This is a genomic window from Deltaproteobacteria bacterium (assembly GCA_016183235.1).
GTDB lineage: Bacteria > UBA10199 > UBA10199 > DSSB01 > JACPFA01 > JACPFA01.
Window position 1 is genome coordinate 1 of sequence record JACPFA010000033.1, and the last position, 56,365, is coordinate 56,365.

General features: G+C 46.4%; 65 protein-coding genes, 2 tRNA genes and 1 pseudogene (1 of these 68 cut by a window edge). 42 read left to right on the top strand and 26 right to left on the bottom strand.

What is annotated here, in order from left to right; all coding sequences use genetic code 11:
* Positions 1-247 precede the first annotated feature (247 nt).
* The gene (locus HYU97_07925; protein MBI2336672.1) at positions 248-1,438 is read left to right on the top strand and encodes a thioredoxin domain-containing protein; all 1,191 of its coding nucleotides are present in this window, start codon (positions 248-250) and stop codon (positions 1,436-1,438) included.
* 217 nt (positions 1,439-1,655) lie between these two features.
* Here HYU97_07925 and HYU97_07930 read toward each other — a convergent pair whose 3' ends face one another.
* The 6 genes from HYU97_07930 to pgsA all read right to left on the bottom strand — a co-directional run bounded on the left by HYU97_07930 (position 1,656) and on the right by pgsA (position 5,567).
* Positions 1,656-3,314, bottom strand: a complete 1,659-nt coding sequence (locus HYU97_07930) for an adenosylcobalamin-dependent ribonucleoside-diphosphate reductase (GenBank protein ID MBI2336673.1) — start codon at positions 3,312-3,314, stop codon at positions 1,656-1,658.
* A 251-nt stretch (positions 3,315-3,565) separates the two neighbouring features.
* The gene (locus tag HYU97_07935) at positions 3,566-3,934 is read right to left on the bottom strand and encodes a sulfite exporter TauE/SafE family protein (protein MBI2336674.1); all 369 of its coding nucleotides are present in this window, start codon (positions 3,932-3,934) and stop codon (positions 3,566-3,568) included.
* A gap of 12 nt (positions 3,935-3,946) precedes the next feature.
* On the bottom strand, positions 3,947-4,372 hold the full coding sequence (locus tag HYU97_07940) for a hypothetical protein (GenBank protein MBI2336675.1): 426 nt from the start codon (positions 4,370-4,372) through the stop codon (positions 3,947-3,949).
* Complete coding sequence (locus tag HYU97_07945) at positions 4,360-4,590, bottom strand: AbrB/MazE/SpoVT family DNA-binding domain-containing protein (protein ID MBI2336676.1); 231 nt, start codon at positions 4,588-4,590, stop codon at positions 4,360-4,362. The genes HYU97_07940 and HYU97_07945 overlap by 13 nt, the downstream gene beginning before the upstream one ends.
* Before the next feature lie 252 nt (positions 4,591-4,842).
* A tRNA-Gly gene (locus HYU97_07950) sits at positions 4,843-4,914 on the bottom strand.
* Between the two features lie 47 nt (positions 4,915-4,961).
* Positions 4,962-5,567: a CDP-diacylglycerol--glycerol-3-phosphate 3-phosphatidyltransferase gene (gene pgsA, locus HYU97_07955; GenBank protein MBI2336677.1), complete on the bottom strand. Its 606-nt coding sequence runs from the start codon at positions 5,565-5,567 to the stop codon at positions 4,962-4,964.
* 258 nt (positions 5,568-5,825) lie between these two features.
* Between pgsA and nadB the strand changes: the two genes are divergently transcribed.
* Positions 5,826-7,433, top strand: coding sequence for an L-aspartate oxidase (gene nadB, locus HYU97_07960; protein ID MBI2336678.1), 1,608 nt, complete (start codon positions 5,826-5,828; stop codon positions 7,431-7,433).
* Between the two features lie 309 nt (positions 7,434-7,742).
* On the opposite strand, the gene pyrE is transcribed toward nadB, so the two are convergent.
* The 12 genes from pyrE to HYU97_08020 all read right to left on the bottom strand — a co-directional run bounded on the left by pyrE (position 7,743) and on the right by HYU97_08020 (position 18,499).
* Positions 7,743-8,303, bottom strand: coding sequence for an orotate phosphoribosyltransferase (gene pyrE / locus HYU97_07965; GenBank protein ID MBI2336679.1), 561 nt, complete (start codon positions 8,301-8,303; stop codon positions 7,743-7,745).
* Positions 8,300-9,136, bottom strand: coding sequence for a lysophospholipase (locus tag HYU97_07970; protein MBI2336680.1), 837 nt, complete (start codon positions 9,134-9,136; stop codon positions 8,300-8,302). Before HYU97_07970 ends, pyrE begins: the two co-directional genes overlap by 4 nt.
* A gap of 194 nt (positions 9,137-9,330) precedes the next feature.
* Positions 9,331-10,074 carry an SH3 domain-containing protein gene (locus HYU97_07975; GenBank protein MBI2336681.1) on the bottom strand — a complete coding sequence of 248 codons (744 nt, stop codon included), beginning with the start codon at positions 10,072-10,074 and terminating at the stop codon, positions 9,331-9,333.
* A 221-nt stretch (positions 10,075-10,295) separates the two neighbouring features.
* Entirely contained in the window at positions 10,296-12,023 is a 1,728-nt protein-coding gene (locus HYU97_07980; GenBank protein MBI2336682.1) for a protein BatD, read from the bottom strand.
* Between the two features lie 146 nt (positions 12,024-12,169).
* The gene (locus tag HYU97_07985) at positions 12,170-13,087 is read right to left on the bottom strand and encodes a tetratricopeptide repeat protein (protein MBI2336683.1); all 918 of its coding nucleotides are present in this window, start codon (positions 13,085-13,087) and stop codon (positions 12,170-12,172) included.
* A 47-nt stretch (positions 13,088-13,134) separates the two neighbouring features.
* A complete protein-coding gene (locus HYU97_07990) occupies positions 13,135-14,130 on the bottom strand; it encodes a VWA domain-containing protein (protein MBI2336684.1) in 996 nt (331 codons plus the stop codon).
* A 2-nt stretch (positions 14,131-14,132) separates the two neighbouring features.
* Complete coding sequence (locus HYU97_07995; GenBank protein MBI2336685.1) at positions 14,133-15,140, bottom strand: VWA domain-containing protein; 1,008 nt, start codon at positions 15,138-15,140, stop codon at positions 14,133-14,135.
* Positions 15,137-15,688, bottom strand: coding sequence for a hypothetical protein (locus HYU97_08000; protein MBI2336686.1), 552 nt, complete (start codon positions 15,686-15,688; stop codon positions 15,137-15,139). Before HYU97_08000 ends, HYU97_07995 begins: the two co-directional genes overlap by 4 nt.
* 161 nt (positions 15,689-15,849) lie before the next feature.
* Positions 15,850-16,728 (bottom strand): DUF58 domain-containing protein, encoded by an 879-nt coding sequence (locus HYU97_08005; GenBank protein ID MBI2336687.1) that lies wholly within the window; start codon positions 16,726-16,728, stop codon positions 15,850-15,852.
* Positions 16,728-17,720 carry a MoxR family ATPase gene (locus HYU97_08010; GenBank protein MBI2336688.1) on the bottom strand — a complete coding sequence of 331 codons (993 nt, stop codon included), beginning with the start codon at positions 17,718-17,720 and terminating at the stop codon, positions 16,728-16,730. The genes HYU97_08005 and HYU97_08010 overlap by 1 nt, the downstream gene beginning before the upstream one ends.
* Before the next feature lie 82 nt (positions 17,721-17,802).
* Positions 17,803-18,246, bottom strand: coding sequence for a PIN domain-containing protein (locus HYU97_08015; protein MBI2336689.1), 444 nt, complete (start codon positions 18,244-18,246; stop codon positions 17,803-17,805).
* Positions 18,224-18,499: an AbrB/MazE/SpoVT family DNA-binding domain-containing protein gene (locus tag HYU97_08020; GenBank protein MBI2336690.1), complete on the bottom strand. Its 276-nt coding sequence runs from the start codon at positions 18,497-18,499 to the stop codon at positions 18,224-18,226. The genes HYU97_08015 and HYU97_08020 overlap by 23 nt, the downstream gene beginning before the upstream one ends.
* 236 nt (positions 18,500-18,735) lie before the next feature.
* Between HYU97_08020 and HYU97_08025 the strand changes: the two genes are divergently transcribed.
* Together HYU97_08025 and HYU97_08030 are read left to right on the top strand one after the other, a co-directional pair.
* Positions 18,736-18,975: a hypothetical protein gene (locus tag HYU97_08025; protein ID MBI2336691.1), complete on the top strand. Its 240-nt coding sequence runs from the start codon at positions 18,736-18,738 to the stop codon at positions 18,973-18,975.
* Between the two features lie 22 nt (positions 18,976-18,997).
* On the top strand, positions 18,998-19,351 hold the full coding sequence (locus HYU97_08030; protein MBI2336692.1) for an aspartyl protease family protein: 354 nt from the start codon (positions 18,998-19,000) through the stop codon (positions 19,349-19,351).
* On the opposite strand, the gene dnaJ is transcribed toward HYU97_08030, so the two are convergent.
* A complete protein-coding gene (dnaJ, locus tag HYU97_08035) occupies positions 19,348-20,433 on the bottom strand; it encodes a molecular chaperone DnaJ (protein MBI2336693.1) in 1,086 nt (361 codons plus the stop codon). The two genes, HYU97_08030 and dnaJ, sit on opposite strands and share 4 nt — an antisense overlap.
* Before the next feature lie 145 nt (positions 20,434-20,578).
* On the opposite strand from dnaJ, the gene HYU97_08040 reads away from it, so the two are divergent.
* The 19 genes from HYU97_08040 (at position 20,579) to HYU97_08130 (ending at position 36,247) form a co-directional block, all read left to right on the top strand.
* Positions 20,579-20,953, top strand: a complete 375-nt coding sequence (locus tag HYU97_08040) for a response regulator (protein MBI2336694.1) — start codon at positions 20,579-20,581, stop codon at positions 20,951-20,953.
* Positions 20,954-20,994: 41 nt separating this feature from the next.
* Entirely contained in the window at positions 20,995-21,576 is a 582-nt protein-coding gene (locus HYU97_08045) for a hypothetical protein (protein MBI2336695.1), read from the top strand.
* A 12-nt stretch (positions 21,577-21,588) separates the two neighbouring features.
* Entirely contained in the window at positions 21,589-23,115 is a 1,527-nt protein-coding gene (locus tag HYU97_08050) for a PAS domain-containing protein (GenBank protein ID MBI2336696.1), read from the top strand.
* Complete coding sequence (locus tag HYU97_08055; protein MBI2336697.1) at positions 23,090-23,902, top strand: protein-glutamate O-methyltransferase CheR; 813 nt, start codon at positions 23,090-23,092, stop codon at positions 23,900-23,902. Before HYU97_08050 ends, HYU97_08055 begins: the two co-directional genes overlap by 26 nt.
* A 13-nt stretch (positions 23,903-23,915) precedes the next feature.
* Positions 23,916-24,773 carry a transporter gene (locus HYU97_08060; GenBank protein MBI2336698.1) on the top strand — a complete coding sequence of 286 codons (858 nt, stop codon included), beginning with the start codon at positions 23,916-23,918 and terminating at the stop codon, positions 24,771-24,773.
* Positions 24,770-26,392: a HAMP domain-containing protein gene (locus HYU97_08065; GenBank protein ID MBI2336699.1), complete on the top strand. Its 1,623-nt coding sequence runs from the start codon at positions 24,770-24,772 to the stop codon at positions 26,390-26,392. The genes HYU97_08060 and HYU97_08065 overlap by 4 nt, the downstream gene beginning before the upstream one ends.
* A 19-nt stretch (positions 26,393-26,411) precedes the next feature.
* Positions 26,412-27,143 carry a response regulator gene (locus HYU97_08070; GenBank protein MBI2336700.1) on the top strand — a complete coding sequence of 244 codons (732 nt, stop codon included), beginning with the start codon at positions 26,412-26,414 and terminating at the stop codon, positions 27,141-27,143.
* Complete coding sequence (locus HYU97_08075) at positions 27,140-28,396, top strand: response regulator (protein ID MBI2336701.1); 1,257 nt, start codon at positions 27,140-27,142, stop codon at positions 28,394-28,396. Before HYU97_08070 ends, HYU97_08075 begins: the two co-directional genes overlap by 4 nt.
* 258 nt (positions 28,397-28,654) lie before the next feature.
* Positions 28,655-29,287, top strand: a complete 633-nt coding sequence (locus HYU97_08080; GenBank protein ID MBI2336702.1) for a nucleotidyl transferase AbiEii/AbiGii toxin family protein — start codon at positions 28,655-28,657, stop codon at positions 29,285-29,287.
* Complete coding sequence (locus HYU97_08085) at positions 29,284-29,403, top strand: hypothetical protein (GenBank protein MBI2336703.1); 120 nt, start codon at positions 29,284-29,286, stop codon at positions 29,401-29,403. Before HYU97_08080 ends, HYU97_08085 begins: the two co-directional genes overlap by 4 nt.
* Positions 29,381-29,830, top strand: coding sequence for a response regulator (locus HYU97_08090; GenBank protein ID MBI2336704.1), 450 nt, complete (start codon positions 29,381-29,383; stop codon positions 29,828-29,830). The genes HYU97_08085 and HYU97_08090 overlap by 23 nt, the downstream gene beginning before the upstream one ends.
* Positions 29,827-31,056 carry a response regulator gene (locus HYU97_08095; protein ID MBI2336705.1) on the top strand — a complete coding sequence of 410 codons (1,230 nt, stop codon included), beginning with the start codon at positions 29,827-29,829 and terminating at the stop codon, positions 31,054-31,056. The genes HYU97_08090 and HYU97_08095 overlap by 4 nt, the downstream gene beginning before the upstream one ends.
* Complete coding sequence (locus HYU97_08100) at positions 31,053-31,460, top strand: response regulator (GenBank protein ID MBI2336706.1); 408 nt, start codon at positions 31,053-31,055, stop codon at positions 31,458-31,460. Before HYU97_08095 ends, HYU97_08100 begins: the two co-directional genes overlap by 4 nt.
* Complete coding sequence (locus tag HYU97_08105; protein MBI2336707.1) at positions 31,453-31,908, top strand: response regulator; 456 nt, start codon at positions 31,453-31,455, stop codon at positions 31,906-31,908. The genes HYU97_08100 and HYU97_08105 overlap by 8 nt, the downstream gene beginning before the upstream one ends.
* A complete protein-coding gene (locus HYU97_08110) occupies positions 31,905-32,285 on the top strand; it encodes a response regulator (protein MBI2336708.1) in 381 nt (126 codons plus the stop codon). Before HYU97_08105 ends, HYU97_08110 begins: the two co-directional genes overlap by 4 nt.
* Positions 32,282-32,863: a hypothetical protein gene (locus HYU97_08115; GenBank protein MBI2336709.1), complete on the top strand. Its 582-nt coding sequence runs from the start codon at positions 32,282-32,284 to the stop codon at positions 32,861-32,863. Before HYU97_08110 ends, HYU97_08115 begins: the two co-directional genes overlap by 4 nt.
* Positions 32,864-32,866: 3 nt before the next feature.
* Positions 32,867-33,616: a hypothetical protein gene (locus HYU97_08120; GenBank protein ID MBI2336710.1), complete on the top strand. Its 750-nt coding sequence runs from the start codon at positions 32,867-32,869 to the stop codon at positions 33,614-33,616.
* A 46-nt stretch (positions 33,617-33,662) separates the two neighbouring features.
* Positions 33,663-34,871 (top strand): PAS domain-containing protein, encoded by a 1,209-nt coding sequence (locus HYU97_08125; protein ID MBI2336711.1) that lies wholly within the window; start codon positions 33,663-33,665, stop codon positions 34,869-34,871.
* Positions 34,871-36,247, top strand: coding sequence for a sigma-54-dependent Fis family transcriptional regulator (locus HYU97_08130; GenBank protein ID MBI2336712.1), 1,377 nt, complete (start codon positions 34,871-34,873; stop codon positions 36,245-36,247). The genes HYU97_08125 and HYU97_08130 overlap by 1 nt, the downstream gene beginning before the upstream one ends.
* A 55-nt stretch (positions 36,248-36,302) precedes the next feature.
* Here HYU97_08130 and HYU97_08135 read toward each other — a convergent pair whose 3' ends face one another.
* A complete protein-coding gene (locus HYU97_08135) occupies positions 36,303-37,745 on the bottom strand; it encodes an AAA family ATPase (GenBank protein ID MBI2336713.1) in 1,443 nt (480 codons plus the stop codon).
* Positions 37,746-38,299: 554 nt separating this feature from the next.
* Between HYU97_08135 and HYU97_08140 the strand changes: the two genes are divergently transcribed.
* The 18 genes from HYU97_08140 (at position 38,300) to dnaK (ending at position 52,181) form a co-directional block, all read left to right on the top strand.
* On the top strand, positions 38,300-39,712 hold the full coding sequence (locus tag HYU97_08140) for an ATP-binding protein (protein ID MBI2336714.1): 1,413 nt from the start codon (positions 38,300-38,302) through the stop codon (positions 39,710-39,712).
* A 255-nt stretch (positions 39,713-39,967) separates the two neighbouring features.
* Positions 39,968-40,183, top strand: coding sequence for a gas vesicle structural protein GvpA (gene gvpA / locus HYU97_08145; GenBank protein ID MBI2336715.1), 216 nt, complete (start codon positions 39,968-39,970; stop codon positions 40,181-40,183).
* 141 nt (positions 40,184-40,324) lie between these two features.
* Positions 40,325-40,837: a hypothetical protein gene (locus tag HYU97_08150; GenBank protein ID MBI2336716.1), complete on the top strand. Its 513-nt coding sequence runs from the start codon at positions 40,325-40,327 to the stop codon at positions 40,835-40,837.
* Between the two features lie 23 nt (positions 40,838-40,860).
* Positions 40,861-41,241: a hypothetical protein gene (locus HYU97_08155; protein ID MBI2336717.1), complete on the top strand. Its 381-nt coding sequence runs from the start codon at positions 40,861-40,863 to the stop codon at positions 41,239-41,241.
* A 225-nt stretch (positions 41,242-41,466) separates the two neighbouring features.
* On the top strand, positions 41,467-42,414 hold the full coding sequence (gvpN, locus tag HYU97_08160; protein ID MBI2336718.1) for a gas vesicle protein GvpN: 948 nt from the start codon (positions 41,467-41,469) through the stop codon (positions 42,412-42,414).
* Between the two features lie 22 nt (positions 42,415-42,436).
* Entirely contained in the window at positions 42,437-42,781 is a 345-nt protein-coding gene (locus tag HYU97_08165) for a hypothetical protein (GenBank protein ID MBI2336719.1), read from the top strand.
* 11 nt (positions 42,782-42,792) lie between these two features.
* Entirely contained in the window at positions 42,793-43,380 is a 588-nt protein-coding gene (locus HYU97_08170) for an Hsp20/alpha crystallin family protein (GenBank protein ID MBI2336720.1), read from the top strand.
* Entirely contained in the window at positions 43,380-45,554 is a 2,175-nt protein-coding gene (locus HYU97_08175; GenBank protein MBI2336721.1) for a CDC48 family AAA ATPase, read from the top strand. The genes HYU97_08170 and HYU97_08175 overlap by 1 nt, the downstream gene beginning before the upstream one ends.
* Positions 45,551-46,570, top strand: coding sequence for a GvpL/GvpF family gas vesicle protein (locus HYU97_08180; GenBank protein MBI2336722.1), 1,020 nt, complete (start codon positions 45,551-45,553; stop codon positions 46,568-46,570). The genes HYU97_08175 and HYU97_08180 overlap by 4 nt, the downstream gene beginning before the upstream one ends.
* Positions 46,571-46,580: 10 nt before the next feature.
* Positions 46,581-47,300, top strand: a complete 720-nt coding sequence (locus tag HYU97_08185; GenBank protein MBI2336723.1) for a GvpL/GvpF family gas vesicle protein — start codon at positions 46,581-46,583, stop codon at positions 47,298-47,300.
* 6 nt (positions 47,301-47,306) lie between these two features.
* A complete protein-coding gene (locus HYU97_08190) occupies positions 47,307-48,107 on the top strand; it encodes a GvpL/GvpF family gas vesicle protein (protein ID MBI2336724.1) in 801 nt (266 codons plus the stop codon).
* Positions 48,091-48,321, top strand: a complete 231-nt coding sequence (locus HYU97_08195) for a gas vesicle protein GvpG (protein ID MBI2336725.1) — start codon at positions 48,091-48,093, stop codon at positions 48,319-48,321. Before HYU97_08190 ends, HYU97_08195 begins: the two co-directional genes overlap by 17 nt.
* 4 nt (positions 48,322-48,325) lie before the next feature.
* Entirely contained in the window at positions 48,326-48,616 is a 291-nt protein-coding gene (locus HYU97_08200; protein ID MBI2336726.1) for a hypothetical protein, read from the top strand.
* A gap of 15 nt (positions 48,617-48,631) precedes the next feature.
* Complete coding sequence (locus HYU97_08205) at positions 48,632-48,853, top strand: gas vesicle protein (GenBank protein ID MBI2336727.1); 222 nt, start codon at positions 48,632-48,634, stop codon at positions 48,851-48,853.
* Between the two features lie 15 nt (positions 48,854-48,868).
* Complete coding sequence (locus HYU97_08210; GenBank protein MBI2336728.1) at positions 48,869-49,189, top strand: gas vesicle protein K; 321 nt, start codon at positions 48,869-48,871, stop codon at positions 49,187-49,189.
* The gene (locus HYU97_08215) at positions 49,182-49,949 is read left to right on the top strand and encodes a GvpL/GvpF family gas vesicle protein (GenBank protein ID MBI2336729.1); all 768 of its coding nucleotides are present in this window, start codon (positions 49,182-49,184) and stop codon (positions 49,947-49,949) included. The genes HYU97_08210 and HYU97_08215 overlap by 8 nt, the downstream gene beginning before the upstream one ends.
* Positions 49,950-49,962: 13 nt before the next feature.
* Positions 49,963-50,181, top strand: a complete 219-nt coding sequence (locus tag HYU97_08220) for a gas vesicle protein (GenBank protein ID MBI2336730.1) — start codon at positions 49,963-49,965, stop codon at positions 50,179-50,181.
* A gap of 92 nt (positions 50,182-50,273) precedes the next feature.
* Positions 50,274-52,181, top strand: coding sequence for a molecular chaperone DnaK (gene dnaK / locus HYU97_08225; protein MBI2336731.1), 1,908 nt, complete (start codon positions 50,274-50,276; stop codon positions 52,179-52,181).
* Positions 52,182-52,293: 112 nt separating this feature from the next.
* On the opposite strand, the gene HYU97_08230 is transcribed toward dnaK, so the two are convergent.
* The 5 genes from HYU97_08230 to hpt all read right to left on the bottom strand — a co-directional run bounded on the left by HYU97_08230 (position 52,294) and on the right by hpt (position 55,977).
* Positions 52,294-52,617, bottom strand: coding sequence for an SCP2 sterol-binding domain-containing protein (locus HYU97_08230; protein ID MBI2336732.1), 324 nt, complete (start codon positions 52,615-52,617; stop codon positions 52,294-52,296).
* Positions 52,618-52,649: 32 nt separating this feature from the next.
* Positions 52,650-53,024 carry a DUF2752 domain-containing protein gene (locus HYU97_08235; GenBank protein ID MBI2336733.1) on the bottom strand — a complete coding sequence of 125 codons (375 nt, stop codon included), beginning with the start codon at positions 53,022-53,024 and terminating at the stop codon, positions 52,650-52,652.
* Between the two features lie 161 nt (positions 53,025-53,185).
* Complete coding sequence (locus HYU97_08240) at positions 53,186-53,572, bottom strand: DUF4870 domain-containing protein (protein MBI2336734.1); 387 nt, start codon at positions 53,570-53,572, stop codon at positions 53,186-53,188.
* Positions 53,573-53,617: 45 nt separating this feature from the next.
* The gene (locus HYU97_08245) at positions 53,618-55,396 is read right to left on the bottom strand and encodes a long-chain fatty acid--CoA ligase (GenBank protein ID MBI2336735.1); all 1,779 of its coding nucleotides are present in this window, start codon (positions 55,394-55,396) and stop codon (positions 53,618-53,620) included.
* Positions 55,397-55,452: 56 nt separating this feature from the next.
* Positions 55,453-55,977, bottom strand: coding sequence for a hypoxanthine phosphoribosyltransferase (gene hpt, locus HYU97_08250; protein ID MBI2336736.1), 525 nt, complete (start codon positions 55,975-55,977; stop codon positions 55,453-55,455).
* A gap of 218 nt (positions 55,978-56,195) precedes the next feature.
* Between hpt and HYU97_08255 the strand changes: the two genes are divergently transcribed.
* Positions 56,196-56,267 (top strand) — tRNA-Cys (locus HYU97_08255).
* A gap of 46 nt (positions 56,268-56,313) precedes the next feature.
* Here the strand turns inward: HYU97_08255 and HYU97_08260 are convergent.
* Positions 56,314-56,365 (bottom strand): annotated as a pseudogene (locus HYU97_08260) (ORF6N domain-containing protein) (it continues 335 nt past the right edge of the window).

The window sequence follows — 56,365 nt, forward strand, 5'->3', positions numbered from 1 at the left end:
ATTCAACTTAATGCGTTAACCAGCACGCGAATATGAGGTTGAAAAGTTCTCGAGGCTCTGAGGTCCAAATCTCAACCCCTAGGCACGATCACTTTAGCCTTGACCAAGAGGTCATCCATATGAGGGTCGCCGATGGAGCGCGGCTGACGAAATAACCCAAGCGCTCTCCCTGCAAGACTGAAGCATTACTTTTTGTACTTCATTATAATTGCAATTTTATTTTATTGAGTTTATTAAGCATCAAAAGATGAAACCTTCTCACTCCACGTTTTACCGTAACCTGCTTATTGCTGCCCTGCTATTTTCTTTAGCAGGGATCGGGGTTAGCCTTTTTCTAGTCCAACATCATTTTATGGCTTTAAAAACTGGCAACCTTGATCTTAGCCAATGTAATTTGGGGGGTAATTTTAATTGTGATATCCCGCTCATGAGCCGCTATAGTGTTTTTGCAGGCATCCCAATGGCTGGCCTTGGCTTTCTTTATTATCTCTATATTGCTCTTACCGCTATTGGCGCACTCGTGGTGAGTGAAAATCGGCCGGCACTTTTAGTGCCACCAACCATCGTTAGCGTTTTGGCTATGCTGATGACTTTTTATCTTATTTATGTTTCAAGTCTCGTGCTAGAAGCCTACTGCATCTTTTGTATTTCGATGTATATATTAAACCTTCTTATCACCGTTGGTTTGCTTATGATTTTATATCCTGATCGATTGCAGTGGAGAGAAACCATGAAAAAAATACCCTGGTTAGGGAGTATTCTTGCGTTTATTTTAATTTTTGGGATTGGCGGTTTTATCTTTTTCTCAAAACAACAATCGCTGGCGCAAAGCAGCCAATTGCCACCTCCTGAGCAGATTATTGCTGCCTTCTTTAATCAACCTAAAATCAATATCCCTACCGACAATCGCCCTACTTGGGGTAACCCTAACGCTAAAATTACCATTGCTGAGTTTAGCGACTTTGAATGCCCCTTTTGTAAACGGGCAGCGCTTACCCTTAAACCTTTTTTGACTGAATATAAAAATGCTGTAAAATTTGTCTTTTTAAATTACCCCTTAGATCAAGCCTGTAACCCATTTTTAAAAAAACCCCTTCACACTCTCGCATGCCAAGCCGCCTATTCAAGTCACTGTGCACATATGCAGGGGAAGTTTTGGCCTTATCACGATTTGATTTTTGCCAATCAAAAATTACTAACCAGCGAATCTTTTAATGCCTTCGCAAAGCAACTTTCTTTAAACTTCGCTCAGTTTCAAAGTTGCCTAAGCTCCGAAGACACCAAAAACGCTATTTTGCGTGACCTGCAGGCCGGAGACGTTGCCCAAATCTCAGGCACCCCTAGCATCTTTATCAACGGCCGACCCTTCGGCTTCTGGCCCTACGCCCCCATCTTCCACCAACTCCTCCAAGAAGTAAAAAAGAATCCATCCCGGTAATCAATAATTGGGCGATGGATTGCTTCAGTAAAAGGTTTCTGAAACCCTTTGCGCGAGAGCGACGAAGTCATTCAATTCTAAAAAATGTATGGTTTGTAGAAGTTAGGGTATGACCAGAGGGAATACACTAACTTCTAAACAAACCAACATTTTTTAGGATTGAATACGAGGAGCGGAGCGCGGGTTGAAGAAACCTTTTACTGAAGCAATCCATCGCCTAATTGCGAATAGCGATGTTGATATTTTTGCACTTTGACTGATACGCCGTCATGTAAATCTTATACACATCTTTCTCGGTAGTCCCCTTGGGCAATTCAATCACCCGTGCAATCCCATTATCAGTATATTTTTGAAACACCGCTTGCATCTTGAGTTGAATCTCGGGATCAATCTCACTGGCTATTTTAAAAATATCCCGCTCTTTTTTAGTCAATTTAGGAATTATTTTTAAATTGCCGGTTTTGATGATCTTTTGCACGATGGCTTCATCGTAAAACTCATTTTCTCGCAAAAATTCTTCAAAAGCAGGTTTGATGTGAGCTTCATCCGGTTGGCCATTAAAATAAGTTAAAGTGGGAACTGGGGCGATGCCATTGCTAATATCGGCAATCGTAGCCAGTAAATCGGTCGGCCCTAATGCTGTAATGGTAGCGTTGCGAATGGGTTTTAATTTTTGTTTTTCAAGCAAACTACCTTTGAAGTTTGCAAAGGGCCCACGTTGTTTGGCTAAGGCAATGGATGCTTGCCGTGCACGCTTGAGCATAAATTTCATGGTGGTGGTCGCAAACGATTTGGCCTTAGGTGAATCGTAAGGAATTTTAAGCCGCATCAATAAATCGGCAAAACCCATCACTCCCAAACCAATTTTGCGATTTGCCACTACGATTTTTTCACACTGCGGTAAGGGATAATAAGAAGCTTCAATCGCGTCGTCTAAGAATCGAACCGCCAAATCAATTAAAATTTCAAAACGTTCTTCATTGAATCCCTTATCATCCACTAAGTTGGCCATATTGATGCTGCCATAAATGACCCCTTCATTGGGTAAAAGCGGCATTTCGCCATAGGGACTGGTGGCTTCAATTTCACCCAACTGTGGTGTGGGATTGTGGCGATTGATCTCGTCAATAAAAAGCAAGCTAGGGCTCCCGGTTTTACCGGCCGCTTTACAAATGGCCTCAAAAATATCGGCAGCCCGCACAAAATTGACGATCTGCCCAGTACGCGGATTCACCAGAGGATAAGTGGTGTCTTTTTTCAAACAACGCATAAAATGGCTGGTGATGGCCACCGCGATGCGAAAATTTTTAAAACCTTCGTTTTCTTTACAACGGATAAATTCAAAAATATCGGGATGAGAAATCGACAACACACCCATATTCATCCCCGGCACTCGACTCCCTTGCTTTAATACATCGGTCGCCGTGTCAAACAAGCGCATAAAATTGACCGGCCCACTCGCTTGGCCACCGGCGGTTTCAACCACATCACGGCTCGGCCTAATTTTGGAAAAACTAAAACCCGTTCCAGCCCCTGTTTTTTGTAAAATCGACATTTGTTGTACGGCTTGGGTGATTCCTTCGACTGAATCGGGCACTGCTAAAACAAAACTCGAAAGCAATTGCCCCTTGGGAAGACCTGCATTCATTAAAGTGGGTGGAGAAGGCAAAAATTCTAGGCGCCGCATCATCTCTAAGAATTCACTCTCGTAGTATTCGATCTCATCCAGGGTACCCCACTGCCCTTCTACCCGGGCAATAGTATGGGCAATACGACGGAACATGTCATCCGACGTTTCGATGGTACGGCCAAAGGAATCTTTGAGCAGATACCCATTTTCGATGATTTTTTGGGCTGTAGCACTTAAACGAGCCATAAACCTCCCATACCACTTTTACGACATACCGCGTTACCGAAAACTCTTTGTCATTGCGAATCCCTTTGGGATGAAGCAATCTTCAGTTTTTGCATGTTGGAGATTGCCACGCCCGTTGGGCTCGCAATGACAGTTATTATATTTTAAATGAATTCGAGATTGGAGGTGAACTAAATTATGTACTAAAAAAATAAATTAATGATTTCAAATATTTATATTGATAATTCCAACTCAAAGGAAAGCCATTGACGTTATTTTGCAAAAAGATACTTAAAACCCACGAGTAAAAACAAAACCCCAACCATTTTTTTCAAAACGCCCTCTGAAACAAAATGAACCACGTGGGCACCCAACCATGCCCCAACAATCAAACCCAAGGCAATCCACAAGGCGACGATTAAATTCAAATTTCCACTTTGGTGATAACGAACGGCCGCCAATAAACCAACCGGTAAGATAAGCACGGCCAACGAAGTCCCCTGCGCCATGTGTTGCGAATAGCCAAAGAAAAACACCAACGCCGGCACCATGACCAACCCACCCCCAATCCCAAAAAACCCGCTCGCCACCCCCGCACTTAAACCAACCAAGATATATTTAAGGATGATGGTCCATTCCATAAGGATCCTTTCTTATTTAATGAGTGAATCCACAAATTCACGCACCGTTAAAATTTGGACCCCATGAGTTTGCTCAAGCTTATTCATCCATTTCCCAAAGGCTTTTTTGTCTCCCGTAAGAAGATAGCCTGCCCTAGCTTGTAAGGCCCCCTGGAAAATAGGCAAATCATCAAGGGGTAATTTCAATGGATTAAAACTTTCATCAACCGATACAGAAATTATTTCTAATTGCTTTTTAAGCTTTTCAAACTGATTCAAAGTATTTGGAAATTTCAGAGCTAGATTATAATGTGCTTCTTCCAAAGCATATTCGGATGTATAAATTTTCAACTTTAAAAAAGAGGCTCTTTGGATCAGAGAGTAAGTCAAACCTTGTGGATTATGAGCCCCGGTAAAAATAACATTAGCATCTAAAAACAGGCGTTTTACTTGAGCCACTTTTTATCCTTGGGAAGAATTTTATCGGCTTCTTCCCAATTTGCAATTTCTGAATCCGAATAGGTCTTTAGAGGGATAAGATTGGCTTTTTTCAGCAAGACCCCTTGCGAAGTTTCTTCAATAATAAGGGGGGTGTTTTGATCAATCGCGTACTTTTTTCGAATCGAAGCCGGCAAAGTTATTTGGCCTCTTTCTGAGACGATAACTGGGGTGGACATCGTTAGACCTCCGTATTCTGAAATTCAGAATATCAGAAAATCAGAAATCTAGCAAGATGCTTTTTCTTGGGGTGATGACAAATTCCTTATTCCCCCTCCCCTTGTGTGGGAGGGGGTCAGGGGGAGGGAGCGGGAGACGGGGGTCGAACCCGCGAAGCAGGCAAACACCAGCCAGTGGCTGGTGGCAAACTGCGGAGCGTATATGGAAAATTATCCGAGCTTGCTGTAGGTTCGTAGAAGCTTAGGACATTGAGCGGGAGACGGGGGTCGAACCCGCGACGTCAACCTTGGCAAGGTTGCACTCTACCACTGAGTTACTCCCGCTATTCAAGGCGAGATTAAGTAGCACAGAAAAAAAAAATGTCAAATGGCTATCCCTTTGCCGAACCTTTCTGGCTCACCATCTTAAAAAAAGACCGCACGTAGAGAAACCCAGAGCCAAGAGAAATAACGAGTGATAAAATCAGAAAAAACCACCCTACTAATTTTAAATCAATGCCAAACATGGGGTAATAAATAAGCAAGCCCCCTAAGCCTACGTTCTGACAGGCAGTCTTTTTTTTGCCCCAATACGAAGCCACGATTACGATTTGTTCATGGATAGCAACCCCGCGTAGTGCCGTGATGATAATTTCGCGGCTCATGATAACAACAACCAACCAAGCCGGTACCCGAGCGATGGGAATGAGCATGGTCAAGACACCTAGCAATATTAATTTATCGGCCAAGGGGTCTAAAAACTTTCCAAACACGTTATTGATTTTCATGCGCCGAGCCACATAACCATCGACCACATCCGATATGCCGGCGATGACGAATAACCCTAAGGCCAGCAAGCCTATTTCTAAATTATAGCGGGGGCCTCGCTCGGGCTTGATCCACATCATACAAATCATCACCGCAGGTACTAAGATGATCCGCAAAAAAGAAAGGTAATTGGGCCAATTGAGATATTCTTTGCGTTTAGCTTTTTCCATGAGGGGCATCATGGCCAAAAGAGCTTTTTTTGTCTACTAATTATGGTAATGGAAGGTAATGCTTCAGTCTTGCAGGGAGAGCGCTTGGGTTGTTGAGGAAGCCATCGCGGAAGCGGCGGGGCCCCCATGCGGGCTAGCCGGCATGGAAAACCGGTTATACCGGAAGGCTTCCGTGCCGGCTAGCCCCATGAGGGTCGCCGATGGAGCGCGGCTGACGAAATAACCCAAGCGCTCTCCCTGCAAGACTGAAGCATTACAATGGAAGATATGTCTAAAATTTTACAATTTGATTTTATTGTGATTGGCAGCGGCATTGCGGGTATCACGTATGCGCTTAAAGTGGCGCAAGCAGGGAAAGTTGCGCTGCTAACCAAAAAAAATCGGTCGGATTCTAACACCAATTACGCCCAAGGTGGGATTGCGACGGTTTTCAATTCGGATGATTCTCCGCAATCACATATTCAAGACACTCTCGAAGCCGGTGCAGGGTTGTGCCATCGGGATGTGGTTGAAAAGGTCATTGCCGAGAGCCAAGCCGCTATTGAAGAGTTGATTCAAATTGGAGTTGAGTTTTCAAAAAATGCCACCGGGCACTTTGACTTAGGGAGAGAAGGTGGCCACAGCCGTCGCCGTGTGTTGCACGCCAAAGATATTACGGGGCAAGAAATTGAACGGGCTTTATTAAACGCCGTTCAACGAACTCCCAACATCACTTTATTTGAACATCAAATGGTGGTCGACTTCATCATGGAACCATCCCACCGCATCTTGGGCCTTTATGCCCAAGACTCTGCTTCAGGAAAAATTGTAACGTTTGCAGCCCCGATTATCATGCTAGCCACGGGTGGGGCTGGAAAAGTTTACAAATTTACCAGCAACCCTGACATTGCCACCGGAGATGGTATTGCCCTAGCTTGGCGGGCTGGGGCCAAAGTTGGAAATTTAGAGTTTGTGCAATTTCATCCCACCTCACTCTACCACCCCACCGCTAAAAATTTTTTACTCAGTGAAGCATTACGCGGCGAAGGTGGCAAATTGCAACTAACGAGTGGTGAAGAATTTATGCAACACTACCATCCCTTAGGGGCCTTAGCCCCGCGGGATATCGTGGCTCGCGCTATTGACGCCGAAATGAAAAAAGCGGGCACCACACATGTTTTGCTCGACATGACTCACTTAGACTCGCAATTTTTAAAATCACGCTTTCCACAAATTCACGAAAAGCTCATTTCTTTTGGCCTCGATATGACTCAAGAACCTTTGCCCGTGGTCCCGGCTGCGCATTACATGTGTGGAGGAGTTTGCACTGACTTACACGGTGAAACCACCATTCAAAATTTGTTTGCGGCTGGCGAGGTTGCCTGCACGGGCTTTCATGGGGCCAACCGTTTGGCCAGCAACTCTTTACTAGAGGCCGTGGTGTTTTCAAAAAATGCCGCCTCACGCTCCTTGGAAAGATTTAAAACCTTATCACCCCAAAATATTCGCCTACCGGAATGGAAAGAAGGTGGAGCGGTAGAATCAAAAGAAAAAATTATCATCACCCAAAACTGGACGGAGATAAGAAAGTTGATGTGGAATTATGTGGGCATTGTGCGTAGCCAAAACAGGCTACTCCTTGCCAAGCAACGCTTACAGGCCCTGCGCCATGAAATCGAAGAATATTATTGGAAATACAAAATCACGCCCGATTTTCTGGAACTACGCAACTTGAGCTTAGTAGTTCAACTGATTGTCGAATGCGCCTTACGTCGCAAAGAAAGCCGCGGGCTGCATTACATTACCGATTACCCAAACCAAATCGAACCCAAGGATACCATTCTTGATCCTGCCATTGATAAAATCGCTCAAATTGCTAAGGATTAATTTACCTTCTTCAGTATGCTTTCCGAAACCCTGACTTGTGGAAAACAAGGTCCAGTGGACCTTGGCAAACACAAGTCAGCATAAGCACTTTACCGAGCTTGATGTGCGAGAGCGACGAGTCATGCAATTCTAAAAATAGATGTCATTCTGAACCCAACAGGGTGAAGAATCTTCCATTTTACAATCCGAAAGGGAAGATCCTTCGGCTTCGCCTCAGGATGACATTTATTTATAGCCTACGAGGAGTCCTTCGCCAAGCCTCAGGATAAACTCCGCACGGGTTGAGGAAAGCATACTGAAGAAGGTAAATTAATCCTTAGTATTGAGTAATTCATCTTTGGTAAATAGGCTCACGAATTGCATGCCGGCTTGTTGCACGGCCTCTTGCCCACCCTCTTGCCGATCGACTAATACGATCACCCCTACGGGCGTTAAGCCAAATTCGCGCACTTTTTCAGCGGCCTTTAAGAGCGAACCACCGGTGGTAATAACGTCTTCAACCAAGATGACCTTCATGCCCGGTTTTAGGTGGGTGTGGCCCTCAATCCAAGCCCCGGTGCCATGGCCTTTGGTTTCTTTGCGAACAATGAAACTGAACAAGGGGGTGTGCTTGTGATAGCTGGCTAGGCTCACGCTGGTCAAAATAGGGTCCGCTCCTAAAGTGGGGCCACCCACGGCTTGAACCTCTGGAAATTTTTTTTGAATGATTTCGAAAATTAATGCCCCGATCAAAAAGGCACCTTCGGGATGAAGGCTGGTTTGCTTGCCATCAAAATAAAAATTGCTTTTCTTACCTGAGGCCAGCGTGAACTCACCTTTGCGAAAAGAATATTTTAAAAGCAGTTGTTTTAATTTTTCTAGGTTATTCATAAATGAGCTTTCATCCATTTTAGCATATCTTCAAAGACCTCTTGTCTACCTATTTCGTTGAAAATCTCGTGGTAAAAACCCTCGTAAATTTTTATTTGTTTATCCTGGACTTTCAAGTCATGGTAAAATTCTTTTGTTGCCTCGGGGTCGCAAACTTGATCGGCTCCTCCGTGCATTAAGAACATGGGGTCTTGAATTTTAGGAGCTAACTGCAAAATGGTTTCAAGATTGTCCAAAATAATTTGCGCCATGCGAAACGAGATCTTTTTTTCTACCAACTCATCTTCAATGTAAGCCCTTACCACTTCAGGGTCATGGCTTAAAAGCGTAGGGTCAATTTCATTATCTAAAGCAACCGTCGGTAACAAAAACGCAAGGTATTTTCCTAACCATTTTTTATAAGTGGGAATTTTAACCGCCAATCTTAAATTAGGCGAAGATATTAATGCCCCGGCTACTTGGCGAGGGTGGCTTGCCAAATAATTAATAGCCACCTGGCCCCCAAAACTATGGGCAACAAGAAAAACTTTTTTTTCTTTTTTCTTGGCTAATTGCACGATGGCATGCAAATCGTCGACAAGAGTTTGCATGCTAGGGGCATAAATTCTTGGGCCTTTGCTCTTGCCATGCCCGCGTTGATCATAAAAATAAATTGAAAAAGAAAATGACAAAAAATACCGCAAGGGGAATTGATAGCGGCTTGAATGTTCGCCAATGCCATGCACAAAGATAAGGCTCGCTTGGTTATTTTTTTTAAGATAGGTTTGAGTGTAAAGCTCAAGCCCATCTTGCATGTCACAAAATTTCTCTAAGGGTTTTACTAAGGAGGCCATAGTCTACTATACATATGACACAGGATCATGAGCCGAGACAAGGAAGATGAGCAAAAAATCCGGAGGCGTAGCCTAAATGCGGAGCCTGCCCTGAGCACAAGCGAAGGGTTGACGGATTTTTTGTGAAATCTGACGCAGTCGCAGGCCATGAGCCGAAGTCAGATGTGCAGTAGACTATGGCCTCCTTAGTTAATTCATAGTGGCATCACCGCTGCTTTACTAACCCAACCCTCTACTCCTCCCGCTGTCTTAACCCACACCACTTCGCCCTCAATGCTCTTCAAACGAATCACTTGCCCTTCTTTTAATTGAGCTAAGCGATTGGATTGTTCTACCGGTTCTTCTCGCACCCAAGCGTCTTCTAGAACCACTGCACGGCTTATCATGTGACTGATGGCCGTTGTGATAAATAGAACCAAACTCATGGCATAAATAAAGAAACTACTCAGTAAAAAAATCTTGAGGCTACGCACTTTTTCCCAACGAAATAGGCAAAAATTCAAACCGATTAAAAAAGAACAAAGGGCTTGAAGATAAAGTGCCTCCGAATAATTGAGTTTAAGCCGATAAGTGTGGCCCATAACCCAATTGATTAAATTCTTTTCTTCGTTGCTACCTTTATTCATAATTTTATCTAAATGCTGCAAGTTATGGACAAGATAGGGGTTGCGGGGAAGCTCGCTTTGAGCTTTGAGCCAATACCCCTTGGCTAGGCCCAGTTTACCTAATCTAAAAAACCCATTGCCAATGTTATAATCAACGTAAGCGCCTCCCCAGCCCATTAATTTCAACTCTTGCCACTTATTAATGGCCTTTTCATAGTCCCCTTGTTGATAAAATTTTTGGGCCTCAGTGGCAAATTCCATAGCGGTAAAGGCAAAGAGAGAAGATGGCAAACTGAAAAGAATAAAAAAACAAAGTAAGATTTTCTTTTTCATATAACACCATCGCCACTACAAACCAGACGTCCCTCTGTCATTGCGAGCCCAACGGGCGTGGCAATCCCATCGCTTAAACAGAGGAGATTGCTTCACCCTGCTGGGTTCGCAATGACAGAGAGCCCTCTGGTTTGCAATGACAGAGAGCCCTCTGGTTTGCAATGACAGAGGGCACTCTGGTTTGCAATGACAGAAGCCTTGCCGAGATCGCAACAACACCTTTATGAAAGTTCTCTATCGATTCTTCGGATCATTTCCAAGGCTTTCTTTTTTAAAGCCTGAGCTGACAGGGCTTGCTGAATACCCCCAAACTGACTGTATTCTAAATCGGCCAAAAACTGTTGAACCTCTTCTGCTAACTTTGAAGAAATTTTTTGTTGTTGTAAGATATTAAGGGTCTCTTCAAAGGTAAGGCTGGCGCCTACCAGCCCTAATTTATTACCCAAATAATCTCGCAACAGATAAAAGATTTGCCCATCGGCATCAGAGTCTAATTTTTGCAATTGTAACTTAGCCTGTCGATAGGCCCGGCTGCTCCGACGTTCGTTACGGGTTCGTTCCCGCCAAGCTTGGCTACGCCCATAACCCCAATAGGCTAATAAAAAGAGCGGTGCACCCCAAATCAACACCAATGCCATAATTTTAAAAACCGATCGCTGGCCATGTATTGCAAGCAAAGGTTTAACCCCAACCACAGGGCTAATATCATTACGGTTGATCACTGGTTTTTCATCGGTGGTTTTATTTTCATGAATACCAGCGGTCACTAATTGTTCGGAGTTATTCCCTTCTAATATTTTTAGATTTAAAGGCATGCTCGATAACTCTTTATAGGTGCCTGCCTTAGGGTCAAAATATTCTAACTGAAAACTTGGGATTTGAACAATCCCTGCACTTTCTCCCACTAGGGCAAAATCGAAAATCTTTTTACCTTCATAACCTTGAGAGCCTTTATTAACTTCGATCTTAGGTTTATTTTCATAAAGTCGTAATCGTGGCGGTAATTCTAATTTTGGCAAAACGCCTTCGCGTAAATTCCCTTTACCTTGAATAACCACGGACAGGCTGGCTGTTTCCCCAACTTTGATCGTATCGACATTTAAAGAACTCTCGAGGGTAAACTCTCCTACCAAACCGGTAAAATGGGGCGGCGCGGGTGGAAGCTCTTTGACCTGAAGTGTAATTGGCGCTGTCTTAATGGTTTTGGGTTGAGTGAAAGAAGACATGGAAGAGAAAAAAGGATCGGAAAAAATTTGATTGACCTGTTGAATCTGCAAACGAGCCACAATGGGATCAATCGTTAAAGTACCGGTTTTAGTGGGTTGAAGCAAATACTTCATTTCTGTGATGGCATAGCGAACCCCATCGATCGTTTGGGTATATTCTCGCTCTTTAACTAATTCTTCCGCTACCATATCTTTAAACCGAAAGGGCTCTAGTTGCCCTGAAGTGACTCGCACCGCAGAATACAAACGTAAGGTCAGAATAATATCTTCGCCCACATAAGGAGAAAGATTATTGACTTGAGCTTCGATGAATACCGGGCGCTGGGGTATTTTCATCACCGGTGGTTGTTGAGGAACGGTTGGCAAAATCGGATCCAAGCTAGGAAACCCGGGCATGACGGGGGGGCTCATGGGTTTTTTACGCCCGCCCTGACTAGCATTAACTTCTACCCAAACACTGTTGGTCGTATAAGATTTTCCATCGACTTGCAGAGTAATGGGCCCAATTTCAAATTTACCTTCTTTTAAGGGCAACAGTGTATATTGATAAACCTTCGATGCACGCATGACACCATTGACATAGCTTACTTCAGCACTTGCAAATTTCCCCACAATTTCAAAATTACCGCGGGGAGGAATATCTGGCTCACCCACATCTTGCCCACTTTCCACTCGAACGACCAAGGTGAACTCTTGGTCTAAGCCCACGACTGAATCGCTCACTTCTGCGGATACCTGAACATTGGGGGCAGCCCAAGTGATAGTTGGGAATAAAAGGCAGACGAAGAAAGAGATAAAATGGAAGATTCGGAGTTTATCCAGAGCGAAGCGAAGGACCTCTGGACTCAGAATGACATTAATAACTTCTTTCACCAGTCTTTCTCCGGGTGTTGGGTTGCTCCATAGCTCTCATTCATCTGTGCATTTAAAATTTGGCCCGCATGATCTTCAATCATATTTAACCAACGTTCGGCTTCTTTGGCTTGAGGTGATAATTCTTGCTGGTTTTGAGTGACAGGGTTTTTGGAATTTTGTTCAGATTGTTTGGGTTGGTTTTTAGCAGTAACATCGCCCGATAAATCTGGGTCGTTTTGCTGATCGCCAGAATTATTTTGCTTGGGATCTTTTTGCTGGGGTTGACCTGATTGATTTTGTTGTTGATCAAAATTTTCGTTTTTGGCTTCGGAGCCTGATTGGTTCTGTTTAGCCTGACTATTTTGCTGCTCTGGTTGTTGCTGCTGTTGATCTTGTTGGTTTTGATTTTGTTGATCCTGGTTTTCGGATTGTTGCTCACTTTGTTCCTGCCCTTGTTTACCTTGCGACCCATCTTTGGCAGATTGTTCACTTTTATTTTCCCCCTGCTGATCGTTTTTTTGCTGGCTATCTTGATTTTGTTTTTGCTGTTGCAGTTTTCGTTTCACAAACTCTAAATTGAATTTGGCCTCTACATCATTGGGGTCTAATTGCAAGGCGGCTTCATAGTCCTTCACCGCTTCTGGCAACTGCTCCATGCGATAATGGGTGTTGCCTAAATTATAAAAGGCCTTTTCTTTTAATTCAGTTTTTTTGGATTGAGCTGCGATCTGAAAATTTTTTAAGGCTTCAGGATAATTCTTTTGTTGGTATTGCGACAAACCCAAATTGTAATAAGAATCAAAGGCCCGCATGTCTTTAGCGGCTGCTTTAAAACGATCTTCGGCTGTTTTATAGCGTTTGTCTTCGTAGGCCTGCTGCCCTTGAAATTCTTTTAAAAACCCCAAGGGGGTAGCACCCACTTTTTGTGGCATAATAGCGATACTCAGCAATAGCATGGCGTTTATGACAAGGGTGCTTTTCACAGCCGCTTCCTTCCTGCTAAAAAGGCCAAGACACGTTCTAATCCAAAAAAGAACCCAGCAAGTGCTAAGGGGTAACGATAGCGACTCACCCAAAGCTTCTTTTTACTCGAAGCAATCTCGGACGCTTCTAATTCGCGACGGATCCCTTTCAAATATAACTCCTCAAGATCGGCCCGCGCGATAAGCGAACGCACATAGGCCCCCCCGGTCTTTAAGGCTATTTCTTGCAAATGTGCCTCATTCAGGCGACTCACCACCATATTACCGCCACGATCCATTTTAAAACCCCCTTCGGGCAAGGGTATAGGGGCGCCCTGTTGGGTACCTATGCCCATGACATAAAGACGTATAGACTCTTGCTTAAGTTTTAGTAAGCTCAGCTCGAGCCCTGCACTATGATCTTCGCCATCGGTAAAGAGCAAAATAGCCTTATTTCGGCCCTTTTCTTCAAAAACTCTCCCAGCCAATTCAAGGGCACCTTTAAAATCAGTACCTTGCACACTCAAAGACTTAGGCGAAAGCTCATCAACAAATAGCCGCAACGCGCTATAATCGGTGGTTAGCGGGCTTTGCAAAATCGCCCTTCCAGCAAAAAGAATGAGCCCCACCCGATCGCCCTGCAACATATCGAACAAATCTTTGAGTTTGCGCCGCAAATGCTCAAGCCGATTGGGAGAAATATCTTGCGCTAACATCGACTCCGAAACATCGACTAAGAGCAACAGATCGATCCCCCGCCTCTTCACCACTTCTTCTTTCGTGCCCCACTGCGGTTCCATTAAAGTCACGATTAAAAAAACTGCAGTTAAAAATAAACTCAAAGACGAAAACAGCAGGAAGCTCGGGCGAAACCCAGGGAGAATTTTAGGATAGAGGCGATCGCCCAAGCCCTGCAAGCGATGCAAAACTTTGCGATAACGATAAACGAACAAAAACAATAAGCCAAAGGCCAAAAATATTAAAAAAATATAATTAGGATGATTAAATCGCATTTTTAAGGCTCCACCGTTTTAATCCAAAAAGCGACAATGCATCCATAAAGCAGCAAACCCAAAAGACTTGCCCCCACGAGGAAAGGAAACAACTCGGTTACAACTTCATATTGTTTAACTTTAACTTCGGTTTTTTCCATTTTATCGATGGTGGCGTAAATAGATTGAAGTTTTTTGGTATCGGTAGCGAAAAAATATTCTCCTCCTGTGATTTGTGCGATCTGCTTTAAAGATTCTTCATCAAAATCCATTTTCACGCGCACCAACCGATCCCCAAAAGGAGAGCGTTGCATAATAGGAACTAACCCCTCGGTCGCCACTCCAATCGTATAAACTTTGATAGCTAAGGCCTTGGCTAACTCTGCTGCCTTGAGCGGTGGAATCATACCGGCATTGTTTTTGCCATCGGTTAGCAAAACAATAACCTTAGATTTACTTGAGCTGTCTTTTAACCGTTTAACCGCTAGGGCTAGCCCATCGCCAATGGCCGTGGCTTCACCGGCAATACCCACTTTAATTTTAGTTACAAATTGTGTCAGCACATCATAATCTAAGGTCAAGGGGCTTTGGGTGTAAGCCAGATCGCCAAATACCACCATGCCAATGCGATCGGATAAGCGATTGCGAATAAAATCCGTGACCACTTTTTTCACAACGGTTAAACGGTTCACAGGTTTACCCCCCAACTCGAAATCAAGTGCATCCATGCTCCCGCTGGCATCGATCACTAACACAAGATCAATCCCCTCCGTTTCGATTTCGGTTGAACGAGTGCCCCACTGGGGGCGAGCAAAACCCAAAAAACATAAAAACAAACTCAAAAACAAAATGGCTTTAGGCAACAAGGCGCGCAGCCGGTCTTGCCACCCTACAAAAGACGACAAATAAGTTGCCAAAGGAAAGTTTAAAACAACTTTGCGCCTCAACCAGCGAGGCAAAAAGATAAGCCCCAAAGGAATGAACAGCAAAAGCAATAACCAAGGCGAATCCAAACGAAAAAAATATTTCATGCGGCCTTACTCCCAACAACATTTTCAGGCGGCCGTACCGCAGTTTGCAAAATCATTCGTAAATGTTTGACCGAATTAAGTATTTCGTCTTTCGAGGGAAAATATTTGGCAAACTTGGCCATTTCAGAAACTTGAATAATGAAATTTAGCTGATTTTCTTTTTCTTTACCAAAGGGCAAAGTTGCTAGTTGGGCTTTTAATTCTCGTTCGGTTGCTTCAACGGCGGGAATCTTCCATTCTTCTTCTAAAAATCTGCGAAAGATTTCTGAAAATTCAAAATAAAACGGGCGGATTTGATTTTTTTCAAGGAGGCGCTTTGCCACCAACTGATCAAGGGCTATTAAGGCACGATCCATCGGTGACTGAGGAGGCATTAAAATCGGACGAGACTTTTTTAAATACTTAACAAGTTTCTTAAGCAAGAAAAACAAGAGCAGCCCAACCAAAAGCAGCCCGATCAAGTAAAGCCAAGTTAAATCCCACTTGAGTAGATCTTTGACCTCCAAGATGTCTTGCATTTCTTCAATAGTTTTAGGCAACAACCTCATATACTAATTCCCTGGGACCTCTAAAAAGGGCCCAGATGCAAGGCGCCCGCAAAGACGCGACCGGAGCGTATATGGAAATACGTGAGGATCGCGGCTTTGCGGGCAATCCTTCGCTTGCGCTCTGGACAGGCTCTGCGGATGGGTCATTTTTAGAGGTCCCATTAATACATTCTTTTTTCACGTAGGCGGAAGAACTTTAGTAGGGGATCAATAAAATCTTTATTTTGATTAATGACCACACTATCCACCCCCACTCGATTAAAAAGTTTTTCCTTTTGTTTGAGTTGCGCTTGAGAAAATTCTAAAAATTTTTGGCGTATTTTTTTTTGAGTGGTATCCACGACGATTTCAAAACCCGTTTCGGGGTCTTGTAAATGCACCAACCCCAAAGGGGGTAATGATAATTCCGACATATCGTAAAACAAGGCACAAATCACATCGTGCCGCTTGCCTGCCATGCCTAGGGCCTTTTCATAATCGGCGGCTTGAAAATCAGAAATGACAAAGCAAATAGACCGGCGGGTTAAGACCTTGAGCAAGGTTTCAAGCGGAGGGTTTAAATCGGTCTGTCGATATTCAGGTTGAAAGGTAAGGATTTCTTTGATCACATGATAAACATGGCTTTTGCCTTTTTTGGGGGGAATAAATTTTTCAACTCGATCGGTAAAAATCATTAATCCAACTTTATCGTTATTTTTAATCGCGGCAAAAGCCAGCAGGGCGGCTACTTCTGCAAAGGTTTCTTTTTTTAGGCGATTCTGGGTGCCATATTCACCCGAGGCGCTGGCATCGACTAAAAGCATCATGGTGAGTTGTCGTTCTTCACGAAAAATTTTGATGTGGGGCTTGTTGGTGCGAGCGGTGACATTCCAATCGATTGAGCGAATATCATCACCGGCTTGATATTCTCTTACTTCTTCAAATTCGATCCCCTGCCCTCGAAAGCTACTTTTATATTCACCCGAAAAGATCTCGTTGGCCAAGTGATTGGTTTTGATGTGGAGTAATTTGATTTTTTGTAAAACTTCTTTAGAAAGCATCATGGAACTTCGACATGGTCAAAGATTTTTTTAATCACATCGTCCGAAGTAAGCCCTTCGGCTTCGGCCTCGTAAGTAAGCAAGAGCCGGTGGCGCAGCACATCAAGGCCGACTTCTTTAACATCTTGCGGTGTCACAAAGGCCCTACCCTCTAAAAATGCATGGCAGCGGGCCGCTTGATAAAGATAAATGGAGGCACGCGGGGAGGCCCCGAATTGTAAATAATTTTCAATCCCAATTTTAAGCTTAGCCGGTTCGCGAGTACTAAAGACCAATCGCACAATATATTCTTTAATTTTGGGATCCACATAAATACGGCCAATCACTTCCATAATGCGCTGCAATTTTTCGAGCGTAAAAAAGGCTTGCACTTGTTCAAAATTCTTTTCTAACTGGATGGCCCGATCCATGATGGCGATTTCTTCTTCAAAATTAGGGTAACTGACATGCAGTTTAAACATGAAGCGATCCATTTGCGCTTCAGGCAACGGATAAGTCCCTTCTTGTTCAATGGGGTTTTGCGTTGCCAGTACAATAAAAGGAAACCCTAATTTAAAAGTTTGTTCACCGATGGTGACCTGGCGCTCTTGCATGGCCTCAAGCAAGGCGCTTTGCACCTTAGCGGGCGCCCGATTGATTTCGTCGGCCAAAATAACATTGGCAAAAACCGGGCCTTTTTTAACCAAAAATTCCTGGTCTTTGGGATTATAAATCTGAGTTCCAATCACATCGGCGGGCAGTAAATCGGGGGTAAATTGAATCCGTTGAAACTTGGTGCCTAATACCTTGGCCAAGGTTTTTACCACCGTGGTTTTAGCCAGCCCCGGCACCCCTTCCACCAAGATGTGACCTTGCAAAAAGATCCCCATCAATAGGCGTTCTATCATGTAACGCTGACCCACCACAACTTTGGCGACTTCTTCAACCGCACCAGCCAAAATCCCATGACATTCTTTAACGAGTAAGGTTGTTTTTTCGATTTCTGGATTCATTATCTTCGTACCTCCTTAAAAGTACCTTGAGTAGCATATACTACGTACTAAAGACAACGAAGGGTTTTTGGGTTTGGGAAATTTATTCCGAAGGTTGCAAGATACTTACTTCTTCAAATGACAAATGGCCAAAATGCTGAATATTCCACGTGTAAAGAGAAGGAATTTGCATCCGCAAGGCCGCTTGAACGATCAGGGCATCGTAGAGAATCCCTCCCTTTAACGCCGTCTTGCAAACTCGGGCCATGGCTGCAAAATAATCTGCCTTTTTCAACTCGATAATAGAAAAATTTTTTGCAAAATTATTTTGCATGAGTTCCAAAGCTAATTCAGAACTAATGCGTGGTTGAATGGGCATAGCAGTAAGAACCGCAAAGGCCTCTGCCAAACTATGACTACACAAGTAACCTTTTATCTTCCCATCCATTACTTTTTTGATGAGCGCAAAGGAGGCTTGATGATGCCTATGTTCTTTAAGCGTAGCCGCCACCATCACTGATGTATCAATCAGAATGGGTGATTTCATGAATGCGGCCTTCACGCAGATTATCTAATATTGGGTCGGAATCGATAGGTGCTTTTTCTTTGCTAGTCACGATTAAAAACCCTGATTTATTTTCCAGTTTGGGTTTTGATTGGATGGGTTGAAGCAAAATCCCTCGTTTGGTCTTATGGACCTGCAGGGTTGAGCCTGCACCCAGAGCATACTCTTTACGAATTTCAGCAGGGATAACCACACGCCCTGCTTTATCAATGGGTAAGATTCCATGCTTTTCCATTGCCCACACTTACCATATATTAATACCATTAATCAATACCATAATTATGTGGGTGGTAATGCCTCAGTGACGGGTGGTTCGCTGTCATCCTCGCCCTGATCGGGGGCGGGAATGACACAACACTTTTTCCACCCGTCACTGAAGCATTACGTTTTTGGCATTTAAATACTTTATATTTTAATTCTCTTGTGATATTCGAAAGTTGAATTAAAAAGCAAATTCTTTAAAGGGCCTTTATGGAAAGAATAATGACCTGGGAGGAAATAAAAGAATCTTTTCCGAATGAGTGGCTTCGCGTTGTGGATTATGAGATTGATGAATCAGGAAAATTAAAATCCGGCAAAGTTCTTTACCATTCCCCTTCCAAACACGAGGTGTATTCAAAGCCTCTTTCTGGTCAATCAGAGGCCTTCTGGTATACAGGAAAGTCTAGCTTCTCTGGATTACGAAGTCATGTCGAACATAACGACCTTTGACACTTCTGAACATCACATCTATGTGACCTCTTCTATCGTTGACAAGTTTGGTATTGCTCACACCTTCCGTGGCATTTTAGATACTGGCGCTCCTACTACAGAATTTTCGGATGAATTTTTAAATACTATTGGTTTATTAAAATCCAACCAAAAATTGAATATTGAAGTTTCCCCATTCGAACAAACCAAGAAATATGGGAAGCTTACTATTCCAAAGATAAAATGTCTGGGACAAGAAATAGAAAATGTTGCGGTTAGAGTTGCCAAATTTGCAGAAGGATGGGGAATTGATGCTTTAATTGGACTCGATTTTTTCCGACTTTTTCGCGTAACAATTGACTATCAATCAGGCTCTGTGATTACAGAACCGTTCTAATATCCGAAAAAACCTTTTTTCTTTTTTGCGGGTTGGAGGGTTTGAAATTCTTCGAGCAAGGCCTTTTGCTCGTGGGTCAAGTGTTTAGGGGTATTAACAAAAATGGAAACATGTAATTTCCCTCTTCCTTTACCATTGACTCGTGGCATCCCTTGGTTAGCCAATGTCAACACTTCACCCGTATCGGTGCCTGCAGGTATTTTCAATTTGGCTTCACCATCAGGAGTTGTAACGATAACTTCGGCACCCAAGGCAGCATCGACCATCGAAATATCGTAACGCATCATCAAATCATCTCCCTCGCGTTTAAAATGGGGGTCTTCTTTGACGAAAATAAACACATAAAGGTCGCCGTGGGGGGCATTCACTTCACCGGCATTGCCTTCACCTGCTAAACGCAAACGCATATTATTGTCGACTCCAGCGGGGATTTTAACTTTAATTTTTTTACTAAGCCGCACCTTGCCATGACCACGACAATCTTCGCAGTATTGATCGATCACCATTCCCGTACCATGGCAGCGATGGCAAGTGCTGCTAATGGCAAAAAATCCCTGACTGCGTAAAATTTGGCCTTGGCCATGGCAGGTATTACAAACCTTAGGCGCACAATCAGGCGGATAACCCTTACCTCTACAAAGTTCACAGGCCTCTTGCCTGGTGATTTGAATCTCTTTTTCTAAACCCGTAAAGGCTTCTTGAAAAGTGATGTTTAAATCATAGCGAAGATCTTCCCCAGATCTCGGCCCTCTTTGTTTACCACCCCGACCGCCAAAACCAAAAAATTCTTCGAAAATATCACCAAAACTAGAAAAAATATCGTCAACATCCGAAAAGCCGGCGTGGAACCCGCCGCTTTGAAGCCCTTCATGCCCGTAGCGATCATAAATGGCCCTTTTTTCAGCACTACTTAGAACTTCGTAGGCCTCGCTGGCCTCTTTAAATTTCGTTTCAGCTTCAGCATCGGGGTTGCGATCGGGGTGAAATTCAAAAGCAATTTTGCGATAAGCTCGTTTGACATCGTCGGTGCTGGCATTGCGAGTAACCGACAAGATTTCATAGTAATCACGTTTGGTAGCCATGAAGGTAAACTCCGATTTTTACATAAGCATCCTAGGGGCCAAGGTCAATACTTATGGTGTCAATACTTATGGGTTAAAAAGATTTTCAGCCCTTTTTATGTCTTTTTATTGCTAACTTTTTACTACAGGGTTAAAATTTTCTTCAATGTCTCCTTCCTTACCCCATATTCTTATTGCAGATGACGAGCCTGAGCTGTGTGATGTGCTTAAGAAGGTGTTGTGCAAGGAAGGTTACCGAGTTTTAACGGCTACGACGGGAGAAAAAGCCCTGGCACTCCTTAAAAAAGAAAGGGTTCGGCTCCTCTTGCTTGACCTGAAAATGCCGGGAATTAACGGCCTTGAGGTCTTAAAGGAGATTCATCAAGGTTTTACAAAACCAGCGCCCCAGGTGGTAATCCTCACGGCTCATAGCGGTCTTAGCTCGGCACGAGAAGCGATGGAGCTAGGGGCCACTGATTATCTCACCAAGCCTTTTGACCTTGATGAAGTGAAGGCAGTCGTCAAGGAGGTGCTTGGGTGAGGTGTCTGGTCTATATCCCCATTCTTCACACAACAAGTGACATGGGCACGCTGGCCCCCTCCATGAGAGAGGCGTATATCAAGAAGTTCGGCAAGCAAAAGTGGAATGAACATGTCCGAGTCATTGATGAAATGTGGAGTGGAATCCAGCAGAAGATTCAGCAAATGAATTTTTCCTACAAGAAGGTCAAGGTTTATCAAGACGGTCTTCCTGTTTGTGGAATGGAAAAACAGATCATTGCCGATTTGGCAAAAAAAGGGAGCCCGAACCACAAACTGGTTCAATGGATGATGCGTAAGGGGGCAACCCTTGTAGGTACCGAGGATCCCAAGCTCCTTCTGGAAGAGTATCATCACATCAGGCAGATTACCCAAGCCAAGACCCACCATGAACGTGAAAAACGGGTGCATGAATTCGAAGAGCAAAGTGCGGAACTCTTGCAAAAAAGGGATAAAAAGATGAGTGCCCAAATCGGCTCAACACTCAAAAAAGGGGAAACGGGGGTCCTTTTTATCGGCCTCCTTCACCGAGTGGATGAGTGGTTGGCCAAAGATATCCGCACCAGCTATCTCATCCACCGTCTTCCGTTTTGGCGAAGTTTGGAAATGAAGAAGGGGGCCTGAGGGGCGCATTCTATGATTTTGCTTGATGATATTTTAAAATGGTTTCCGAGCCGGGAGAAGGGATGGGTCGGGGAAACAACTTTCTCGGCATGTCCCCTTCCGTACGTTGTCTGCAACAAAAATTTTTTGATCGTGGCGGCCAACCCCGCCTTTGCCCGTTTTTTTAAAATCCCGTTGGAAAGACTCAAGGGGAAAACCCTTTTTCAGACCCTGGGAAATAACAAGATCACTCTCACTGCCGACGGAAAGAAATATTCGCAAATCACTAGCCTGTCATCCGTTGTCAAGCAACAAAATCCAAAAATCCTCCAGGGAGAATTCCCGAAACTCGGCACAAGGGTCTTTCATGTTTTTATGCGAATGCTCCCACCGAATGTCCTTGTCCTTTTTCAGGACATCACGGGGGCCAAAGAGCTGGAAGACAAAATTTCAAAGAGCCGCTTCGCACTTCTCTCGATCTTTGACGGGATCGACGATCCCATGGTGATGATCGGTAAAGATTTTAGAATCAAGCGGATCAACGAGACGATGCTGAAGACGATGTCAAAGTCTGAAACAGGAGACTCCTACAAAAATTTTATCGGAAAGGCCTGTTGGTACAAGCTTCACGGGCGAAGAGAGCAGTGCCCTGGGTGCACTGCGGGCAAGACCTTTGCTAGGGGAAAGAAGACTTCGCGGATGGGGCCCCTCCAGGCACGAAAGGATGCCGAAGACTTCAGCTACCAGATCACCTGTTACCCTCTGAAAGATGCCGCGGGGAAGATTATGGGAATCGCGGAGGGCTACCGAGACATTACCGAGATTCGAAGGGTCGAAGAAGAACTCTACGAGTCGGAGCGGAGCCGAATCATGGAACCGCTTGCCGCGGGGATTGCGCACGAAATCCGAAACCCCCTGGCGATCGTCAGATCGACCGCCCAGTATTGTCTGGGAGAGGTTCATGAAAACAAGGACCTTAAGGAGAGCCTGGAGACGATCATCAGGGCCACTGAGAATGCCGATCGTGTTGTTGGCGATCTCCTCGACTTTGCACGCCCCCAGCAGATCGGCTTTCAAGCAAGGCCGATGAAACCGCTCTTGGAACAGGTCCTCCGGCTGATCAAGGTGCGCGCAAAGAATCAAAAGGTGAAAATCAGAAAAACAATCCCGAAAGGGCTCCTCCCCATTTTCGTCGACGAGAAGCGATTCCAACAGGCCCTCCTCAATCTTCTGATGAACTCCCTGGATGCAATGCCCCAGGGAGGGAGGATCAACCTTGAGGTCTGGATGAATTCCGGTGGGAAGAGATATCACATCGTGATTCGAGACACGGGCAAGGGGGTCCCCGAAGAGATAATCTCGAAGGCCTTCCAGCCCTTCTACAGCACCAAAAAAGATGGGGTGGGACTGGGACTCCCCTTGGCCGAGGCGATCATTCGGTCCCATGGAGGGCGGATCCGTTTCAAGAGCTGGGAAGGGAGAGGCTCTGATGTGAGCATTGAACTCCCACGGACACTGAGGAAAAATCATAAGAATGGTGGAGTTGGTTCAAATTCTTAAGTGCCTCTACGAAAAGACAGGGTGCGATTTTCGTGAATATCGGCAGAGTACCCTCCTGCGACGGATCGCCCGGAGAATGCATGCCACCGGTTCACCCACCTACCAGGCCTACCTCGATCGCCTCACCGGAGAGAATGTTGAATCCCACAATCTCTTAAAAGAACTCACGATCCACGTGACGGAGTTCTTTCGGGAACCGGAGCACTGGGAGACGGTCGCCAAAAAGGTTTTTCCTGATCGCCTTGCACAACGAACGCATGACACGGTGAAGATTTGGTCGGCAGGGTGTGCAACGGGAGAAGAGGCTTATTCGCTGGCCATCCTCATTGAAGAAGCTCGATGTCAGAGATCCGAGGTCAGAATCCTCGGGACCGACCTCGACGAGAGTTCACTCCTCTCAGCGCGGGAGGGAACCTATTCAGAAGCGAAATTAAAAAATCTGCCGATTCCTCTTCGAGAGAAATATCTTCAGAGGGGGGGAAAGGGATATCAAATTGTTCCCGTAATTCGGAGGTCGGTTCAGTTCCGGCGTCTCGATCTTGTCGGTGGGGAGTGTCCGGGGACCTTCGACCTCATCTCCTGTCGCAATGTCCTGATCTACTTTTCCAAGGAGTTGCAAGAAACGGTCCTCCTCAAACTTCACCGGGCCCTGAATCCGAACGGCTTCCTCTGGCTCGGCAAGGCGGAGTCGCTTTGGGGAAGGCCCCGTGAACTTTTTGAATGCGTCGACAAGAGGGCGAAGATTTTCAGAAAAGGATTTAATGTTTGTGAATCCGGTGAGTTATGATAGGTTCTACTCGATGAAAAATGTTTTCGTTATGCTCTTAACGGCATTTCTTGTTTTTGGAACAAGTCGGTTGGCTGTTGCCGAAGAGGAAAAGGAGCGAGGGTATCAACAACCGCTGCAAGAGGTCTTTCAAACAGAGGTAGTCTATCCTCAAGAGAAGGGTGAGGTTCAACTAACCATCGCCCCAAGATTTAGCGAAGGGGATGCCCAGAATATCATTCAAATTCCCCTTTCAATCGAATATGGAATAACGGACGCCTGGCAGATCGAATTAGAATGGGATGCCTTTGTCAATCGAGATCCAACAGCCGGAGGCGCTACGCGGGGGATTGGCGATCTGGAAATTGGCACCAAATACAGTTTCATGAACATTGCAGACTGGGCTTTTCACGTCGCTGCTGGTTTTGAGATAAGCCTCCCGCTGGGTGATCTTAACAAGGAACTCACGGAGGGCTTTATTGAATATGAGCCTTTTTTTATCCTGGCGAAAGACTTTCCAAAACTCAACAATAGTCAGATTTTTACGCAATTTGGTATAAGCCTTGTCCAGCGCATCAAAAATCATACCGACCCAGATGAGGACGAACCTGCTGCCCATGAGTTGAACTGGAACATTGGATTCTTTGTTCCCGCGGGACCCATTCGCTTCACCACCGAGTTCAACTGGAGAAACAACAGGTGGAATAATGACGGCGAAGAAAACCAAATGTACCTGACACCGGGCTTGGTATGGGACCTTCCCAAAACGTGGGAACTTGGCTTGGGCATCCCCATCGGTCTTAATGGAACCTCAGACAATTTCCGGGTGATCGCCATGTTGACGTATGAGTTTCGTCTATTAAATTCTCAGTCTGCAAGGGAGGAAAAATGAAGATAAAAAGCAGGCTGACCCTTGGTTTTCTGGGGATGGTGATGCTTTGTATTGTCGTTGGGTATGTGGGGTATACGGGAAATGGTAAGATCATCGAAGACTTTGACATCATCGTAGACGAAACGGCCCCAGAGTTGGTTGTCTTGGGGAGGGTTAAGGCCCTCTCAAACAGCTTGCAAACCGAGGCCGTGAGCCTTGCGTTACTTCCGTTGATTAAGGGAGATGAAAACGAACTGCGAGAGGAACTGCGCCAATTCGAAGAGGTAAATCAGGAGTTGGACAAGACCCTTGCGGGAACCGTGGAGCCTCCTGGGCAAAAAGCTGAGGAACTTACCGAAGGAGAAGAGGCCTCTCTTTTCGAAAAGATCAAAGAAGGCAAGTCAAAACTCTATCAGGCATCGCTTAACCTCGTCAGGGTCGCGAAGGAGGAACGAGGGATTGAGGCGATTTTGGAGGCAAAAGAAGAACTCGAAACAGCTGAGGAGGCATTGAATACAGTCATTAAGTTGCGCTTTGATTCAGAGGTTCAAGAATTAAAAAGGCGGGATGATCATGCCGATGAAACGGGCGCTCGCACAAGAACGGTGATCCTTACCGTCAGCGCGATTTCTATTTTTCTCGCCTTTCTTTTGGGATTCTTCATTTCTCGCTCCATTGTGATTCCTATCTCAAGGCTGCGAATGGCAACGGTGGTGATGTCACAAGGAGATCTCTCGGTGAGATCCGATGTGAAATCCAGAGATGAGATCGGAGAATTATCGGTCTCCTTCAATACCATGGCCGATTCGATCCAAGACAAAAACGAAGAGCTCCAGACCTTCAACGAGGAGTTGCAGACTTCAAACGAAGAACTCAAGGCAACGACGGAGGAGCTGGAGGCCAGCAACGAGGAATTGACGTCTTCCAACGAAGAGATCGAGGCGGCTAATGAAGAACTTCGGGAGGCCCAAGAAAAGTTGGTCCAACAAGAAAAACTGGCGGCGGTGGGACAACTCGCCTCGGGGATTGGGCACGAACTCCGAAATCCGCTCGGTGTGCTGAAGAACGCCGTCTATTACATTAAAACAAAGGTGGGGATGGAAGACGAGAAACTTGCGAAGCACCTGCGCATCATGGAAAAAGAAATCGATAATTCGACGAAGATCATCGGCGATCTCTTGGGTTTCTCCCGCACGCGCAAGCCCGATATCGCCCCGACCGACATCCATCGCGTGATCGAAGATGCCATCTCGGCGGTCGAGTTGCCAACGAACGTGCGAATTTCAAAGGAGTTTGACAAGCAGCTCCCGCAGGCAATGGTCGATCCGGATCAAATGCGTCAGGTCTTTTTGAATCTCGCCTTGAATGCCATCCAGTCGATGAACGAAGGCGGGATGCTGACCGTGGCAACCCGTCGGTCCAACGCATGGGTCGAAATCCAATTCAGGGACACCGGCAGCGGTATCCCACAGGAGCATTTGAAAAAACTCTTCGATCCCTTTTTTACCACAAAGGCCCGCGGTGTTGGCCTTGGGCTGGCCGTTTCTCACGGAATCATCGAACGGCACAACGGAAGGATCGAGGTTCAGAGCGTGGTCGGGAAAGGGACGACTTTTACCATCTTGCTATCGACCGGTTAGAAAAGACAAGGAGGAACCCATGACCGAAAAAAATGTGAACATTCTTGTCGTGGACGATCAAATAGGGATGCTCGAGACGTTCACCGACATCCTGGCAGACCGCGGCTTTCGCGTCGAGACCGCCGAGGACGGCTTCACTGCGATCGACAAGGTCAAAAAAGACTCTTTCGATATCATCTTCATGGACATCAAGATGCCGGGGATCAATGGGGTCCAAACCTTTCGCGAGATCAGAAAGATCAATGAAAAGACCCGAGTGATCATGATGACCGCTTACGCCGTGGAGGATTTGATCAAGGAGGCGATCGAGGAAGGGGCCTACACGGTCATCTACAAACCGTTTGACATGGACAAGGTCATCCGAACGATCGAACGGGTCTTAAAGACCCAGCTCATCCTGGTGGTCGATGACCGCCTGGAAGACCGGGAAACCTTCAAGGATCTGCTGGAAACTCGCGGGTATAAGGTCGCGACCGCCCAGAGCGGGCGTGAGGCGATCGAGCTTCTTCGAAAGGGGGACAACTTCGACATTATCTTCCTCGACGTGAAGATGCCGGAGTTTGATGGTATCGCGACCTTCGATGAGATCCATAAGTTAACACCTGAAATCCCGGTGATCATGGTCACCGCCTACACCGCCGAAGAGATCACCAAAGAGGCCCTAAACAAGGGCGCCTACGCCTGCCTTTTCAAGCCGATCGACATGGAGAGGCTAGTCAAGCTCCTGGATGAAGTGGCCGAGCTGAAGTGAAATCTACGAATCCACTACCCATCATGGTTGTCGATGACGATCCCGGTACGCGGGGGACGTTGTTTGATATCCTGGAGGATTGGCATTATCAACCGATCATCTTTGAGAGCGGTAACGAGGCGATCAAGGCCTATGCCCAAAACCCGGTCAGCGTGATCCTTGCCGATATCCAGCTCCCCGACATGAGCGGCCTCGAGGTCCTTCAGACCGTGCGGGAGATCAACCCGGATGTCGCCGTTGTCATCATGAGCGGTCACGCGAGCCTCGAAAATGCGATCCAAGCCCTCAATCAGGGGGCAACCGCCTACCTTGAAAAACCGCTCAACATGGAGGAACTGCAGGCACTCCTCAAGAAGGCCCATCGCGAGGCGCGCCTCTCCCAAGAAAACAAGCGGCTTATCGATCATCTCCAGCTCGCGAATCAGAAACTTGAAAAGATTGCCCGAGAACTCGACACCAAAAACCGCGATCTCGCCCATCTTACCGCGGAGATGGAACAGCTCCTTCACATTGTTTCCCATGATCTCAAGTCGCCACTCATTAATATACAGGGGTTCACCCATCGCTTGGAGGAGGAGTTTTGTCTTCTGAGGGATTCGCTAAAGAGCCTTCGGATTGAGGAAACATCGGGTACTGCAGGCGCTGCACCGGCGGAGGTGATGGCTCGCTTTGAAAAGAGGGGGGAGCAGTCTTTTGCCTTTATCAAAAAGGGGGTCGATAAAATGGATCAAATGATCCAGAGCCTCTTGCGTCTTTCCAAGATTGGGCGACAGGCCGATCCCTTTGAGGAGAAAGATTTCAACGTCTTATTGGGCGATATACGGGGTGTATTTTCTCATCAGTTGGAGCAGGAGAAAATTGACTTTGTCTGCCACCCCCTGCCCCACCTCCATTGCCGTGCCAATGAGATAAGCCAGGTCTTTTCTAATCTGATCGCCAATGCCATTAATTATATGGGGGAAAAATTCCCCAAAGCAATTGAGGTTCGGTGTGTCTCGACCAACGGCGCTTTTCAGTTTTCCGTTGCAGACACAGGGATTGGCATCGAAGAAAAAGATTTTGAGAAGATCTTCAAAATATTTTCACGTCTCGGGGAGAAACCAGTCAAGGGAGAGGGGCTCGGGCTTACCATTGTGAGGAAAATTATCCATGGCCATGGGGGGAGGATTTGGGTACAATCTAAAAAGGGGCAAGGAAGCACGTTTTATTTTACACTCCCAAAGGAGTCTCATGGAACCACCCAAGCCAATTGATATTCTCTTGCAAAAACCCCCTTCATTTTTAAAAAAATATTTTTGGGATGTTGATTTTGAGCCCCTCTCCCTCGATCAACACCGGGTTTATATCCTTAAAAGGATTTTGGAATTTGGAGATGAAAAGGCCGTCTCGTGGATGAAACAGAACTTTACAAGAGACGAAATAAAATCAGTGTTTGCCAACTTTCGGGGTGTGTCTCCCAAGAGCGCCCACTTTTGGTCCGTTATTTTTGATATCCCCAGAGAGGAGATATTGTGTTTGAAGAAGCACTCATCGGAGGAGCCAAAGACAGCTTGGCCCTACTAGGAAGCTCAGGGCTTTTACGAGAAGCCTATCTCGCTGGAGGGACAGCGGCCGCTTTACAGATGGGGCATCGTATTTCGGTTGATTTCGACTTTTTTACTCAAGAAACCTTCGACCCAAAAAAGGTTGCCGAAGCATTGTCTCAACTGGGTTCCTTTGCAGTGGATCAATCGGATAAGGGCTCCGTCTTAGGAGAGTTTCAAGGGGTTAAATTTTCTCTCTTTGTTTATGAATACCCTTTGATCGAAAAGGCACACCCCTATTTGTCCCTCTCTCTTGCCTCCCTTCAGGACATAGCCGCCATGAAAATTGATGCCATTTCTGGTCGAGGGGCCAAGCGGGATTTTGTGGATCTTTATTTTCTTTGTAGTCAAGGATTTTCGTTGAATGAAATTTTGAGATTTTACCAGAAAAAGTATAAAAAATTGGCCTCAAACTTAATTCACATTCAAAAAAGCCTTGTTTATTTCGCGGATGCTGAGGCAGATGAAATGCCAAAGATGCTCAAGCCCACCCAATGGGATCACGTTAAACATTTCTTTGAACAAGAAGTCATTAGGGTGTTTACTCGACTACCACAGTGAGGAAAATAACCCATGGCCATGGGGGGAGGATTTGGGTACAATCTAAAAAAGGGCAAGGAAGCACGTTTTATTTTACACTCCCAAAGGAGTCTCATGGAACCACCCAAACCAATTGATATTCTGCTCGTTGAAGACGACGAGGGGCATGCCCTCCTGGTGCAGGAAAATTTAAAAAACCACGGTGTTATCAACAAGATTTATACCGTAACGGATGGAGAGATGGCGCTCAACTTTCTTTATCGTCGCAGGGAGTTTGCCGCGGAGGGAAAGGCGCCACGTCCAGGGTTGATTCTCCTCGATCTGAATCTCCCCAAGGTCGACGGTTTTGCAATCTTGTCTCAGATCAAAAAAGACGAAGACCTCAAAATCATTCCGGTTATTATCCTGACAAGCACAGAGGATCCAAAAGAAATCGATCGGAGCTATCGGCTCGGGGCCAACAACTACATTACAAAACCGGTCGAATACAAACAGTTTCAGGAAAGGATTCATGGCCTGGGTCTCTTTTTGGAGATTGTGAGTCTCCCTTTGGTGAAGCCATGAACCCAACCCGGATTCTCCTCTTTGAAGATGATCCTGGCATGGCTTTGCTCACCAAAGAGGCACTGGAAAAGAGCCACTATGCGGTAGACACCGCCCCCGATGGAACCCAGGGGCTCAAGCTGTTTTCAAAAAATTCCTACGATGTTGTTTTGTTGGACCTCGAGATGCCCGACATGACAGGGCTCGAGGTTTTTCGCCTGCTCCAGGGCCTTTCTCCAAAAGTCCTGGGGATTATGGTGACAGGGAGTGGCGATGAGCATTCTGCCGTGGAGGCCCTGAAATCGGGGGTGGCCGATTACATCGTGAAGGCACCCGACTCGGCCCATCTGGCCACCCTTCCCACCGTGATCGAGCGTGCCTTGGAACATGAGGCGCTGAAGGATGAGCAGCAGAGACTCCAGGAGCAGCTGAAAGAGCACGCGATAACGCTGGAGCAGAAGATCGTCGAACGTACCAAGGAGATCGAGCGGTCTCGGAACACACTCGAGGCGACCCTAGAAGAGACGCACCGGCTCGAAACGAGCCTGGTCCAGGCTGAAAAGCTGTCGGGAATTGGCCAGCTCGCCGCAGGGATAGCCCATGAACTCAACAGTCCCTTGACCGGGGTCATTGGCCTGTCTCGAGTCTTGATCAAGAGGACAAAAGGGACAAAAAAGTTCAACCGCCTTCTGAAAGACATCCATGAGGCCGCCGTTCACGCAGCGAAGGTCGTGACCGAACTCTCGGCATTCGCACGGCCGTCGGAGGGCAAAGTGGAGAGTTTCGACCTCAGAAATTGTATCGAAAGGACCTTGAGATTCATTCAATATCAGTTGAATCGGAAGGGGACAAAAGTCACCAAGCGTTTCTCACGGTTGCCTCAGATCCGAGGCGACCGGCGTCAGCTCCAACAGGTTTTTTTGAACATGATCACCAATGCGCGGGACGCCCTGAATTCGACCACGCCGCCCACCAGAAAAGAACTCATCATCGGGACTCGTCCTTCAGAGAACAAGGAGAGTGTGGAGGTCTTTTTCGAGGACAGCGGCCACGGGATCCAGAAGGAGCACCTGCAGCAAATCTTTGATCCTTTTTTTACGACCAAGGAGCCTGGTAAGGGAACCGGCCTTGGGCTTTCTATTAGTTATACGATCGTCAAAAATCATGGGGGGACGATTGAGGTGGATTCGGAGGTGGGCAAGGGAACAACCTTTACGATCCGATTGCCCATCGAGGGGGTGCAATGACGCTAAACGGGATTCTCATTGTGGATGATGATCCTGTCGTCTGCCTCGCACTCAAGGAGCAGCTTCTTGAAGAGGGGTATCGCGTACAGACCGCGTGTAGAGGGAGCGATGCACTTCGCATCTTAGGGAAAAAGCAGTTTGATCTTGCGTATGTCAACCTCATCATGGACCCCATGGACGGTATCGAGACGGCAAGGCGACTCAAGCAAATCGATCCTCGAATGAAGATCGTTCTCATGTCTGGGCTTCACGAAGAACTGGAGATGAGAAAGCAGGAGGCCTTTCAAGTCGGCGAATGTGATATGATCATCGACAAGCCGATCACGCTTGATATTGGTCGATTCACAAAGAAGGTTCTGAAAAAGAACTTTCCTAAAAGGGGTGGAAGGGGGAAATATGCTTAATAAGAGGCGTTTGTCTAAGGGTGAAAAGATCTTGGTGGTAGATGATGACCGTGTTGTGGGGATCGCGGTGAGGGAGGAGTTGAAAGAGGCGGGCTATTCTGTAACGATCGCCGGCTCAGGAAAGGAGGCGGTTCGAAATGCCAAACTGCAAAACTTTGCCCTGGCCTTAGTCGACCTCTGGATGCCGGGGATGGATGGGGTGGAGACCTGTAAGAAGGTTAGAGAAGTTTCTCCGAAAACGGAGGTGGTCTTGGTCTCTGGCCGTCCCGACGGTTTTGGCGGTCGCGAAGGGGATTTTGTGAAGGCAGGGGGGGTGAACTTCTTTCTCTACAAGCCGTTCCAGGAAGGAGAGCTTGTCTCCATTGCCAAAAAGGTCCTGGCAGTCTCTAGGAAGGAAGGAAGGAAGGAAGGAAGGAAGGAAGGAAGGAAGGAAGGAAGGAAGAAATGACGACCCTACTGATGATTGATGACGAGAGGGAACTCCTCGAGGTGTTTGCAAAATTTTTCCCGAAGAGGGGGTACCAGGTCTTCACAGCCGCCTCGGGGTTAGAAGGGTTGAAGGTTGCTCGAAAAGAAAAACCCGATCTCATCGTCCTGGATATGCGAATGCCGAAGCTGGACGGGTTTGAAACCCTAAAGCAACTTCGCAAGAGGGACAAAAAAACAAGGGTCGTGATGCTGACAGGCTATGGTACCGCCGGGCTCATTCGTGAGGCCTCGGAGCTTAACATTTCCGACTTTGTGGCAAAGCCGTTTGACCTCCATCACCTGCAGCGGCTCATCGAAGAAGTCCTCGATCCCGCATCCGGCGGGGGGGCGATGTGAGGCGCCTTTTTTACGTTCCTATCCTCCACACCGAGAGGGAAGTCTCCCTCATCCAGTCGGGTGAGGGGCATGGGGAGAAGGTTCGCTCGATCCAAGAGATGTGGGCCGGTCTGCAAAAAAAGCTCCTCGATCTCGCACTTCCGTGGGAGAAGGTGCGCATCTATCAAGATGCCCTTCCGGTCTGCGGCAGGGAAGAAGAGATTGTCCGACAATTGGCCTTGAAAGGGAGCATGAACCATCGTCTTCTGCTCGGGTTCATGAAGCGGGGCGCCCGTCTCGAAGGGACAGAAGACCCGGGGCTCCTCTTGAAAGAGTACGACCTCCTCTCTCAGGCGTTTAGCGGTTCCTCCGATGCGTCCCATGCGACCCCCTATCGGGCCCAAAGTGATGCCCTCCTGGCGGAAAGGGATCAATTCATTGTTCGGAGGGTGCAGGAGACCTTGCAAGACGGAGAGACAGTCCTTCTTTTCATGGGGGTCAGGCACAAGATCGAGCCGCTTTTAAAGAAGGATTACGAACTCACTTATGTCATCTACCGACTCCCTTTTCAAACAATCAAAACGGTTTATAATCTCTAGCCTATGAAAAAACCTCCTGGGTTTGCCCCCCTCCATGTCAACTGGAACCTCCTCGACAGCCGCCGATTAGAACCCCTTTATCAATTCGCCCACCTCCTCTTTCAGGGGGACCCCTCCGGTGGGGGGATCTTAAAGACCCTCCTTTCTGCCGAAAGTGACATCGACCGACCCTTCATGAACCTACCCCACAAGGAAAGAGACCATCTCGAGAAGGCCCTCGAGGGTCTGGTCATCGATCTAAAATTTAAGATCTCGGACAAACACGCAGGTGAGATCCTCTCCGTCCCGATCCACCTCGAACCCGCCCGCGTCATGAAACGAGCGATCTTGGGAAGGAGTTCGCCAACCGATTTCGATAGGCAGTTTGCGAATATTCGAAAGATCGTGGCCGAATTTGTCTTAAAGGAGTTTAAGAAAAAGATGAGGGAGAGCCTCCAGGGCTTCTTCAAGGCAGAGGTGGTCAAAGCAAAGGTCAAGGCCGGTGTAAAAGAACTCATCCGACTGGGGGCCATCACGCGGAAGGGGCTATTTGCCTCCGAAACCACGATCGAAGACCTGCTCTCGGGAAAATATGCCGATATCTTCGCACGGGTTGCCAACCGCGAGGTGGTGAATGAGGGGATCCTCATCCGAGAGACATTCTCTGGACTCTGCGAGTGGGCAGAGCTAGGTCACGAGGCATGGGCGCGCGAAGCAAGGCAAGAACTCAACCTTATCGGAGAAACCCTCGGGGCCCTTCACAATCTGGTTTGACAAAAAAATGTTTCCCCCACAAGATTTTGGAGGTATACTCCCTAGGATGAACCGACCCCAAGTCAAAGAGGAGCTCCTCTCGGCCGCCAGGCCGTTTCTTGAGGTAAGAAAGATTCAGAAACTCGACGAAGAGTTCGAGAAGGGTGGGATCAGGATGAAGATCGCCACACTAGGGGAAAGGGTCAAGGTCTCCGAGGAGAAATACCAGGCCCTGTTCGAGGGTTCCCCAGACGGGGTTGTGGTCTGCCGCCCCGGCGGGGGAAGGATCCTGGAGTGCAACCGTCAGACGGAGCATCTCCTCCTTAAGATGAGGCACCAGCTGAGAAAGATGTCTCTTGTCGATCTTTTCCCAAAGAGATCTAAGAAGACCCTGAAGGACGGCCTTGAGAAAATTATGCTGGGCCCAGTTGATTTCAAGGATCTTTGTATCCCCCTTGAGAAGGGAAAAACGCGAACCTTAAGCATGACGGCCAGTGGTATCCGCCACGAAGGCGAGAAGGCAGTCCTCTGCATCTTCAAGGATGTAACCGAGAAACGCCTTCTGGAGAATCAGATCCGTCAAACGGAGAAGATGTCTCTCTTGGGTCAGTTCACCGCTGGGGCGGCCCACGAGATCAACAACCCCCTGGCCATTATTTCCTCGCACACCCAGTATCTTTTGGAGAATGTCCTGAATAAGAAGATTCGCAAGAAGGAGATGAACGAAATCCGGGAGACCTTAAACCTTCTCTACCGAGAGGCCCACTTTTGCGGGGGAATCATCAAGAATCTCTTGGCCTACACCCACGTAAACGGGGTGGTCCGAAAACCGGTTGATCTTACAACGGTCGTCAACCATTCCATCAAGATGGTGGAACGCCAGCTCAAACTCTCCAACATCACCGTGGAAAAACGATTCACCGAAACAATTCCCCACGTCCTATCCGATGACAACCTACTGCAGCAGGTCCTCATGAACCTGATCTGGAATGCCCAGGCGGCCATGCCCAAAGGGGGCAAATTGCGGGTGGAGGTGCGAACCGATCAGAAGGGCTCAGTCGAGGTCATCGTCAGTGACACGGGGCTTGGAATCCATTCGAAGAATCTCGACAAGATTTACACCCCCTTTTTCACCACAAAAGAGATCGGCAAGGGAACGGGGCTGGGGCTCTGGGTGGTCAAGTCGATACTCGATGACCACAAGGCAGCGATTGATGTGAAGAGCCGGGTTGGAAAGGGAACTGTTTTCACCATAAAGTTCCCTGCGGCTTCTTAATGGAAACCATTCTCATCATTGATGACGAAGAAGATCTTTGCCGCACACTGGAAAAAGTGCTCACCAAAGAAGGGTATCGTGTCATTTGGACCACTTCTCCTGGTTCCGTCTTATCACTGATGCAGACGGAATCGCCCTGCGCCGCTCTGTTGGATCTCAAGCTGGGCAACCAAGACGGGCTCGCTGTTCTAAAGGAGATCCGTGAAAAAGATCCTCACCTACCTGTGATTATGTTAACCGCTTACGAAACCGTGAAAACCGCCGTTGAGGCCATGAAACAAGGGGCCTTTCACTACATGCCAAAACCCTTTGATAACGAAGAACTTAAAACCCTCCTTGATAAGGCCATCACCCAAAGAAGGCTGTATGATGAAATGAACAAGCTGAGAACCACGCTGGGTGAATCTGAAACGTTAAAGATGCTCATGGGTCAATCCGAAAAAATCCAAGAGGTCATTAAATTGATTCATTCTGTGGCCCCTACCAATGTGAATGTCTTGCTCTTGGGTGAATCGGGAACTGGCAAGGAACTGGCTGCCAATGCTATTCATCATCTCTCAAAGCGTGCTAATGGGCCCTTTATTCCTGTCGATTGTGCCGCCATTCCTGAGACGCTTATTGAAAGTGAGCTTTTTGGGCACGAAAAAGGCTCTTTCACGGGTGCGGTGTCTTCTCAACCGGGACATTTTGAAATGGCTGACGGCGGCACCATCTTTTTAGATGAGATAGGGAATATTCCTCCCAGCGTTCAATCCAAGCTCCTTCGCTTTCTTGAAACCCATGAACTCAAAAGGGTCGGGGGGAGAAAACCCATTAAAACATCGGTACGGGTTATCGCAGCAACCAATATTGATTTAGCTCGGTCGTCTAAAGAAAATGGTTTTAGATTAGATCTGTTGTATCGACTTAACGAATTCCCCATCCACCTCCCCCCTTTAAGAGAAAGACCCGAAGATATTCACCTGCTTTGTGCGCATTTTGTTGCTGAATTTGGTTTAGAACTCGAGAAAAAAATTGAAGGGATTACCCCAGAGGCCTTGGAACGACTGCAAAATTATTCATTTCCCGGAAATGTAAGGGAGTTGAGAAATGCTTTAAAGCGAGCCAGCGTCATCGCCACTGGCCAGATCGAAGTAGCCAATCTTCCTCTTGAAGTTTGTCAGCCAGAAAAAAAAGCCCCCCTTCATGAAATTACCCTCCCCTTGGAACCCAATCTCCCCCTCCTAGAAGCCTCACGCCGAATTGCCATTCAAGTGGAGAAGAGCCTTATCCAAAATGCCTTACACCGCACCCAGGGGCATTATGAAGAGGCTGCGCGCCTGCTCGGCATCTCACGAAAAACGCTCTACAATAAGGTGAAGGAATACGGAGTTTAAAAATCAGACCTCTTGCATAATCTATTGATACGGTGAAAAATGTAATTTTTACCCCTTATGCCAAGAAAATATCATCAAGTGTCAGTATTCTGTCAAAATAACTTGTCAGTTCATTGTCGGCACCCTCTGTGGTAATAAGAACCTTATTAATAGTAGCCTTTTTTGGGTTTGGAAACAATTCCAGTTTACGTTCGAAGTCCGCAATAATCCTGCGCGTTGCCTTTGATTGCAAATATTTTATCTCACATATTGTGATGACCCTGTCTGACCTGTCAAAAACAAGGTCTATTTGAAATCCTTTATCTTGAGTATGTGACTGGCGATTAAAGAAAGCCCCTGCCTTATATATGACCGATTCAAATCCAAGCAATTTGGCAATAAGGCGATGCCGCTTTCTACAGAGGCGTTCAAAACTATACCCCAGCCATTTTAGGTATGTATCGGTGTTGATAGGAAGGGCTGGATTTTTATTAAAGCTACCGTTTTGTATTTCTCCATAGACCGGCTCGATGAATTTAAAATAAAATTGCAGATATTGGTCGCTGATACCGTATCTTGTAAGCAGACTTTGTTCATCCAGATTATATGGGACATATCTTGTTATGAATCCGCAAAGCTCCAAATCCTTTAATAAGGCAGTCAGTGTTCCTCCTGTCTCACACTTGATATGTTTTGCAATCTCCTGTCTTGCAGCAAACCTTTCTCTGCTTAGAAATCTAATAACTTTAAGATAATCTCTGTTTGAGCCCAGCCTGCTTGTAAAAATTCTTTGGTATTCATTCGAGAAGAAACTTCCCGATACGAATGTATTTTTGCACAACCCCAAAAAGACTGACGACTCACGGTTCAGATATTTCAGATATTCCGGTATGCCTCCTACGGTCAGATAAGCATCCATGACCTCCCGGTTAGAACGCCTGCTTCCGAGAAATGACTTCGTTTCATGGAGGTCAAATTCCTGCAAATGTATTTCGTGCTGGGACCGGTTATAAAGAGCACGGGAATGAAGAACTTTGTTGATGATGAATGACGGAGATGAACCACACAGAACAAGGACCAGCGATCTATTTTGCCTAAAATAGTTATCCCAGACATATTTAAGTTCGGCTATTAGCTGACTGCGATAGGATGCCAACCATTGCAATTCATCTAGAAATAGGGTCCATTCCCCCTTTAAGGTATATTTTGCAATCAATTGAAATATCTCTGCCCAGCTTCTGAGGTTAAGCTTGGCAATAAGAGGATCTCCAGCATATTCAGAAAACTGTGAAAGCACGTGCTTCATCTGGCTGAATTTGTGCTCGCCTTCGACCCCTTCAAATTTTATGATGTTCCGGTTTCTAAAGGCCTGTTCGACAAGTTCTGTTTTGCCGACCCTGCGCCTGCCGTATACCACAACAATAGATGCTTCGTTGGTATCAGCTATTTGAGCGAGTTTCGAAAGTTCAAATTCCCGGCCTATGAATTGTTTATTTGCATTGATTCGTTTGGATTTCATGGCAGGTACAACTTACAGAAATCCAGCCAAATAGTCAATAAAATGATACTAATTGGCTTAATTTATGCTTTACGTTTTTAGCCAATTAAGACTATTTTAGTTGCTAATTGGCTGGAATACGTTTCTGATACTCATATTGGCTTTAAAAATTGTCTTTTATTTCTGTTTCATTGATAGTCTAAAAAAGGGTCATAAGTGAAACTGTTTAAGATTCAAAATTGCTTGCATAAAGCCGGGTTGGAGGGCTTACGCGAACGACGAGGAATTAAAGCAATCATCCCGTTTAAGAAGAAATTACTCAAAGCAGTTGAAATGTTGAATGGCTTGTAATCGGTCAGTCATTGGTCGTAAATTGTCATCCCCGTGAAAACGGGGATCCATAAATTCTTGAAAACACTGGATTCCCGCCCCCCGATCGGGGTCGAGGGCATGTTTCGCGGGAATGACATTTTTCAACACTCTCAATATCTGTCGTGAAATATCATGCTGCCTATAATTTGGGTGACTACTTCATCTAGATAGGGTATAATTCAGTTGAGTTAGAGGTGTAACCTATGTATTTCCCTAGATTTCTGTCTTCAGACCTTTCGCGGTGGAGAAGACAGATCGATCACAAACCGCTGATTGTTCGTGGGGCAAGACAAGTCGGAAAAAGTTTCTTAATTGAAGAGTTTGGAAGGAGAGAGTTTAAAAATGTCGTAGTCGTAAATTTCGAAAGAGAATCATCCATGAGAAAACTCTTCTCATCAGAAGATCAAATAAAAAGTATTCTGAACCAAATCGAGATTACCAAAAATGTTTCAATAGAACCTGAAAATACACTGTTGTTTCTTGACGAAATACAGGCATGTCCCGATGCTATCACAAAGCTCCGATACTTCTATGAAGAATTCCCAAAATATTACGTTATTGCCGCAGGGTCGCTGCTTGAATTTATTCTGGATGAACAAATAAGGTCATTTCCCGTCGGAAGGGTTGAGATGATGTATTTGTATCCCTTGGTTTTTGAGGAATATCTCGAGGCCATAGGGGAGGAAAGAATTTTGAGATTCATCAATGGTGTCGGGCACAATGATGTGTTGTCCGGTGTCGTGGCAGACAAACTACGAAATTTTTACCGCGATTATTTGATAATAGGTGGCATGCCAGAACCTATAAAAAAGTTTCTTCTGACCTCCAGCATGATGGAGGCCCAAAAAACGGCAGAAAATCTTGTAAAAACTCTGGAAGAAGATTTTAGGAAGTATCAATCGCGATTTGACACGTCACATCTTGAGTTGATATTTGGTGAGATCCCAAAGTGGATTGGAAGGCAAATCAATTATTCAAAACTCAATGCTACTATTCTTACCCCCCAACAGGTTTCAAAGGGCGTGGAACTTTTACGAAAAGCCATGCTTATAACAAAAGTGAATGCAATAACTTCAGCACGGTTTCCTCTTGCTCCGCGCACGAAAATTCATCCCAAACTTTTTTATCTAGATGTGGGGCTTGCACAAAACAGAAATAGAATTACAAAAGACATTATGGAATCTCCTCTCTTGTCTTCCGTTTATGGTGGTGGCTTAGTTGAACAGTTTGTTGCCCAAGAAATTCTTGCACTGACCAGCTCTGCAAAAAAGCCGGAATTGTTCTTCTGGGTTTCTGAAAACAGAACGTCTACGGCCGATGTGGATTTTATCCTGCCACACGAAAATTTCATAATACCGATTGAGGTAAAATCTGGCAAGGGAACGACACTTGCGTCATTGCACAGATTTAATACCCTCTATAAACCGCCAATATCCGTCAGGGTTTATGATGGAAATATTTGTCTTGAAACAATATTCGTCAAACTTTCAACGGGCGAAAAAATCTCATACAAGCTGCTTTCAATACCCCATTTTTTAATTAGGCAACTACCGCGGCTCATTACAGACCTTAGAATAAGTGACCCCAGTGAATCGAGTAGGCCCCTTCCCAATTGAGAACCCTTTTACTCAAAATTTTTAATTTCCACCTTAGCTTTTACTTTCCACCATGGCGTCATTCATCAATTTTTTGGCCGTTTAAAAACAAACAGCACAACCACTTATCGATGTTACGAACCCTGCATGCCTTCCACCTTTACTGACCTGGCACGTTAATTGCTAGACCATCTAGACTATATTGAAGACAAAACGTCTGATCATAAAAACCGTCCTTTCACCTTGTGAGGTGAAGGACAAAAAAAGGGGGTAGTTATGGCCGTGCAAAAATCAATGGCTAGTTCGTCACTTGCAGAAGTTATCGATCGCATCCTTGACAAAGGGATCGTAATTGATGCTTGGGCAAGGCTTTCGCTCGTGGGGATCGAATTCCTATCTCTCGAGGCCAGGGTCGTGGTCGCCGGGGTCGAGACCTATTTGAAATATGCCGAAGCGATTGGCTTAACAACCAGCGCTGCTCAACCTGCCTAAATAAAAGTTTCAAGGGGGTTTGCCGAGCGAACCCTTCGCTTTAAAACGAAGGCTCCGTTTGCCAAACCGTCTGAACCTTGAATACCAAGGAGCAGTGTGGTGCCCGTACCTGAAGAGATCCGAAGCTTAGCAGAGGGCGTTGTGGCCTCGTTTGAATTGGGGGTCAACGCCGTGGGTCGCCTGATTGAGCAGGGGCTTGAACTTCTCGACGGCTATCGTCGCGAGCAAGAAGCGGTTCAAGGGCGGCTTCGCAATGCCTTGACCTTAGTTGGAAGCCTTCGAAGGAAAGACTTCGATGGGATCATGGGCAGGATTCTCGCGTTCCAGTTGAGCCGAGAATCCGAAATCAAGACGCTCATCAGGGAATCCCTAAAAAAGCAGAGGGGGCTCGCCGCGAGGCTTAAACACTCTCTCGAGGCTGGCATCTTCCAAGAGGTGGAACGGTGCAAGGAAGGGCTTTCCAGGCTAATCGATGAAGCGAGGGAAGAGATTTTTGCGTTTCAACGGGAGCAGGAAAAGATCCGCTCCGCCCTTGAGGCGCTTGAGGCCAACACTCTGGTATCGGCCAGGGAATTCAAGAAGGTCATTGGTGATCTCGAGACGGAACTTTTTGGTGCGGACAACAAACAGGTAGCGGCCATGGGAAATGGCTAACACAAGAAAGGATGGTTAATGATATGGGACTCGCAGAACAATTCGTAAATTTGGGGGAGGATTTTCTGGGCGCTTTTGATGCCAGAGTGAACTTCCTCGGAAAGAATATCGTTGATGTGAAGAACTTGAAGCTGGACACCCATAAGCTCCAGAACAAGTTCGCCAAGGAGCAGAAGGCCATGGGAAACAAGCTCCGAGCCGATCTCGGCGCCTTTGTGGACGACTTGACCGGAACCGTTGAGGCTCTGCAGCACAAATTCCAAAAACAACAACGGACAGTCCATCAGGATTGCACGGCCGCGCATCGAGCGTGGGAAAAGGTTGAGAAGACGATGCAAGCCAAGCGCCGTAATTTAAAAAACGCCGTCAATGCAGCAAAACAGAAGGCATCTCGCTCTAAGTAACTAAGATGCCTTTTCACGGAAGGTCACCCCTCCGCGCTTGAAGGCGGATGGTTGATCCTCCCTGGGGGATGACATGAATCAATCGGAAAAGATCGTTTGTGCCTTTTGCCACGGCCGCGGGGTAGTCCGTATTGCCAAATCATTAAAAAACAAGTTCCACCTGTGTCACGATTGCAAAGGGACAGGGATGGAAACTGAAACCAGGGAATCGGGGGGAGGCTTGCTATGGAAGTTGATCAAGGGGCCATGACCGTCGTGCAGCCCAAGGCCGGCGAAGGTTTTATCGAAACCTCTTTTATCAAAGGTGTCTTGGATCGGGCCATGCATTATCTAAAGGCCGGTTTTCCGGTTCATCTACGCGGTATCGCGGGGACCGGCAAAACGACCTTGGCATTGCGTCTTGCCGAGTTCTTGAACAGACCGGTGGTATGGCTGCAGGGAGATGAAGAACTTTCTACCACTCATTTGATTGGAGGAGAGATCGGCTATCATAGGAGAAGTTTGCGCGACAATTTTATTTCCTCGGTCTTGAAAGTCGAAGAGGATGCCTCCAGGGAGTGGGTCGACAACAGGCTGACCCATGCCTGCCAAAACGGCTACACCCTGGTTTACGACGAATTTACCCGTTCCCGCCCAGAGGCCAACAATGTGCTCCTTTCGGTTCTGCAAGAAGGGGTCTTGAATTTCCCAACCAGCCGTGGGCAAGGGGAACAGATCATCAAAGTTCACCCCGATTTTCACGCCATTTTTACCAGCAATCCCGAAGAATATGCTGGGGTACATCGGTCTCAGGATGCCCTCCGTGATCGATTGGTGACCCTCGACCTTGAGTCCTTCGATCGTGAATCCGAGATGAAAATCACCCAAAAAAAATCGGGGACGCCGCTTGTCGATGCGGCCAAGATTGTTGACATCGTACGGAGTGTGCGGGATTCGGGGCAATACGAGTTTGCTCCCACCGTTCGTGGTTGTCTGATGATTGCCAAGGCGGTCTATTCCTACAAGGGCCGTGTCAAGATTGACAAGACCGATCCCATCTTTCGACAAATCTGTTTGGATATTCTTACTTCCGAGACATCGCGGATCGGTAGCAAGACAACCGCAAAAAAAGTGAAAGACATTGTTTTAAAGGCGATCGACCAGTACTGCAAAAATGGGAATGGTCACGCATGAATAAAAAATCAGGAGGACGTTTATGAGTATTTTAGCCAGACCACAGCGGGGCTGTGCTTCGATCAAGGGGACCTCACGTATCAAACACCTGGCAAGCTTGGGTGGCGAACTTGCCCACGAGGCAAACCGCCTCTATATGCTGACTGTGAAGCGAGAGAGCATGGTGAATAAAAAACGTTCCATTGAAACCCGGCTCAAGGAGATCAACAAGGTGTTAAAAGAGATCGAGGTAGAAACCGATATTAGCAGCAAAAAATACAGCCTGCTGAGCGGCACGCACACCCCTCGTCGAAGTCGCGCCAAGACTCATGATGAGGCAACATCCGCCCAAACAACATCTACCAAAATGTTTTCTATGAAATACTAAGAGGCAAGTTTATGGCTAAAAAAAATGCTCACAAAAAAGAAAATCAGAAACCAGATGCTGAAATTGAGCTTGGTGGCAAGGGGCTACTTGGCGGGTTTTTCAAAGGGCTCGGTAGCCTCATCGAACTTGCCGATAAACTTGGCAAGACGGGAGGGATCGAAAAAAGTGGGACGTTTGGGGTCAATGGGCAAAAAGACGTCAATGGGGTCTATGGTTTTTCGATCAAGACCATGACCGGGCCGGGAGGCGCCGCAAGGCCGGTGGTCCAACCGTTTGGTGATTTGTCAAAATTCAAACCCTCAGCGCAATCGGTCAAAAAACAAAAGCCCGCCGGACCCACCGTGGAGGAGGCACGCGAACCCCTCACGGATATTTTTGACGAAGGCGGCTTTGTGCGGATTGTCGTGGAACTCCCGGGGGTTTCAGAGCCTGAACTGGTTTGTGAGATTCAAGGAGACGACATCGTTCAGATTTCGACAACCGGTAACAAGAAATATTCCAAAGAGATCCTTCTCACCCATAAAATCGACCCAGCAAGCGAGGAAAAAAGATTCACGAACGGTGTGTTGGAACTCAAGCTCAAAAAGAAGGTCAAATGATGCCCGAGCGCAAAGAAAAAACGGCAGAAGCAAAAAGCGCGACCCTTCGTGTCGGGGAGGCCCTCTCCAAAGACGTGGGGCGTGGAGTGGCACGAATCGACCCTGCGGAAATGGAGAAATTGGGCGTAAAGGTGGGAGAGGTAATCCATATCAAGGGGGAAAGAACCGTTGGCGCCAAGGTGCTGCCAACCTTCTCAGACCACCGCGGTCGTGGGATGATCGAAATTGATGGAATTATGCGCGAAAATGCCAAGGTCGGTCTTGATGAAAAAGTGCGGGTGACACCGGGGAATTTTGAACCAGCCAAATCCGTAACGCTCAAGACCCTGTCCCGGTTAGGCTTGGTCGATCCATCAGGACAGACCCGCTATCTGGGGCGCATGGTTGAAGGGCTTCCAGTGGCCAAAGGTGACAAGGTACAGGTGGCCCTGTTTGGTTCAAGAACTCGGCAATTTCATGTGATCCAAACCGCTCCTGAAGGCATTGTTTTAGTCACACCACAGACATCCATCAAGGTCGAAGAACCCAAAAGCAGAGAGGAAGCAAAGGGTGAATCAGACCAGGCAACCATTTCCTACGAAGACGTTGGAGGTTTGGGAAAAGAGATTCAACGGGTTCGCGAGATGATCGAGCTGCCCCTCAAAAGCCCACAAATTTTTGAGCGTTTGGGCATTGATCCTCCCAAAGGGGTTCTGCTTTACGGACCTCCGGGTACCGGAAAAACGCTGATTGCCCGCGCGGTGGCCCACGAATCGGATGCCAATTTTTACACCGTGGCAGGCCCCGAGATTGTCCACAAATTTTATGGCGAGTCAGAGCAACATTTAAGAAGCATTTTTGCGGAAGCCTCGCGCAATGCCCCAGCGATCATCTTCATCGACGAGATCGACTCGGTGGCCCCAAAGCGGGCCAATGTGCAGGGAGAGGTGGAAAAAAGGATTGTGGCAACACTTTTAAATCTCATGGATGGGCTGAAATCCCGCGGTGAATTGATTGTCATCGGGGCGACCAACATGCCCGATCTGTTGGACCAGGCATTGCGGCGACCCGGCCGCTTTGACCGCGAGATTGTCATCGGAATTCCAGACCGCGACGGACGCTTGAAGATCCTTGAGATCCACACCCGCGGCATGCCCATGGCCGCAGACGTCAGCCTGGAGCGACTCGCCGACATCACTCATGGCTACGTTGGCGCAGACCTCGAAGCCCTCGCCCGCGAAGCAGCGATGAGCTGTCTGCGCGAATCGATGGAGAAGGGAGATATCACCCTCGAAGATGTCCCCTACGACGTTATCGAATCACTCGAGGTAAATCACACTCACTTCATGCAAGCACTCAATGAGGTGGAACCCTCAGCCATTCGCGAGGTCTCCATTGAAGTACCCAACGTCCACTGGGCCGACATCGGCGGACTTGACAACGCAAAAATGATTTTGAGGGAAAGCGTCGAATGGCCGCTGCGCTACGACAAACTTTTCGAAAAGGCTAGGTTCAAACCAACAAAGGGAATTCTGTTGGGGGGACCGCCGGGGACAGGAAAGACCTTGCTCGCCAAGGCCCTGGCCACCGAATCGGAGGTCAACTTTATTTCTATCAAGGGCCCTGAGCTTGTTTCTAAATGGATTGGAGAGTCTGAAAAGGGAATCCGCGAAGTCTTCAAGAAGGCAAAATCCGCGGCCCCTTGCATCCTTTTTTTCGACGAGATGGATTCAATTGCGCCACGGCGGAGTTCCGGAGAGGGAGATTCGGGGGTCATGGGCCGAACGATCAGCCAATTTTTAACCGAGTTGGATGGGCTGGAAGAATTGAGAGGGGTGGTTGTGCTTGGCGCCACCAATCGAACAGACCTGATTGATCCGGCCATCCTTAGGCCCGGGCGCTTTGATCACTTGATTCAGTTGGGCCTCCCCGACATTGACGCAAGGGAGGCTATCTTCAAGATCCACACCCGAGACAGGCCCATGGAGCAAGGGATCAACATGTCCAAATTGGCTCGGGAAACGGAAGGGATGAGCGGGGCAGAGATCGAGGCCATCTGCAAACAGGCCATCACCCTTGCCATTCGGGAGTTTATCGGGGCCCATCCAAAAGATGCCAACGAAAAGGCCGAAAAATTTTGGGTCCGCAAGGCACATTTTGACGCTGCCGCAAAGAAGAAGGGGGACGCGACATGAGTCTGTATCTTTACGGGGTCATTGATAGCCAAGACAAGGTCGCCCTAGGGCCAATCGGCTTTGACCGCCAGCAGGTAGAGATTTTGCCCGCGGGGAGGCTGGCGGCTATGGTGGGCCCTTCACCCCAAGAAGATTTTTTTCACATGCCGAAAGAAAAACTGGTGGGGCTTCTCCTGTCCCACCAACAAACACTCGAGACCGTCATGAAACGTTTTTTTGTCCTTCCCTTCAAATTCGGAACGACCCTAAAGGATGAATCGGAAGCAACCCGGATTTTGCAAGAGGGAAGAGAAGCGCTAACCAAACTCATGGGGCAAATGAAAGGCTGCACCGAAATCGACGTCATCGCAACTTGGGATGTGAAAAAAACCCTCCAGGAGATTGCCGAAGAAGATCCTGAAATCGCTGCGTGTAAAAAGGCAGTAACCCACGGCCACACCAACGGCGACGTGGCCTTTGTGGGCATGCTCCTTGCCAAGGCCCTAAAACAAAGGGCCGAACAATGGAAAGGCGAAATTACCCAGGCCCTTTTCAACTATAATGTCGCTCCTCACGATCTGTTGAATGACACCATGATCCTCAATTCATCTTTTCTAGTCCCCCATCAAGAAGAAAAGAATTTTATGACAAAGCTCGAAAAAGTAGATGCCCATTTTGGTGGAAAAATCCATTTCAAATGCGTGGGTCCCCTCCCCCCTTATAGTTTTGCAACGATCATGATCAAACGGTTTGACCCCGTCCAGATTCAACAGGCGGCCGCCATGCTTCGTTTAAACGGCCGGACCGAATTATTAGAACTCAAAAAAATCTACCGACAATTATCTAAAGAGTTTCATCCGGATCACTGTTTAAAACCTTCTCAAAACGAGGCTGGGTTTGAAGACATCAACAAGGCCTATGAAATGGTCGCTGACTATTGCAAAGACGGACCCAAGTCGCTCGAAAGGGCCGCGGTAGAGAGTTTTTCACGGTTGGAGGTCTGCGCAGCACAACAGGAGTCGCACTGTGCGGCATGAAGGAAAATATATGTATGGAATTATCGCAACCGACGAAGCCCCAAATTTTGGGCCCATAGGAATGGGAGGGGGTGAAAGTGAAGTGATTACGGTGGGCACTCAAGGATTGGCCGCGGTGATCAGCGATGCCTCGCTGGATCACTACACCCTTTCCAAAGAAAACCTCACGACCCATACCCGCGTGATTGAAAAAGTGGCAGAAGACTACACAATTCTTCCCATGCGATTTTGCACCGTGGCCGAATCAACCGATGAGATACTCTCTTTTTTGGAGGACAACGAGCGTCAACTCAAAAACAGCCTAAAAGATTTAGAGGGAAAGGTGGAGATCGGGATCAAAATCATTTGGAAAAACATGAAAGAGATTTACGAGGAAATGACCCTTGAAAACCGCAAGATAAAAGAAATTAAAACAGGGGGCGGCAAAGACATGCAAGGCCTGATCCAGGCCGGACAAATGGTCGAAGTCGCCCTAGAAGAAAAAAAAGCGGTTGAGGGGGAGGAATATCTTCGACCCCTAAAAAAAATGTCGGTCCGATTCAAGGAGGAAGAAAACAAGACAGAAGACATGGTCGTCACCGCTTCCTTCCTGATAGATAAGGCGTGGCTTGGCGAGTTTGATGCGCAGGTAGACAAAATGGGGCGGGAGCATCATAAACGGATTGATGTTAAATATATTGGCCCGATTCCTCCGTTTAGTTTTGTTAATCTAGAAATGCATTGGGAGTGAGAATTTATGAATGGACTTTGGCTCTATTGCATCATTGAAAACCGCGGGGAAATGAAATGGAACTGCCTTGGGATTCATGGTACCAGCGCGGTCTTTGTGGTACCCGGCGGTGAGTTTGCCGCGGTGGTTTCCGAGGAACCGATGAAAAAGTATCCACTGGTGCGCGACTATTTGATCGCTCACCAAAAGGTGAATGAAACAGTGATGCAGGGGCGTTCGGTGCTGCCGGTCCGGTTTTGCACCATGACGGAGCGCAAGGAAAAGATTGTTGACGAGGTGCTCGTACCCAAGGCGCAGGAGTTTCGGAAAGAATTCGCCGAAATCGAAGGGAAAGAGGAATATGGGTTGCGAGTTCGGTGGACAAACCTCGACCGTATTTTTCGTGAGATAGGTGAAACCGATGAAAAGATTTTAGAGAAAAAAAAGAAAATCCTTTTGCAGACCGAAGCAGAGAGACGCATTGAACTGGTTGACATTGGGCATTGGGTTCAAACGGCGATCCAGCAAAAGAACCAAGCCATGGTCGACGCCTTGATGGCAGAACTTGTTCCACTCGCAACTCGGTCGAAGAAAAATAACACGCTGGGAGATGCCATGATTTTAAACGCGGCGTTCCTGCTCAAAAAGGGTGTTGAGCCAGCCTTGAGCGCCAAGGTTTTGTCCCTGGATGAAAAATACAAAGGCCTGCTGCAGTTCAAGTATGTCGGCCCTGTGCCGCCGTTCAATTTTGTAGAAATCGTTATCAAGTGGCGAGAAGAGCCAAGCCACGCCACGGTGCAAGGAGAAAAAAATGTTTCTGTTGGATGACCTATTGCTTGCCCCCATCAAGGGGGTTAAATGGCTCGGCGAGAAACTTCGAACCATGGCCGACAAGGAGCTCTTTGATCCCGACAAGATTCAAGAGGAACTCATGACCCTTCAAGCCAAACTCGATATGGGCGAGATTGCCGAGCAAGAATACGAGGCAAAAGAAGTAGAGCTACTGAAGAGACTTTCGGAAATTCAAGAAAGGCAGGAGTAAAGTTATGTTTGGTATCCATGAAGCACAACAAAAGGTCGTTGATTTTCTCGCAACGGAGCTTGGAAAAGAGCGGGAAATGATACGTTTTATCAAGATGGCGAAGTTTGAAGCCAATTGGGAGGCAAAAGTTGAGGTAACAGAACTCAACGAATACCTCAAAAAATTGGGACATCCTACAATCTTTGACAGAAACGTCTACACCGTGGTGCTCGATCCGACCCTTGAGATTGTGAGTTTTGCTCAAACCGCTTCCCGCGAACGAAGTTACGCAACGGAAGAGCGAGAGGAAATTTAAGGAAGGAAGTTCGCCATGCAACATTCAACTCATGGGGAGAGTTTAGCCGATGTGGTGGAACGTGTCCTCGATAAGGGGTTGGTCATCAACGCCGATATCGTAATTTCGCTTTGTCAAACCGAACTTATTTCCATCAAACTGCGCGCCGCCATCGCCTCTTTTGAGACAGCGGCCAAGTGGGGGCTCGCCTTTCCTTCCGACACGCGAATAAATGCGCCCGTGTCAGCGAAGGTTTAAAAAACGGGGTGTTATATGAAACTCGAAATTGACGACAAAGAACTCAAACACGGAGTACTGGGGCTTGTGCTGGCAGTGGTTGAAGTGATACGCGACACCTTGAAGATCCAGTCGGTCAAAAGAATGGAGGGGGGGCGCTTGACTGAGCAGCAAATTGAACGGTTGGGCAACGCACTCCTAGAGCTTGACCGCGCGATTGAACAGATCAAAGAAGAACAAGGTGTTTCCGAAGCAGTCCGGTCGGTGAGAGATGGCTTGGATGATCTCGTGAACAGCATGATTCATACGGTTGCAAACCCCATCAACGCCGAAAAAGATGGGTGTTTTAATGTCTAAAGGGATTTACCTATTTTGCGTCGCTGTGGGGTCTCAGGAGGAGGATCTAGTGCTCAAAGGGATTGGGGGAGAGGCAGTTTTTACGGTATCGACCGCTGGACTTTCCGCGGTGGTGCAATCTTGTGGTGAGCCTTTTTCCTCAAAGGATCCCAAACTGATCTCGGAATGGATTTTAACCCATCAGGCCGTGGTAGATTTTGCCTGGGAACGTTTTGCAACGGTACTTCCTTTCAGCTTTGATACGATTGTCATCGAGAAAGATGGAAAATCGGCCCGTGAGAATCTCTTGGCCTGGCTTGAAAAAGAGGCCATTGCCCTCAGAGAAAAATTGGCAAGGCTTGAAGGAAAGGCGGAGTATGGTGTGCAGATCTCGTGGGACCCTTTGCGCATAGCCCCTCGAATCACACAGCGGGACGCTAATTTTCAGTTACTTGAGGCAAAAATTCAAGCAGCCCCCCCTGGCACGGCCTATCTTTTAAAGCAGCAATTGGAAGCCCTCCTCAAAGAGCGGCTCGAAATAGCGGCAGATGCCTATTTTAAGGAATTCTATCAAAAGATCAAAGAGTGCACTGAGGAGGTCAAGGTTGAAAAAACAAAAAAAGAAGAGGCGCCCCGCCAGATGCTTGCCAATCTGTCTTGCCTGGCTCCCAAGGAAAGTATTGCCCGATTGGGGGATCAATTAGACAAGATCGGAAAGATAGATGGATTCTTTGTTCGATTTACGGGCCCCTGGCCTCCCTACAGTTTTGTAAATTTATAAATAGTGTGAACACATGGAACCCGCTCGTTCAGGCCATGCCACATTGGTGGACTTACTCGACCGAATTCTCGATAAGGGGTTGATTTTAAATGCCGACCTGATTATCTCTTTAGCGGGAGTACCCCTCATCGCCGTTTCACTTCGAGCGGCCATCGCCAGCATTGAAACCATGGCAAAATACGGGATGATGAGAGAGTTGATTCAAGACGCAAGTCGAGAAAAAATTCATTAAAATGATGAGGCTAGCCCCTTGACGCATGGGCTTTGATGCTCATCTTAAAACAAAGGAATTTGGGAATCTAAAACCATGAAGGAGTATGCTGCATGGCTACGAAAAATTCAAAGAAAATCATTGGGATAGACCTCGGAACGACTAACAGTGTTGTCGCGGTCATGGAGGGTGGCGAGGTTAAAGTTATTCCCAACCAAGAAGGCACCAACACCACACCTTCGGTCGTCGGTTTTACCAAAGATGGAGAAATTTTGTGCGGCCAAGTGGCGAAACGTCAGGCCATCACCAACCCTGAAAATACCATTTACAGTGTCAAACGCTTTATGGGGCGTCAGTTTAAAGAAGTACATGAAGAAAGCAAACGCGTGCCCTACCATGTGGTGGAGGGCAAAAATGGCGCCGCCAATATTTCTGCCCAAAGTAAAGAAGTTACCCCACAAGAAATTTCTTCAAAGATTTTACTTAAACTGAAACAGGCCGCTGAAGATTATCTGGGCGAAAAAGTCACCGAAGCTGTGATTACGGTTCCTGCTTATTTTAACGATGCCCAACGCCAAGCCACCAAAGATGCTGGCAAAATCGCTGGCCTCGAAGTGCGCCGTATTATCAATGAACCCACTGCCGCAGCCCTAGCTTACGGGCTTGATAAAAAAGAAAGTGAGATTATTGCAGTTTATGACTTTGGCGGTGGTACCTTCGATATCTCCATTCTTGAAGTGGGCGACAAAGTGGTCGAGGTTATTGCAACCAACGGCGATACTCACTTAGGCGGTGACAATTTCGACCAACGCATCATTGATTATTTGATTGAAGAATTTAAAAAAGACCAAGGCATTGATGTCAGCAAAGACAAAATGGTTTTGCAACGGCTCAAAGAAGCCTCTGAAAAGGCCAAGATCGAACTCTCAAGTACGGTCGAAACCGAAATTAACTTGCCTTTCTTAACCGCCGATCAAAATGGCCCTAAACATCTTAATATCAAACTCACTCGGGCTAAATTTGAATCGCTGGTTGATGACCTTGTCCAACGCAGTTTTGAGCCCCTCAAACAGGCTTTAAAAGACGCCAACCGCAAACCCTCGGATATTGATGAAGTGGTGTTGGTGGGTGGTTCCACTCGTACGCCCAAAATTCAAGAAGGGGTTAAGAAATTCTTTGGCAAAGACCCACACAAGGGTGTGAACCCCGATGAAGTGGTAGCCGTAGGCGCCGCTATTCAAGGCGGCGTGTTAGCGGGCGACGTTAAAGATGTCTTGCTCTTAGATGTTACACCTCTATCATTGGGAATTGAAACCTTAGGTGGAGTTATGACTCGCTTGATCGAACGTAACACCACAATCCCCACCAAAAAATCCCAAGTGTTTTCTACCGCAGCCGATGGGCAAACCAGTGTTGAAATTCACGTTGTGCAAGGTGAACGCGAAATGGCCAACGATAATAAATCGCTGGGGCGGTTTCATCTCGATGGCATTCCACCTGCACCTCGTGGCATCCCCCAAGTTGAAGTTACTTTTGATATTGATGCGAACGGTATTTTGAATGTGAGTGCGATGGATAAGGCCACCGATAAAAAACAACATATCACCATCACCGCCACCACTTCGCTTTCGAAAGACGAAGTAGAAAATTTGGTGAACGACGCCAAAAAGCATGAACATGAAGACAAACAAAAACGTGAAACCATTGAAACTCGCAATGCTGCCGACTCGTTGGTTTATAGTACTGAAAAAGTCTTAACAGAAAACAAAGACAAGGTCGATGCGGCCACAGTCTCCACGATTGAAAAGGCCATCGAAGAATTAAAAGAAGCCATCAAAAAAGAAGATGCAGCCGCCATGAAAAGCGGGATCGATAAATTACAACAGGCCTCTCAAAAATTAGGCGAGCTGCTCTACAAAGCGAGCGAAGCCAAGGGCGCAAGTGGCGAAGAAGCACCTAAAGAAGAGAAGAAAGAAAAAGATAACGTTGTAGACGCGGAGTTTGAAGAAAGTAAGGATTAGGCTGTCATTGCGAGCCCAGCAGGGCGAAGCAATCCCACCGGTTAGACACAGAGAGATTGCTTCGCCCTGCTGGGCTCGCAATGACAGAAGAGCCTTGGCCTCACAATGACATTTAGTCCAAAATACTTCCCAATTTAATTGCCAAGCCCATGTCGCCGGCCACTTTAAGCTTGCCGGTCATAAAGGCCATTTGGGGATTCAGTTTGCCATCAAGAATTTGACCAAGATTTTCGGTCGTGATACTAACCGTACAATTGGCTTTGCCGGTTGACCCTTCAACTACTTTGCCTTCGCCTTGGGTAAAATCGAGCGACCAAACGCCACCTTCATCCCCCGAGACATTAAATTCATAAATCGATTTAATACCGGTTGTTTTATCTGCATTCTTTTTTAATTTTTCCGGGATCTTTGTTGTAAATAAGTCTTTCGCAGACATTGATTACCTCCAAGTTAAAGGGTCTTTGCTTTTTAAAAAGTAACCCCTGAATTAACAAGGGATAGAGTTGCTGTCAAGCGAGGTAATAATTTCAACATCCATTGTAAGAATAAAAGTACTAAAAAAGAGCTGCTGATCATTTGATTACCCCTTTTGCTTGACCACATGGGGTACCGCCCCCAAAACAAGCGAAAGCTATGGCTCACCCCCCAAAGAAAAAATAATAACGCCAACGGATAAACCGCCGCATTCATTTTCAAAGCAGATAAAAATTGTAAGTGAATTAAAAAATAAAAAGCCCGGGTCAACCCACAACCCGGGCATTCAAAACCTAAAGCTAACTTAACAACACACAACGGAGTTGTCTCAATCCACCGAAGCGGGATGAACAAAGCTATCGAGAACAAAACAGCTAATGTAACTAATATTCTTAAACCTCTGTCATCCCCGCGAAGGCGGGGATCCAGCATTTCTGTGGACACGATGAGCACTGGATCCCCGCCTTCGCGGGGATGACAGCCTATTTAAAAGTTAATTTACCGTAGTAGTCTGCGATTGGGTCAATCGATTATTTAGCGGCTTGTTTTTCGGCAATATCGCCAAGGTATGGAACTTTCCACTTTTGGCCCTGATAAGCCTTTACCATGCAAACAATCATGACGATAAACACCGCCAACCACACGAGCCAAGAAATGGCAGTAAAAATACCGGCTAAGGCCAGCGAAAAGGTCGCCAGAATGGAAATAAAAATTGCCATCACCAGATAAAAGGCCATGAAACCACCACCTAACAGGATGGATTGCCAGGCATGAAATTTAACGTCTTTGTTGTCTTTTTCGATGAGTAAGAAAATGATCCCTGTCACAAAACCACAGATGTAACACAACAGTGAAGCGACATTGGGTGCTAACCCTGAACCACCTGAGGTTGGGGAGCTTTGAGTTGGTTGATTCATGGACGATCCTCCTTATGATTTATGAAAAGTAAGCTTTTATATACACTAATCTTTATAAAGGCTATCTAAAACTTCTTTATATTTCTGGCTAACGAATTTCCGTTTTACTTTAAGAGATGGGGTTAACTCGCCGCTTTCAATAGAAAAATCATTTCCTAAAATCGCAAATTTTTTAATGGTTTCATAGCTGGGCAATTGCCGATTCTTTTCATCAATGAGTTTTTTGACCATTTGAAAAATCTTGGGATGTTGCACCAACTCTTGATAAGGTACCCCATTGAGCCCTCGTTTTTGCGCATAATGATGCACTTCTTGTTCATTCAAAGTAATCAATGCCGAAAGATATTTGCGCTTGTCACCATGCACCATGACCTGACTAATCACAGGTTCTGTTTTGATTAAATTTTCGATATTTTGAGGGGCCACATTTTTGCCAGCCGCCGTTACGATGATATCTTTTTTTCGATCGGTAATGCGCAAATGACCGTCTTGGTCAAATTCGCCAATATCGCCGGTTTTAAACCAATCTTCTACAAAAGCTTCGGCCGTGGCCTGAGGATTATTATAATAACCTTTAAAAACCATTCCGCCCCGCACTAAAATTTCACCATCTTCGGCAATTTTTTGTTCGGCGTATTTTACGGTTTGACCCACGGTTCCAAATCTACAGTGAGTTAAGGTGTTAACATTGGTAGCCCCCGTGGTTTCGGTTAAACCATAACCTTCTAGAATAACTAGACCAGCGGCGTTAAAAAATTCGGCGATCTCTTTAGCTAAGGGCGCACCCCCTGAAACAAAAAAGCGAATTCGCCCCCCTAATTTTTCATGGAGCTTTGAAAATACCAAAGAACTAGCCACCGAATAACTCAAAGAATCCAAAAGTGAAATTTTTTGCCCTTTAATGCGAGATTCCCCTACTCTGCGACCTAAGTCTGAAGCCCACTGGAAAATCTTTTGTTTTAATAGAGAAGCATTTTCCACATCGCTCATCACCTTCGTATGAATTTTTTCAAAAATACGCGGCACGGCCACAATAAAATGGGGGTTGACCTCTTGGATATTATCAACCAGATGATCGATGCTTTCGGCGTAGGCATGCACAAAACCCACCGCCAATTGAAAAAACTGCACCGCCCTAGCCAAAATATGAGCCAAAGGCAAAAACATGATGCTTACTTCTTGCCCGGTTAACTGAAAGGCCTCTCTCATGGCCTCTACTTCTTTAATGATATTATCATGAGTTAACATCACGCCTTTGGGCATGCCGGTGGTACCCGAAGTGTAAACCAAAGTTGCTAAATCATCGCGGGTAATTTCTTTAATTCGCAAAGAAAAATCTTGCGGGTCGGTGCCTTCGCCCATCCGCATCAATTCTTTAAAGGTTAGCACTTCAGGTTCATTGCTTTTACCGGTAAACAAAATGATTTTTTTCAAACTTTTAATACCATCGCGAATTCCAAAGACCTTCTCTAATTGATTTTTATCTTCTACAAAAATAGCCTTGGCCCCTGAATCGTTGAGGATGTGAAGGGCTTCATCGGGCAAGGTAGATTGATAGATGGGAACCGTGATGGCCCCCAACGATAAAATGGCTAAGTCGGTTAGAGTCCATTCATAACGAGTTAAGGAAAGGATGCAAACTTTATCTCCCCGTTTAATCCCCATTTTTTTCAAACCTTCAGAAATTTGAATTACTTTTTCTAAGGATTGATTCCAAGAAAGGACATTCCAATCTTTGTTTTTCTTATACTTAAGACAAGGGGCCTCTTTTAAACGGCCAGTGGTTTCTTCAAAGGCGAGTAAAATATTTTCTAACAACATCATAATAAGTTCCTCAAATCCGCGAATTTTTATAATAAATTTTAAGGAGGTGTCTAGTACTATTTAGGCTCGAGATACCCTATATAGGGTAAATGCCGGTATTGACCATTTAAATCCATACCATACCCCACCACATATAAATTTTTAATGGTGAACCCTATAAATTCCACCGGAGTATTTTTTTCACTTTCTTTTTTCAAAAGGGCGCAAATTTTTAGAGATTTCGGATTTTTAGAAAGTAAATGTTCACGGATAAATTGAAGTGAAGAACCCGTATCGACGATGTCTTCTACCACCAGCACATGTTTATTGGCAATGGGCTGGGTGAGATCAAATTCTAAGCGCAGTTGCCGAGGTTTTCCCCTGGCATCATAACTGCTAATCCGCAAAAAGTCGCAAGTAACCGGTTGCTTTAGGTGACGAACAAGATCACTCATAAAAACAAAGGCCCCTTTAAGCACCCCAACCACAACCAGATCCTGCCCACTCGTCGCTCGATGGATTTCTTTAGCCAAGCTCGCCATTCTTTTTTTTAAGGCGGATTCGCTAATTAACACCTTAATCTTCTTGGATTTTTTCCTCATGGTACTGAATATGACCTAAACTAATGTTCTAAACAAGGCAATTAGAACAGATCTTTTTGAATCAATGATTGCAAAAGTTTTCTAACTTCATTAGGGAAAACAGACTATTTGTTCGTCTTCAATCCTCTATTTTCCATTTTCTAATGCCATTTTCTAAAATTTTCGCACTAGAAAATAGCATGAGAAAATAGAGGAAAAATTTTCTTGCGAAAATTTTTGGCCAGGTAGCCAAGTGGTAAGGCAGAGGTCTGCAAAACCTTTACACGTGGGTTCAATTCCCACCCTGGCCTCATTCTTTAAAATCCAATTTGCCTCTTTGATTTTATCGGAGGCTTCAAGTTCTTTGTGATGACTCACCACTTCTCTCATTTTGACAAAAGCTCGCATA

Coding starts and splice junctions, on each gene's coding strand:
- HYU97_07945 (MBI2336676.1), bottom strand. CDS start 4,590: ATGTCCACCCCAGTTATCGTCTCAGAAAGAGGCCAAATAACTTTGCCG.
- HYU97_07985 (MBI2336683.1), bottom strand. CDS start 13,087: ATGCCACAAAAAGTGGGTGCTACCCCCTTGGGGTTTTTAAAAGAATTT.
- HYU97_08010 (MBI2336688.1), bottom strand. CDS start 17,720: ATGAATCCAGAAATCGAAAAAACAACCTTACTCGTTAAAGAATGTCAT.
- HYU97_08140 (MBI2336714.1), top strand. CDS start 38,300: ATGTATTTCCCTAGATTTCTGTCTTCAGACCTTTCGCGGTGGAGAAGA.
- HYU97_08120 (MBI2336710.1), top strand. CDS start 32,867: ATGAAAAAACCTCCTGGGTTTGCCCCCCTCCATGTCAACTGGAACCTC.
- HYU97_08155 (MBI2336717.1), top strand. CDS start 40,861: ATGGGACTCGCAGAACAATTCGTAAATTTGGGGGAGGATTTTCTGGGC.
- HYU97_08210 (MBI2336728.1), top strand. CDS start 48,869: ATGAAACTCGAAATTGACGACAAAGAACTCAAACACGGAGTACTGGGG.
- HYU97_08070 (MBI2336700.1), top strand. CDS start 26,412: ATGACCGAAAAAAATGTGAACATTCTTGTCGTGGACGATCAAATAGGG.
- HYU97_08240 (MBI2336734.1), bottom strand. CDS start 53,572: ATGAATCAACCAACTCAAAGCTCCCCAACCTCAGGTGGTTCAGGGTTA.
- HYU97_07935 (MBI2336674.1), bottom strand. CDS start 3,934: ATGGAATGGACCATCATCCTTAAATATATCTTGGTTGGTTTAAGTGCG.
- HYU97_08165 (MBI2336719.1), top strand. CDS start 42,437: ATGAGTATTTTAGCCAGACCACAGCGGGGCTGTGCTTCGATCAAGGGG.
- HYU97_08065 (MBI2336699.1), top strand. CDS start 24,770: ATGAAGATAAAAAGCAGGCTGACCCTTGGTTTTCTGGGGATGGTGATG.
- nadB (MBI2336678.1), top strand. CDS start 5,826: ATGGAAGATATGTCTAAAATTTTACAATTTGATTTTATTGTGATTGGC.
- HYU97_08055 (MBI2336697.1), top strand. CDS start 23,090: ATGGTGGAGTTGGTTCAAATTCTTAAGTGCCTCTACGAAAAGACAGGG.
- HYU97_08015 (MBI2336689.1), bottom strand. CDS start 18,246: ATGAAATCACCCATTCTGATTGATACATCAGTGATGGTGGCGGCTACG.
- HYU97_08215 (MBI2336729.1), top strand. CDS start 49,182: ATGTCTAAAGGGATTTACCTATTTTGCGTCGCTGTGGGGTCTCAGGAG.
- HYU97_08105 (MBI2336707.1), top strand. CDS start 31,453: ATGCTTAATAAGAGGCGTTTGTCTAAGGGTGAAAAGATCTTGGTGGTA.
- HYU97_08050 (MBI2336696.1), top strand. CDS start 21,589: ATGATTTTGCTTGATGATATTTTAAAATGGTTTCCGAGCCGGGAGAAG.
- HYU97_08025 (MBI2336691.1), top strand. CDS start 18,736: ATGGAAAGAATAATGACCTGGGAGGAAATAAAAGAATCTTTTCCGAAT.
- pgsA (MBI2336677.1), bottom strand. CDS start 5,567: ATGGAAAAAGCTAAACGCAAAGAATATCTCAATTGGCCCAATTACCTT.
- HYU97_08175 (MBI2336721.1), top strand. CDS start 43,380: ATGCCCGAGCGCAAAGAAAAAACGGCAGAAGCAAAAAGCGCGACCCTT.
- HYU97_08000 (MBI2336686.1), bottom strand. CDS start 15,688: ATGAGGTTGTTGCCTAAAACTATTGAAGAAATGCAAGACATCTTGGAG.
- gvpN (MBI2336718.1), top strand. CDS start 41,467: ATGGAAGTTGATCAAGGGGCCATGACCGTCGTGCAGCCCAAGGCCGGC.
- HYU97_08020 (MBI2336690.1), bottom strand. CDS start 18,499: ATGGAAAAGCATGGAATCTTACCCATTGATAAAGCAGGGCGTGTGGTT.
- hpt (MBI2336736.1), bottom strand. CDS start 55,977: ATGAGGAAAAAATCCAAGAAGATTAAGGTGTTAATTAGCGAATCCGCC.
- HYU97_08090 (MBI2336704.1), top strand. CDS start 29,381: ATGGAACCACCCAAACCAATTGATATTCTGCTCGTTGAAGACGACGAG.
- HYU97_08205 (MBI2336727.1), top strand. CDS start 48,632: ATGCAACATTCAACTCATGGGGAGAGTTTAGCCGATGTGGTGGAACGT.
- pyrE (MBI2336679.1), bottom strand. CDS start 8,303: ATGAATAACCTAGAAAAATTAAAACAACTGCTTTTAAAATATTCTTTT.
- HYU97_08045 (MBI2336695.1), top strand. CDS start 20,995: ATGGGCACGCTGGCCCCCTCCATGAGAGAGGCGTATATCAAGAAGTTC.
- HYU97_08245 (MBI2336735.1), bottom strand. CDS start 55,396: ATGATGTTGTTAGAAAATATTTTACTCGCCTTTGAAGAAACCACTGGC.
- HYU97_07990 (MBI2336684.1), bottom strand. CDS start 14,130: ATGCGATTTAATCATCCTAATTATATTTTTTTAATATTTTTGGCCTTT.
- HYU97_08195 (MBI2336725.1), top strand. CDS start 48,091: ATGTTTCTGTTGGATGACCTATTGCTTGCCCCCATCAAGGGGGTTAAA.
- HYU97_08040 (MBI2336694.1), top strand. CDS start 20,579: ATGTCTCCTTCCTTACCCCATATTCTTATTGCAGATGACGAGCCTGAG.
- HYU97_07970 (MBI2336680.1), bottom strand. CDS start 9,136: ATGGCCTCCTTAGTAAAACCCTTAGAGAAATTTTGTGACATGCAAGAT.
- HYU97_08135 (MBI2336713.1), bottom strand. CDS start 37,745: ATGAAATCCAAACGAATCAATGCAAATAAACAATTCATAGGCCGGGAA.
- HYU97_07930 (MBI2336673.1), bottom strand. CDS start 3,314: ATGGCTCGTTTAAGTGCTACAGCCCAAAAAATCATCGAAAATGGGTAT.
- HYU97_08060 (MBI2336698.1), top strand. CDS start 23,916: ATGAAAAATGTTTTCGTTATGCTCTTAACGGCATTTCTTGTTTTTGGA.
- HYU97_08180 (MBI2336722.1), top strand. CDS start 45,551: ATGAGTCTGTATCTTTACGGGGTCATTGATAGCCAAGACAAGGTCGCC.
- HYU97_08220 (MBI2336730.1), top strand. CDS start 49,963: ATGGAACCCGCTCGTTCAGGCCATGCCACATTGGTGGACTTACTCGAC.
- HYU97_08100 (MBI2336706.1), top strand. CDS start 31,053: ATGACGCTAAACGGGATTCTCATTGTGGATGATGATCCTGTCGTCTGC.
- HYU97_08190 (MBI2336724.1), top strand. CDS start 47,307: ATGAATGGACTTTGGCTCTATTGCATCATTGAAAACCGCGGGGAAATG.
- HYU97_08230 (MBI2336732.1), bottom strand. CDS start 52,617: ATGTCTGCGAAAGACTTATTTACAACAAAGATCCCGGAAAAATTAAAA.
- gvpA (MBI2336715.1), top strand. CDS start 39,968: ATGGCCGTGCAAAAATCAATGGCTAGTTCGTCACTTGCAGAAGTTATC.
- HYU97_08130 (MBI2336712.1), top strand. CDS start 34,871: ATGGAAACCATTCTCATCATTGATGACGAAGAAGATCTTTGCCGCACA.
- HYU97_08200 (MBI2336726.1), top strand. CDS start 48,326: ATGTTTGGTATCCATGAAGCACAACAAAAGGTCGTTGATTTTCTCGCA.
- HYU97_08005 (MBI2336687.1), bottom strand. CDS start 16,728: ATGCTTTCTAAAGAAGTTTTACAAAAAATCAAATTACTCCACATCAAA.
- HYU97_08110 (MBI2336708.1), top strand. CDS start 31,905: ATGACGACCCTACTGATGATTGATGACGAGAGGGAACTCCTCGAGGTG.
- dnaJ (MBI2336693.1), bottom strand. CDS start 20,433: ATGGCTACCAAACGTGATTACTATGAAATCTTGTCGGTTACTCGCAAT.
- HYU97_07925 (MBI2336672.1), top strand. CDS start 248: ATGAAACCTTCTCACTCCACGTTTTACCGTAACCTGCTTATTGCTGCC.
- HYU97_08095 (MBI2336705.1), top strand. CDS start 29,827: ATGAACCCAACCCGGATTCTCCTCTTTGAAGATGATCCTGGCATGGCT.
- dnaK (MBI2336731.1), top strand. CDS start 50,274: ATGGCTACGAAAAATTCAAAGAAAATCATTGGGATAGACCTCGGAACG.
- HYU97_07975 (MBI2336681.1), bottom strand. CDS start 10,074: ATGAAAAAGAAAATCTTACTTTGTTTTTTTATTCTTTTCAGTTTGCCA.
- HYU97_08185 (MBI2336723.1), top strand. CDS start 46,581: ATGTATGGAATTATCGCAACCGACGAAGCCCCAAATTTTGGGCCCATA.
- HYU97_08125 (MBI2336711.1), top strand. CDS start 33,663: ATGAACCGACCCCAAGTCAAAGAGGAGCTCCTCTCGGCCGCCAGGCCG.
- HYU97_08170 (MBI2336720.1), top strand. CDS start 42,793: ATGGCTAAAAAAAATGCTCACAAAAAAGAAAATCAGAAACCAGATGCT.
- HYU97_07995 (MBI2336685.1), bottom strand. CDS start 15,140: ATGAAATATTTTTTTCGTTTGGATTCGCCTTGGTTATTGCTTTTGCTG.